General features: G+C 66.3%; 42 protein-coding genes. 11 read left to right on the forward strand and 31 right to left on the reverse strand.

Annotated features, from left to right (window positions below):
- Positions 1 to 263: 263 nt before the first annotated feature.
- From HY699_11055 to HY699_11100, 10 genes are all read right to left on the reverse strand, one after another.
- Entirely contained in the window at positions 264 to 683 is a 420-nt protein-coding gene (locus tag HY699_11055; GenBank protein MBI4516339.1) for a hypothetical protein, read from the reverse strand.
- Positions 683 to 1,966, reverse strand: a complete 1,284-nt coding sequence (locus HY699_11060; protein ID MBI4516340.1) for a hypothetical protein — start codon at positions 1,964 to 1,966, stop codon at positions 683 to 685. Before HY699_11060 ends, HY699_11055 begins: the two co-directional genes overlap by 1 nt.
- A gap of 177 nt (positions 1,967 to 2,143) precedes the next feature.
- Positions 2,144 to 2,554 (reverse strand): hypothetical protein, encoded by a 411-nt coding sequence (locus HY699_11065; protein ID MBI4516341.1) that lies wholly within the window; start codon positions 2,552 to 2,554, stop codon positions 2,144 to 2,146.
- Between the two features lie 19 nt (positions 2,555 to 2,573).
- Positions 2,574 to 3,017, reverse strand: a complete 444-nt coding sequence (locus HY699_11070; protein ID MBI4516342.1) for an Rrf2 family transcriptional regulator — start codon at positions 3,015 to 3,017, stop codon at positions 2,574 to 2,576.
- 18 nt (positions 3,018 to 3,035) lie between these two features.
- Positions 3,036 to 3,248, reverse strand: coding sequence for a Fe-S cluster assembly protein IscX (gene iscX / locus HY699_11075; protein ID MBI4516343.1), 213 nt, complete (start codon positions 3,246 to 3,248; stop codon positions 3,036 to 3,038).
- Between the two features lie 17 nt (positions 3,249 to 3,265).
- Entirely contained in the window at positions 3,266 to 5,074 is a 1,809-nt protein-coding gene (hscA, locus tag HY699_11080) for a Fe-S protein assembly chaperone HscA (GenBank protein ID MBI4516344.1), read from the reverse strand.
- Positions 5,074 to 5,748, reverse strand: coding sequence for a Fe-S protein assembly co-chaperone HscB (hscB, locus tag HY699_11085; protein MBI4516345.1), 675 nt, complete (start codon positions 5,746 to 5,748; stop codon positions 5,074 to 5,076). Before hscB ends, hscA begins: the two co-directional genes overlap by 1 nt.
- A gap of 14 nt (positions 5,749 to 5,762) precedes the next feature.
- The gene (locus tag HY699_11090; GenBank protein MBI4516346.1) at positions 5,763 to 6,080 is read right to left on the reverse strand and encodes an iron-sulfur cluster assembly accessory protein; all 318 of its coding nucleotides are present in this window, start codon (positions 6,078 to 6,080) and stop codon (positions 5,763 to 5,765) included.
- 21 nt (positions 6,081 to 6,101) lie between these two features.
- On the reverse strand, positions 6,102 to 6,533 hold the full coding sequence (gene iscU / locus HY699_11095; GenBank protein MBI4516347.1) for a Fe-S cluster assembly scaffold IscU: 432 nt from the start codon (positions 6,531 to 6,533) through the stop codon (positions 6,102 to 6,104).
- 31 nt (positions 6,534 to 6,564) lie between these two features.
- Positions 6,565 to 7,782 carry an IscS subfamily cysteine desulfurase gene (locus tag HY699_11100; GenBank protein ID MBI4516348.1) on the reverse strand — a complete coding sequence of 406 codons (1,218 nt, stop codon included), beginning with the start codon at positions 7,780 to 7,782 and terminating at the stop codon, positions 6,565 to 6,567.
- A gap of 223 nt (positions 7,783 to 8,005) precedes the next feature.
- On the opposite strand from HY699_11100, the gene nth reads away from it, so the two are divergent.
- Positions 8,006 to 8,713, forward strand: coding sequence for an endonuclease III (nth, locus tag HY699_11105; protein MBI4516349.1), 708 nt, complete (start codon positions 8,006 to 8,008; stop codon positions 8,711 to 8,713).
- A 37-nt stretch (positions 8,714 to 8,750) separates the two neighbouring features.
- Here nth and HY699_11110 read toward each other — a convergent pair whose 3' ends face one another.
- Positions 8,751 to 9,197 (reverse strand): nuclear transport factor 2 family protein, encoded by a 447-nt coding sequence (locus tag HY699_11110; GenBank protein ID MBI4516350.1) that lies wholly within the window; start codon positions 9,195 to 9,197, stop codon positions 8,751 to 8,753.
- Positions 9,198 to 9,332: 135 nt separating this feature from the next.
- Between HY699_11110 and HY699_11115 the strand changes: the two genes are divergently transcribed.
- Entirely contained in the window at positions 9,333 to 9,920 is a 588-nt protein-coding gene (locus tag HY699_11115) for a lysophospholipid acyltransferase family protein (protein MBI4516351.1), read from the forward strand.
- Between the two features lie 8 nt (positions 9,921 to 9,928).
- On the opposite strand, the gene HY699_11120 is transcribed toward HY699_11115, so the two are convergent.
- From HY699_11120 to HY699_11180, 13 genes are all read right to left on the reverse strand, one after another.
- Positions 9,929 to 11,023: a glutathione S-transferase family protein gene (locus HY699_11120; protein ID MBI4516352.1), complete on the reverse strand. Its 1,095-nt coding sequence runs from the start codon at positions 11,021 to 11,023 to the stop codon at positions 9,929 to 9,931.
- Positions 11,024 to 11,041: 18 nt separating this feature from the next.
- Complete coding sequence (gene pdxH, locus HY699_11125) at positions 11,042 to 11,620, reverse strand: pyridoxamine 5'-phosphate oxidase (GenBank protein ID MBI4516353.1); 579 nt, start codon at positions 11,618 to 11,620, stop codon at positions 11,042 to 11,044.
- A gap of 285 nt (positions 11,621 to 11,905) precedes the next feature.
- The gene (locus tag HY699_11130) at positions 11,906 to 12,991 is read right to left on the reverse strand and encodes a 3-deoxy-7-phosphoheptulonate synthase (GenBank protein MBI4516354.1); all 1,086 of its coding nucleotides are present in this window, start codon (positions 12,989 to 12,991) and stop codon (positions 11,906 to 11,908) included.
- Positions 12,992 to 13,216: 225 nt separating this feature from the next.
- On the reverse strand, positions 13,217 to 13,930 hold the full coding sequence (locus HY699_11135) for an HAD family hydrolase (protein ID MBI4516355.1): 714 nt from the start codon (positions 13,928 to 13,930) through the stop codon (positions 13,217 to 13,219).
- Positions 13,931 to 13,946: 16 nt separating this feature from the next.
- The gene (locus HY699_11140) at positions 13,947 to 15,113 is read right to left on the reverse strand and encodes an aspartate aminotransferase family protein (protein ID MBI4516356.1); all 1,167 of its coding nucleotides are present in this window, start codon (positions 15,111 to 15,113) and stop codon (positions 13,947 to 13,949) included.
- 77 nt (positions 15,114 to 15,190) lie between these two features.
- A complete protein-coding gene (locus HY699_11145; protein MBI4516357.1) occupies positions 15,191 to 16,642 on the reverse strand; it encodes an amidase in 1,452 nt (483 codons plus the stop codon).
- A gap of 89 nt (positions 16,643 to 16,731) precedes the next feature.
- Entirely contained in the window at positions 16,732 to 17,100 is a 369-nt protein-coding gene (locus HY699_11150) for a response regulator (GenBank protein ID MBI4516358.1), read from the reverse strand.
- A 10-nt stretch (positions 17,101 to 17,110) separates the two neighbouring features.
- Positions 17,111 to 18,202 carry a chemotaxis response regulator protein-glutamate methylesterase gene (locus HY699_11155; protein ID MBI4516359.1) on the reverse strand — a complete coding sequence of 364 codons (1,092 nt, stop codon included), beginning with the start codon at positions 18,200 to 18,202 and terminating at the stop codon, positions 17,111 to 17,113.
- Between the two features lie 2 nt (positions 18,203 to 18,204).
- Entirely contained in the window at positions 18,205 to 18,720 is a 516-nt protein-coding gene (locus HY699_11160) for a chemotaxis protein CheD (protein MBI4516360.1), read from the reverse strand.
- On the reverse strand, positions 18,698 to 19,564 hold the full coding sequence (locus HY699_11165; protein MBI4516361.1) for a protein-glutamate O-methyltransferase CheR: 867 nt from the start codon (positions 19,562 to 19,564) through the stop codon (positions 18,698 to 18,700). Before HY699_11165 ends, HY699_11160 begins: the two co-directional genes overlap by 23 nt.
- 19 nt (positions 19,565 to 19,583) lie before the next feature.
- Entirely contained in the window at positions 19,584 to 20,072 is a 489-nt protein-coding gene (locus HY699_11170; protein MBI4516362.1) for a chemotaxis protein CheW, read from the reverse strand.
- Positions 20,073 to 20,074: 2 nt separating this feature from the next.
- A complete protein-coding gene (locus tag HY699_11175) occupies positions 20,075 to 21,637 on the reverse strand; it encodes a methyl-accepting chemotaxis protein (protein MBI4516363.1) in 1,563 nt (520 codons plus the stop codon).
- Between the two features lie 35 nt (positions 21,638 to 21,672).
- Positions 21,673 to 23,376 carry a chemotaxis protein CheA gene (locus HY699_11180; GenBank protein ID MBI4516364.1) on the reverse strand — a complete coding sequence of 568 codons (1,704 nt, stop codon included), beginning with the start codon at positions 23,374 to 23,376 and terminating at the stop codon, positions 21,673 to 21,675.
- A 432-nt stretch (positions 23,377 to 23,808) separates the two neighbouring features.
- Between HY699_11180 and HY699_11185 the strand changes: the two genes are divergently transcribed.
- From HY699_11185 to HY699_11205, 5 genes are all read left to right on the forward strand, one after another.
- Complete coding sequence (locus HY699_11185) at positions 23,809 to 26,550, forward strand: CotH kinase family protein (protein MBI4516365.1); 2,742 nt, start codon at positions 23,809 to 23,811, stop codon at positions 26,548 to 26,550.
- An 82-nt stretch (positions 26,551 to 26,632) separates the two neighbouring features.
- Positions 26,633 to 27,439, forward strand: coding sequence for a polyphosphate polymerase domain-containing protein (locus HY699_11190; protein ID MBI4516366.1), 807 nt, complete (start codon positions 26,633 to 26,635; stop codon positions 27,437 to 27,439).
- Positions 27,433 to 28,119 carry a DUF4956 domain-containing protein gene (locus HY699_11195; GenBank protein MBI4516367.1) on the forward strand — a complete coding sequence of 229 codons (687 nt, stop codon included), beginning with the start codon at positions 27,433 to 27,435 and terminating at the stop codon, positions 28,117 to 28,119. Before HY699_11190 ends, HY699_11195 begins: the two co-directional genes overlap by 7 nt.
- Positions 28,116 to 30,101 carry an HlyD family efflux transporter periplasmic adaptor subunit gene (locus HY699_11200; protein ID MBI4516368.1) on the forward strand — a complete coding sequence of 662 codons (1,986 nt, stop codon included), beginning with the start codon at positions 28,116 to 28,118 and terminating at the stop codon, positions 30,099 to 30,101. Before HY699_11195 ends, HY699_11200 begins: the two co-directional genes overlap by 4 nt.
- A 35-nt stretch (positions 30,102 to 30,136) precedes the next feature.
- Positions 30,137 to 31,330, forward strand: a complete 1,194-nt coding sequence (locus HY699_11205) for a TolC family protein (protein ID MBI4516369.1) — start codon at positions 30,137 to 30,139, stop codon at positions 31,328 to 31,330.
- 59 nt (positions 31,331 to 31,389) lie between these two features.
- Here HY699_11205 and HY699_11210 read toward each other — a convergent pair whose 3' ends face one another.
- The 5 genes from HY699_11210 to HY699_11230 form a co-directional block, all read right to left on the reverse strand.
- On the reverse strand, positions 31,390 to 31,803 hold the full coding sequence (locus HY699_11210; protein ID MBI4516370.1) for a response regulator: 414 nt from the start codon (positions 31,801 to 31,803) through the stop codon (positions 31,390 to 31,392).
- A gap of 159 nt (positions 31,804 to 31,962) precedes the next feature.
- Positions 31,963 to 33,318 (reverse strand): sigma-54-dependent Fis family transcriptional regulator, encoded by a 1,356-nt coding sequence (locus tag HY699_11215; protein ID MBI4516371.1) that lies wholly within the window; start codon positions 33,316 to 33,318, stop codon positions 31,963 to 31,965.
- Positions 33,319 to 33,321: 3 nt separating this feature from the next.
- Complete coding sequence (locus tag HY699_11220) at positions 33,322 to 34,923, reverse strand: PAS domain S-box protein (protein ID MBI4516372.1); 1,602 nt, start codon at positions 34,921 to 34,923, stop codon at positions 33,322 to 33,324.
- A 162-nt stretch (positions 34,924 to 35,085) separates the two neighbouring features.
- Positions 35,086 to 35,910 (reverse strand): alpha/beta hydrolase, encoded by an 825-nt coding sequence (locus HY699_11225; GenBank protein MBI4516373.1) that lies wholly within the window; start codon positions 35,908 to 35,910, stop codon positions 35,086 to 35,088.
- Between the two features lie 156 nt (positions 35,911 to 36,066).
- On the reverse strand, positions 36,067 to 37,767 hold the full coding sequence (locus HY699_11230) for a dynamin family protein (GenBank protein ID MBI4516374.1): 1,701 nt from the start codon (positions 37,765 to 37,767) through the stop codon (positions 36,067 to 36,069).
- A 164-nt stretch (positions 37,768 to 37,931) separates the two neighbouring features.
- Here HY699_11230 and HY699_11235 point away from each other — a divergent pair, with 164 nt between their 5' ends.
- Positions 37,932 to 38,567 carry a class II aldolase/adducin family protein gene (locus HY699_11235; GenBank protein ID MBI4516375.1) on the forward strand — a complete coding sequence of 212 codons (636 nt, stop codon included), beginning with the start codon at positions 37,932 to 37,934 and terminating at the stop codon, positions 38,565 to 38,567.
- Positions 38,568 to 38,633: 66 nt separating this feature from the next.
- On the opposite strand, the gene HY699_11240 is transcribed toward HY699_11235, so the two are convergent.
- Together HY699_11240 and HY699_11245 are read right to left on the reverse strand one after the other, a co-directional pair.
- The gene (locus HY699_11240; protein ID MBI4516376.1) at positions 38,634 to 41,402 is read right to left on the reverse strand and encodes a molybdopterin-dependent oxidoreductase; all 2,769 of its coding nucleotides are present in this window, start codon (positions 41,400 to 41,402) and stop codon (positions 38,634 to 38,636) included.
- 154 nt (positions 41,403 to 41,556) lie between these two features.
- Complete coding sequence (locus HY699_11245; GenBank protein ID MBI4516377.1) at positions 41,557 to 42,498, reverse strand: radical SAM protein; 942 nt, start codon at positions 42,496 to 42,498, stop codon at positions 41,557 to 41,559.
- A 272-nt stretch (positions 42,499 to 42,770) separates the two neighbouring features.
- Between HY699_11245 and HY699_11250 the strand changes: the two genes are divergently transcribed.
- The 3 genes from HY699_11250 to HY699_11260 all read left to right on the forward strand — a co-directional run bounded on the left by HY699_11250 (position 42,771) and on the right by HY699_11260 (position 45,838).
- Entirely contained in the window at positions 42,771 to 43,949 is a 1,179-nt protein-coding gene (locus HY699_11250; protein MBI4516378.1) for an acyl-CoA dehydrogenase family protein, read from the forward strand.
- Between the two features lie 67 nt (positions 43,950 to 44,016).
- Positions 44,017 to 45,159 carry an acyl-CoA dehydrogenase family protein gene (locus HY699_11255; protein MBI4516379.1) on the forward strand — a complete coding sequence of 381 codons (1,143 nt, stop codon included), beginning with the start codon at positions 44,017 to 44,019 and terminating at the stop codon, positions 45,157 to 45,159.
- Positions 45,160 to 45,313: 154 nt separating this feature from the next.
- Positions 45,314 to 45,838: a Uma2 family endonuclease gene (locus tag HY699_11260; protein ID MBI4516380.1), complete on the forward strand. Its 525-nt coding sequence runs from the start codon at positions 45,314 to 45,316 to the stop codon at positions 45,836 to 45,838.
- The last annotated feature ends 94 nt before the right edge of the window (positions 45,839 to 45,932 follow it).

The raw sequence follows: 45,932 nt of genomic DNA on the forward strand, positions 1-45,932 counted from the left end.
CCCTTCGACTACCTGGTCCAACTCCAGCGCCACGCCACCGAACTCACGGCGAACCCGGGACAGTGGATGCCCTGGAGCTACCGCGACCCGCTCGCCGCACTGAACACCGGTCCCGATCCACCGCGCTGACCGGTGGCGGCTCAGCCGGCTCTCACCCCGCTGATCCGTCGCTCCGTCTCGGTGGCCCGGTCGCAACCGATCGCCCCGGGAAAATCGAGCTATGCATGCTCACCGGAAGGACACGATGAAGCAGAACGTGCGGCTCAGAGCGCGCGCCCGTGCACCAGCACCTTCGGACCATCGGGAAACAGCACCTCGATTTTGTTACCGTCCTTGGTCGCCACGACCACTCCGAGCCCGAAGCTGGAGTGGCGGATCACGTCCCCCTTAGCGAAGCGTTCGCCGGCCGCATAGCGCTGGGCCGCGGCCTGGTCACGGCCGCGCAGCAAGCTTTGGTAATCCGGCGTCCGCGGGCTGGCGGCAGGCTTAGGCGAACGGCGCGAGCGCGCGCCGGCGGCCGACTCGCCTGGCGGATGTGGCCGGAAGGCGTGCTGCGCCCCGCAGGTGTTGCAATGCACGCGCGTGATCTTGCCCGCGATCATGGCCTCCACGGTGTGCGCCAGCATCAGTTTGCAACGCGTGCACCAGCTGTCGACGTCCTTTCCGACACTGACCGGTTTCATTATCCCTCCGTACGTTGGGCGGTTTCACGCCGCTGACTGTGAGATGAGGATCTTGCACCATCTTGCCCAAGGTGCTCCCGGCGCCAGCGCGGCCCGCCCTCATCGCGCACCGGGTTGGGTGAGATCGGGAACGCCAACAGGCGGCACTCGATTGCACCATTGAACAAGATGTGACGGCGAGCGGCGCGCAAGCCGATGCGCTGGCCCAACTCGCGGTCACCGGTCAAGACATACCCGGTCCAGCCGACAAACTTGCGGCGCAGGGTATCACCCAGGGTAGCGTACAGGTGGGCCAAAGCGGCGCGCTCGCCTAGCCGCACTCCGTACGGCGGATTGGTGACCACCAGCCCGGAGCTGGCCCCGCGTGCCGCGATCGGCTCGCACTCGCTGAGCGCGCGTTTTTCAATGTGCACGCAGCCGCGCATGCCGACCCGCTCGACATTGCCAATGGCAGCGCGGACCGCGCGCGGATCTTCGTCGTAGCCGCAGATTCGCGGCAGACGCTTGGGGTCACGGATCGCGCCCGCCGCAGCCTCTTGGCGCAGCCTGTCCCACAGCTGCGGCTGATGGCCGTGCCATTTGAGAAAACCGAAATAGCTTCGCTCACTGCCCGGTGCCACACCGGCTGCCATCAGCGCCGCTTCGATCGGCAGTGTGCCCGAGCCGCACATCGGGTCGATCAGCGCAGCTCCGGTGCTGGCTAGGCGCGGCCAGTCCGCCAGTAGCAGCACGGCGGCGGCCAGGTTCTCTTTCAACGGCGCGCCGGCCTGCTGCTGGCGGTAGCCGCGCCGATGCAGACTGTCGCCGGAGAGATCGAGGCTGACGACCGCGCGGTTGCGATGGAGGTAGACGTTGACGCGGATATCGGGGCGGACCGTCGAGACCGATGGTCGAGTACCGGTGCGCTCGCGTAGCTGGTCGACGATCGCGTCCTTGGTCTTCAGCGCACCGTAGTGCGAATGGCAGACGGCGGACTCGGTGGCCGCGAAGTCGACCGCGAGGGTTTGCTGCGGCGACAGCTGCTCCCACCAGCGCACGTTACGCACCCCGTCATAGAGCGCTGCGGGCGTCTCGGCCTGGAAAGAGGCCAGCGGTAGGAGTACTCGATTGGCAACACGCGACCACAGGCAGGCACGGTAGGCAACCTCCAGCGGGCCGCAAAAGGCCACGCCAGCCCTTTGCTCTACAACCTTGGTGCCGCCGAGTTGGCGCAATTCCGCCGCGAGCAATGCCTCCATGCCCTTGGCGGTGGTGGCGAAGAAAGAGTGCGAGACGGGCGCCATGTCACCAGCCCGAACTGGTGAGTTGCTGGCGGCGACTGGGGAGAGAGCTGCCGGGCATGGGGTTGTTTGTCGCAGGCTGGCGGCAGCGATTCAAGCCAGCGACGAGCAGCAGGGGACCCGCGAGACGGAGGAGGGGGGAACCGTCTCGCGGGCCGGGGTCACGGGGTGGCTTCGCCTCTACGCCACCCGGGCGTTACTGTCGTCCGGTGCCGCGTACGGCTCGAGGTTAATAACCTTACCCCGTGATCGTTCAGCGAGCTGACGCTCCTTCCAAGTGAGCAAGCCGCGGCGCAGGTACTCGGGATTGAGATCGAGCAGCTCGCAGATGTTCGCAAACGAGAATGGCCAGTCGCGATCGTCGGAGAGGATCCAGGCCTCCGAGTCCTCGAACAACTGACGCGCCTTGTGATCGCGCGCAAACAGATGCTTGTGGAAGCAATCCACGGCGTCCTCTAAGATCGCTACGACCAGCCGCCGCTCCGGCTCCTGGGGGGCCTTACGGCGCAGGGTCGAAAAGAACTGGGCTGGGAGCAAGACGTCCGGCTGGAACAGCCGGGAATCGCGCTCGCCTACAATACTCTCTCTCATGGATCGCTCCTTCGGCCGATTAGACGGAAGCCCCCTGATTCGTATTCACCACCGCCAGCGTCCTGATATCGGCCAGTGTGGTATCGGAGAAGAACTCCAGCATCCGCCGCTGCCCTTCCTGCCAGATACGCTGCATATTACAGCTTGCCAGCACCGAGCAGTCACGTTGTTCGGTTACACAAACGTTCAAGGAAATCGGCCCTTCGATGGCCTCGATAACGTCGCGGAAGGTGATTTGTTCCGCCGGCCGGCTGAGCGTGTAACCGCCGTGCGAACCGCGGTGGGGCACGACCAAGCCGGCCCGGGTGAGGTCCTTGATGATCTTCTCCAGGAACTTCTGCGGCACCCGGCGCCGGGCGGCAATCTCTTTTACCGAGGCCGGCTGATCGGTGCGTTGTACGGAGAGATAGATAATCGCCCTCAGGGCGTAATCCACCTTGCGGCTGACTTGCATCATCGACACGTGGCTACCCTCCCGCCCTCAGGCACGGGCCTCCCGATATTCCTGAAGCCACGCCATCTGGATGGCCTCCAACTTGGCTTCGTTCGAGGCCTTGGGATCGTCCTGGAAATCGTCGAGCTGGGTTACCCAGCGGTGCAGGTCAGTGAAGCGCACCTCGAGCGGATTGATCTCCGGGTGACGTTCCATCAGCCCGATGGCAATGTCTTCAGTATCGATCCACTTCAGTCCCATGACACCCTCGTTGAATTTCAGGCAACCTCTTGGACGCGCTTGTGTTCGAGCGCTTCCCGGATCGAGACATCCATCAGGCGCTGCGCCAGCGGCGTGGTGGCCTGATTGAGTTCCTCGGTCAGATCACGGATGCGATTATAATCGGTCCCTTGCATCGCCGCTTCGAGTCGGGCCAGCGCCGCCTCGATCGCCGGGCGCTCGTCGGGCCAGGCGTGATCGAGTTGCTTGCGCGCCGCCGCCGCTAGCGCCGCGCCATCGTTGTTGGCTTCGATCAGGAGCCGAGCACTGACATCCTCTTCGGCGTGGTCGATCGAGGCTTCGAGCATCTGCTCGATTACGTCGTCAGTGAGGCCGTACGACGGCTTCACGTCGATTGACTGCTCGCGGCCGGTGCGCTGGTCGCGGGCGGTGACGTTGAGGATGCCGTTGGCGTCGATCATGAACGTGACTTCGAGGCGCGGCACGCCGGCCGGTTGCGGCTCGACGCCGCGCAGCTTGAAGCGCGCCAAGCTGCGGTTGTCGCGGACCAGCTCGCGCTCGCCCTGCAACACGTGAAAGTCCACGGCGGTCTGGCCGTCGACATAGGTGGTGAACTCCTGCCGGGAGATGACAGGAATGGTGGTGTTGCGTTCGATGATCCGTTCCATCACGCCACCGACGGTTTCAATTCCCAGCGACAGCGGCACGACGTCGAGCAGCAGCATGTCGGAGCGGCGGCCCGAAAGCACCCCTGCCTGTACCGCGGCCCCGAGAGCCACAACCTCCTCGGGATTCAGTTCGCAGTGCGGGCGGCGGCCGAAGAAAGCTTCCACCCGCCGGCGTACCAGCGGCACCCGCGTCGAGCCGCCGACCAGCACCACCTCGTCGATCTCCGCGCCGCTGAGCCGGGCGTCCTTGAGCGCTTGCCGGCACGGATCCAGGGTGCGCTCGACGATGTCGGCGATTGCGGCCTCGAATTGCGCGCGCGTGAGTCGGCGCGAGACATCGATCTGCAGCGCCGGAAGCGAAAGGCGCATGGTGGCTTCCTCAGCCTCGGTGAGCTCAATCTTGGCCTGCTCGGCCACGCGCGTGGCGGCCTGGGCGACCTCGGGATGATCGCGCAAGGTTGCGGGCACCAGCTCGAGCACCAGCGCGGCAAGGCGCCGATCGAGGTCGTCACCACCGAGGCGCGTATCACCGCTGGTCGACAATACCTGGAAGATGCCTTCGTGCAGGCGCAGGATCGAAATGTCGAAAGTGCCGCCGCCGAAGTCGTACACCGCGATCGTTCCTTGGTTGCGCTGATCGAGACCGTAGGCCAGCGAGGCGGCCGTCGGTTCGTTGACCAGACGCAGAACTTCGAGCCCAGCGAGCCGGCCGGCGTCCTTGGTAGCTTGCCGCTGGCTGTCGTTGAAATAAGCCGGGACCGTGATCACCACGCGATTAACGGCCTCGCCCAGCACGGCCTCGGCGCGCAACTTGAGCTCGCGCAAGATCAGCGCCGAGACCTCGGGCGGCGTAACCGTCCGGTCGTGCACTTGGAAGCGCACCAGGTCAGCCCCGTTGCCGTCGGCGAAACGAAAGAAGCGCCGATCTTCGGTGGTAACGTGGCTCAGGCCCAGCCCCATGAAACGCTTGACCGAGGCAATGGTCTCCAGCGGATGGTGGGCGGCCAGATCACGAGCGGCTGCGCCCACTACTACCCGGGTGGTTTCCGGGAAGCACACCACTGACGGGAGCAACGCGCTGCCGCTCTCGGGATCACGGATGACCCGCGGCGTATCGCCGTCGAAGTAGGCGATCAGGCTGTTGGTGGTGCCGAGATCGATGCCGAAGATCCGCTCCATTACCGCTCCAGCTCCTTGTCGACGTCCCGCATCAGCGTACGCAGGTACTTGATGGCCGAGAGCGCGGCTTTGAGTTCCTGCGTCAGAGCAGCGGTGTCGGCGGCGCGGGTGTCCCAGCGCGCGAAGTTGCGCGCCAGTGCGGCTAGGTGTGCCTGGCGCTGATCTTCGAGGGTCGCCCTAATCCGCCTGATTTCATCCCTGAGCGCACTGGCGGCACCATCTTGTTGGCGCAGGACTTCGAGCTTCTCCTGGACTTCGAAAACCAGCGCTGCCAAGTCCGGTGGCACGCGGTGGTTCTTCCCACCGAGGGTCTCACCGTGCAGCCCGAGCCAGTAGATGCCACGCTCGACGGGATCGCGCAGCGTGCGATAGGCGCGGTTCAACATCGCCGTGTTCCCCAGGCTGGCGATGCGCGCCTGCGCTGGGCCCCGGAGATGAACATCCGGGTGCAGCCGGCGGCTCAGGTCGAAGTAGCGCCGCTGGAGATGATCCAAGTCGAGGTCGAGCCGGCGTTCGATGCCGAGGATGCGGAAGTAGTCGGTCTGCGCCGCCAGCGCCTGGATGGCATCACAGGTCAGACAAAAAAGGCTGGGGACGTTGGTGGTGCCGCACTGCCAGCAGCGCACACGTGCCACCGCTTCCTGGGGTGCCGGTGTGGGAGGAGTCGGTTCCATACACGCCTAATTCGCTACACCGTAAAGGAAGAGCCACAGCCGCACGACCGTTTGACGTTGGGGTTGTGCAAGTTGAAGCCGGAACTCATCAGCCCATCCGAGTAATCCAGTTCGGTGCCGTTGAGGTAAAGAAAGCTCTTGCGGTCAACGAAGACCTTGGCGCCGTCACGCTCGAAGATCTTGTCGCCCGGGCGCTCGGTGTCGATGTCCATCTTGTACTGGAGCCCGGAGCAGCCTCCGCCCACGACCTTCACTCGCAGCCCGCACTCTGGCTTCTGCTGCTGGGCCAGCAAAGCTTGAATCTTCCTGGCCGCGTTCTCGCTCAAGCTGATCGACACGGGAGTCTCCCATCATTATTTCGCGGCCGCCGCCTGCGCTGTTGCCGGTGCTTGGGCGCCCGCATGCGTCTCCTTGCGCCTTCGCCAGTCATGGATGGCGGCCTTGATCGCATCCTCGGCCAGCACCGAGCAGTGGATCTTGACCGGCGGCAAGCTGAGTTCTTCGACGATCTGACTGTTCTTGATCTGCAGCGCCTCGTTGTAAGTCTTGCCCTTGACCAGCTCGGTGACGTAGCTGGAGCTGGCGATCGCGCTGCCGCAGCCGAAGGTCTTGAAGCGGGCGTCTTCGATGACACCGGCATCACTGATCTTGAGCTGGAGCTTCATCACGTCGCCGCACTCGGGAGCGCCGACGACTCCGGTGCCGACGTTCTCCTCTTCCTTGGCGAAGGAACCCACGTTGCGCGGGTTCTCGTAATGGTCGATGACCTTGTTGCTGTAAGCCATACACGCGTCCTTCCCCGGTGGCCGTTTGCGGTTACTCCCGCTGCCACTGATACGATTTCAGATCGATGCCTTCCTTGGCCATTTCGTAAAGAGGTGACATCTCACGCAGGCGGCGCACCTCGTGCACCACGCGCTCGACGACGTAATCGACCTCTTCCTCGGTATTGAATCGGCCCAAGCCGAAGCGGATCGAGGTGTGCGCCAGGTCCTCACCCACACCCAGGGCTTTGAGCACGTATGACGGCTCGAGGGTCGCGGAGGTGCAGGCCGAGCCGGATGAAACCGCGACGTCCTTCAAGCCCATCAGCAGCGACTCGCCTTCGACGAAGGCAAAGCTCACATTGAGGTTCCCGGCCAGACGTTGGGTGGGGTGGCCGTTGAGGTAGATCTCATCGAGTTGGGAGAAGAGGCCGTGATGGAGCTTCTCGCGCAGGTGCAGCATGCGGGCTTGCTCGGTCTCCATTTCCATCGCCGCCAGCTCGCAGGCTTTGCCGAACCCGGCGATGCCCGGCACGTTGAGCGTGCCCGAGCGCATGCCGCGCTCGTGGCCGCCGCCGTCCATCTGTGGGGTCAGGCGCACGCGCGGCCCCTTGGAGCGGACATAGATCGCGCCGCACCCCTTCGGCCCGTAGATCTTGTGGCCCGTAAGCGACATCAGATCGACACCCATCGCGTCGACATCGACGGGTATCTTGCCGATCCCTTGCACCGCGTCGGTGTGGAAGAGCACCCCTTTCTCCTTGGCGATCTTGCCGATATCCCTGATCGGATTGATGGTGCCGATTTCGTTGTTGGCGTACATGATCGAGATCAGGACGGTCTGGTCGCTGATGGCTCTGCGCACGTCTTCGGGGTCCACCATCCCGCACTTGTCGACTCGCAGGTAGGTAACCTGCGCCTTGCCGACTCGCTCGAGCGCCTTGCAGGTATCGAGCACGGCCTTGTGCTCGGTTACCGCGGTAATGACGTGGTTGCCCTTGTCCTTGTAGAACTCGACCACGCCTTTGATGGCGAGGTTGTCTGATTCGGTGGCCCCGCTGGTGAAAATGATCTCCTTGGCCTTGGCATTGATCAGCTTGGCGATTTGCTCGCGGGCGCGATCCACGGCCGCCTCGGCCTCCCAGCCGAAGGCGTGGTTGCGGCTGGCGGCGTTGCCGAATTTATCCTTGAAGTACGGCAGCATTGCCTCCAACACCCGTGGGTCCATTGGGGTGGTGGCGTGGTTATCCATGTACACCATACGGCCCATCAGCATCTCCTTACGCCAGCAGAGGTTTCTCCGGTACCCGCGGCCCACGGCTGGGCCTCGTTTGTGGTCTGGTCAAAAAGTCGGTGCGGGGCCGGGGCATCAGTCAATTCAGACCTGAATGGTCTAATATCGTCCGGGAATCACCGAGTCAAGGGGTTCTTGCCCTTCGGACGTCGGGAGCGGCTGGCGGCCACGACCGCCGGCGTGCTATGCGCCCGGGTGAATGGCCAGCCCCAGTACTCAGCCGGATCGCGAGCGTCTGGCGGAAATCATCCGGCGCCTCAAGAAGGCATACCCGAAGGCCAAGCTCGCCCTGGAATTCTCCTCGCCATTGGAACTGCTGGTCGCGCTCATCTTGGCCGCGCAATGCACCGACGCCAGGGTCAACGAAGTCAGCGGCAGCCTGTTCAAGAAGTACCGCACGGCCCGAGACTACGCCGGCGCGGGCCAGGAAGAACTCGAGCAGGACATCCGCCCCACCGGCTTCTACCGCAACAAGGCCAAGGCCATCCGCGAGTGCTGCCGGCAACTCGTGGCGAGTTTCAACGGCGAGGTGCCGAACCGGCTCGAAGATCTGGTGAGTCTGCGCGGCGTTGGGCGCAAGACCGCGAACATCGTGCTCGGCAACGCCTTCGGAATTCCCGGCATCGGGGTCGATACGCACGTGTTGCGTTTGGCGCAGCGGCTCGGCTTCAGCCGGCATACCGAGCCCGACAAGGTCGAAGCCGAGCTGACCCCGCTGGTTGCGCCGCGCGCCCAAGTGAAGTTCTGCCACCTCATCCAAGCGCATGGCAGAGCAGTCTGTTTGGCGCGCAAACCGGCGTGCGTCACCTGCGTAATCGCCGACTTGTGCCCGTACCCGGACAAGACCGCCGCCGCCCCCGCTCGTCCAAAGCGTCCCGCCTTCGGACGCAAGCCGGGCGAGATCTGACACAGGTTCAGAAAAGCCCGCTAGCCGGTACGGTCCCCTACGCCGCGAACGGGTCCCACTTCAAGTGAAAGCGCAGGTCGCCCATGAGGTCGACGAACATGAGGCGGTCAGTGAAGTACCAGCCGGATTCATCGCGGGCGAAGCGGTCGTGGTAATGGCCGGCGATGATGATCTGCAACGGCAGCTCGGCGGTGGCTTGCAAGACGGTGTAATACGAACGGGCGAAGGCCGTCAGAGCGCTTTCGTCGACCTCGACGATCAGATTGGTGGTCACGTGCTTGGTGCACGGTTGGCCGCCGTACAATCGAACGGTACTGCGATAGAGATCCAGCACCTCAGTGGTGCCGCGGCGCACTTCGGCAAAGCCGTCGGCGCGGACCGTGGCGCGGGCGAAGAGCTGTGCCGTGCCTTCAAGGTCGCCGGCATCCAGACGCTCGGCGTAGGTGTAGACGAGATTGGCTATCTGATCACGGTCGCAGGTCATGTCGCAGCCAATATCCGGTGGCGCAAGCAAGGTCCAGCACGGTTAGAATCGCGCCCCCTCGCGCTCGTGCCCAATCTCCGCTAAGAGCCACCAATGTCGCACGCCGCCGCCAACCCCTTTCACGTCAGCGCCTTTATGCACGGGCTCGCCCGGTTGCTCTTCCGCCTGTTCGGCTGGAAGACCGAAGGCGCCGTCCCGCAGCCGGCACACTTTGTGATCATTGCCGCGCCCCACACCTCCAACTGGGACGCCTTCATCATGGTGACCGCGGCCTACATCTTTCGCGTCAAGCTGTCATGGTTCGTCAAGGACGCCGCGTTTTTCTTTCCGCTGGGGCCGATCGTGCGCTACTTCGGCGGCATTGCGATCGACCGCAGCCGGCGCGGCCACATGGTCGAACAGGCCATCGAAAGCTTCGCCACCACCAAACAACTGATCCTGGCCGTCCCCCCCGAGGGCACGCGTAAGCGCTCCACTCATTGGAAGACCGGTTTCTACTACATCGCCTACGGCGCCCGCGTGCCGATCGTGCTTGGATATCTCGACTACAAGCGCAAGGTCGCCGGCCTCGGTCCGGCATTCATCACCACCGGCGACATTGAAGCTGACTTCAGAGTATTCGATGAGTTCTACGCCAAGGTGACGCCGAAGTATCCCGAGCTGCGTGGGGTGGTCGCGACCCGCGCGGCGCCGCGCCCCGACCCGCTGGCGATGTCGGCGTAGGTACCGGTTTACTGCGGCGGCTCGAAGACCAGCTTGTAGTGCTGCTTGCCCAATCGGTAGCGCGGCTCGAAGTCGAGCAGCGCCAGCAGGCCGGTGCCATCGAGGGCGCGGCGTATGGAAGCTTGCTCGCCGGCTGCCAGGCGGGCAAAGGCGTCGCGCGGGCGCTGTACCATCCACAAGGTGTACGGGCTGGTGAAGCGCTGGAAGCGCACGTCGCGCAACTCGGTTTCGTGAAAGCCGACGCCGCGCGGAGGCTCGCTCACGTCGGCCGGCCGCGTTGCAGCCCAGGCCTCGAAGGCGCGCAGGTTATCGAGCAGCAACGGCGCGGCGTCGCCGCCGATCAGTTGCAGCAGCGGGCGCAGAGTCGGCGCCAGCGCGTCGGTGGGCAAGAACTCACCGGCGCCAGGCTGAGGATGGTTCATCCGTTCGATCCAAGCACACACCTGCGGCGCGCTCTGGCGCAGTAGCCGGCCGGGCACGGCATCGAGATAAAGATGCGCATAGAGCGGCCCGAGTAGCGCCAAGTCGGCCAGCGACATGCGGCTGCCGAGCAAGAAGTCGTGCGCGGTGAAGTGTCGCGAGAGGATGTCGAGCAGAGCGCGGGTGTGGGCCTCGATTGCCGGAATCGATTCGGGCGTGATGCCCAGGAACGGCAGCGTGCCGTGCATGCGGTCGGCGAATTTCTGCGCCGCCGCCGGGTCGCCGTTGGCGCGCGTAAAATCGGCGCGCGCCTTGGCCTCGCTTTCGGCAAAACTCCAGCGGTAGTGCATCGCCGGCAAAACGCAGAACTCGTCGGCGTAGACCTCTATGAGATACGCCACGATGCGTTGCACCGGTGTCGGCGGATAGACCGGAGGCGTGGGAAAACGGCGCTCTAACTCGTCCAAGATCTCGCTGGTGTCCTGCAGCGTATCGCTCTCGGGCGTTACCACCACCGGAATGAAGGCGAGACCGGTGCGCGGAATGATGACCTCGCGGTAGACCTGCGGGGTCGGCGCAATCTCCTCGAACGGGATCTGCTTGTAGCGGAAGAACGGACGGACCTTGCCGGAGAAGTAGGAAATCTCGGCGGCGTAGAAACGATATGGGTTCTCGGCTCTCATCGGCATCTCGGCCGCGCCCTACGGCTGCAGCAGCTTACAACTCCAGCTGTTGCGGGTGCGGGTGAACAGCTCGCGGTGATGCAGGCGGTGATCGCCGCGGTGCCAGAACTCTATCTCGGACGCAATGATGCGGTAGCCGGTCCAGCCGCTGGGCCGCGGAATCGCTTCGCCGCGGTAGTGATGGCGCAGCTTGCGCCAGGCTGCCAGCAGCTGTGCGCGACTGACCAGCTCGCTGCTCTGCCGCGATGCTACCGCCGCCAGCTGGCTCTCGCGCGGGCGAGTGGCCCAATAGGCGTCGGCTTCGGCGGCGGTCACCGACTCGATTCGGCCATCGATGCGGACCTGCTTGCCGAGCTTGTCCCAGTAGACCGCCAGCGAGGCCTGCGGGTTGTCGCGCAGTTCGCGGCCCTTGCGGCTGCCGGCATTGGTGAAGAACACGAAGCCGCGCTGATCCACGCCCTTGAGCAATACAAAGCGCACGGCCGGGCGGCCGCGGGCATCGGCGGTGGCCAGCGCCATCGCCTCTGGCAGGGCCTCGCCGGCTTCACCAGCTTTCCTGAACCAACGACGGAAACGGGCAATCGGTACGTCTGTCATCTTGCCCTGGACCTTACCGGCAGCAAGCTCGCGGATCAACTGGACGGCCGATCGGTGCGTGACGCGGGGGGAACCGGGCGCGACCTTTCTGTCGCCCTGCCGATTGTGCCTCCGAGAGCCTATGAGGAAATCAACTATGTGCCCGCGGTCGCGGCGAAGTGCGGCGGGAGCACCGCTCCGCGCTCAAGATCAGAAGGCGGAGCGAACGGCATCATTGTTGATGAACGGAGCATTGCTCCACCCCTCCGAGTTCTTCACAGCCCCCGAGAGGAGCCGGCCGAGGGCTCAGGCCGCGCCAACGGCCGCCGGTGCGAGATTGCGCGCCGCCTTCACTGTCTGCGCCGCCTCGTAGAGCAGCGCTTCGGTTTCGTCCCAGCCGATGCACGCATCAGTGATCGAGACGCCGTATTCGAGCGCCGCCCCTTCTCGCCACGTCTGTTTGCCGGGCCGCAGGTTGCTCTCCAGCAGCACACCCATGATGGGCTCGTAACCGTCGCGCACCTGCCGCAGTACTTCACGACACACGTGGGCCTGCCGGGTGTGATCCTTGTTCGAGTTGTCGTGCGAGCAATCGACCATGATCGGGCGCGCCACGCCTTGCTGTGAGATCAGCCGCGCCGCCCGGGTGACATCGGCCGCCGAGTAGTTCGGCTTGCCGCCCCCGCCGCGCAACACGACGTGTCGATCGGGATTGCCCTTGGTCTTGATCACCGAGGTCACGCCCTCGGCGTTGATGCCCAGGAAAGCATGCGGACTGCGCGCCGAGATCATGGCGTTGAGGCAGACTTCCAAGCCGCCGTCGGTGCCGTTCTTGAATCCCACCGGCATCGACAGGCCGCTGGCCATCTCGCGATGGGTTTGGCTCTCGGTGGTGCGCGCGCCGATGGCGGCCCAGCTGAGCAGATCGGCGATGTACTGGGGCGTGACCGGGTCTAGCGCTTCGTAGCCGCACGGCAGGCCGAGCCGGTTGATGTGTAGGAGAATCTCGCGCGCCAGTTTCAAACCGGTGGCGACATCGCACGACCCGTCGAGATGGGGGTCGTTGATCAATCCCTTCCAGCCGATGGTGGTGCGGGGTTTCTCGAAATAGGTGCGCATGACCACGACGAGTTGGTCGCGGGTGGCCTCGGCCACGGCAGCCAAGCGCTGGGCGTAGTCGCAAGCGGCTTCGCGGTCATGAATCGAGCACGGGCCGACCACCACGAGTAACCGCTGCCGGTCGCGGCCATGGATGATGTCGCGGATCGCCCGCCGTGCGTGCAGCACCACGCGGCTGGTCTGCTCCGTACGCGGCAACTTCGCCTGCACGGCTTTGGGCGAGATCAACGGGATCACCTCGGCCAAGTTCGCGTTCTCGATTTTCTCTGCCATTGGTCGCCTGCCTTTCCGTCTTGCGGGCAAAAAAAAAGCCCCGAGATTGCTCCCGGGGCTTTCGGTTTCTGCGCCGTCAATCGGCCGTTACACGCTCACGCAGACTCCAGCGGCCCCGGTACCCACCAGGGGAAGCTAAAATACGCGAAGGCGTAGCGGCTCGTGGAGATCATGTGCTGCCCTTGTAGCTCGCCCGCCGGATTGCGTCAACCGGATCGTGCCGGTTCAATCAAGCAGGGCGAGCAACTCCGGGATGCGCCGGATGACGTGGTGCGGGCGCGGCTCGCTCTCGGGCGGCTGGCGGTCGTCGCGGTGCCAGAGCAGCACGGAGCGCAGCCCGGCCTGGTTCGCGCCGGCGATGTCTTGCAGCAACGTGTCGCCGACGAAGAGCGCTTCGTGCGGCTCGCAGCCGGCGCGCCGCAGGGCTTCGGTGTAGATAAGACCATCGGGTTTGCACGACCGCGCCTCTTCGCTGGAGAGCACGGAGTCAAACTGTGCCGCGATCCGGGCCACGGCGAGCAGGTGTTCGAGCTGGTCAACGTCGATATTACTCACGATGCCGAGATGCAGGCCGCGTTCGCGCAACTGCTGCAAGGTGTCCAGCACCCCGTCGCGCAGCGTGAAGTCGCGGGCGTGGCGCTGCCACTGAGCCGCGCGATAGCGGTCGAGCTGAAGCGGGTCAGGAGCCACGCCGAACGCCGCCAGCATGCCGAGCGCGGCATCGCGAAACAGATCGCGGTGGAGGTAGAACCGCCGCGGCACGTAGGCGCGGAAGACGCTGCGCAGGGCTTCCCGGTACGCGCTCTGGATTACCGGCGGCTCGGCGGTGATACCGGCCCAGCGCGCCAGCTCGACCAGGCTCTCGCGCTCCGCCGCTTCGAGCGTGGCGTAGTCGTACAGAGTCCCGCCGAAATCGAACAGTACTGCCTTGGTGCTCATCGCCGTGCTCGTGTTGCTAGCTGTAGCGCGCCGCCACCCCGCGGGCGGGGCCGTGCCGGGAAACGGCTTCCCGCAGATCAGTGAGGAAGCCCTCCACTATCTTGGCGTGATTCGGCGTCACCATCATGTGCAAGGCGTGGGGATTTTCCTGGCGATCGAGATGCCAACCCTTGTCGTCCATTGCGTCACCCACGGCCATGATGTCGATTTCGTCGGAACCGAACGCCATCAAGCTGGTGTCGGGCTGGCCCCAGATCTTCAACGGCCCGATGGCCTCGATCCCAGCACGCAGCCGCTGCGCCGTCTCCATGACGAGCGACTGCAATCGTAAATAGCCGGCCTCGCCGAGGTAGTTCATTACCGCCCAGGCCGCCGCGATCGGCGCCGCCGGACGGGTGCCGGCAAACGCCGCCGAGCCGTACAGCCCGCCGGGCCAGTCATCGTACATGAACATCTGGTATTGAATCGTCGCCTGGCTGCGATGGGCGATCACCGAGGCGCCCTTGGTGCAATAGCCGTATTTGTGCACGTCCGCCGAAATCGTGGTCACGCCCGGCACGCGAAAATCCCACGGTGGCACCGGATAGCCGAGCCGCTCGATGAACGGCAGCAGGAAGCCGCCGACGCAAGCGTCGGTGTGGAACGAAATGTTGTGCTCGGCTGCCAGCCGTGCCAGCTCGGCGATCGGGTCGATGACGCCGTGCGGATAACACGGCGCCGAGCCCACCATCAGTACGGTGTTGCCGGTGATCAGCTTCGCCGCCGCCGCAACGTCAGCCCGCAGATCATCACGCAGGGGCACCGGCTTCATCTCGACGCAGAGATACTTGCCGGCCTTCGCAAACGCGGGATGCGCCGAGCGCGGGATCACCATTTCCGGCGCCGTAATCCCCCGCTCCGCATGCGCGCGGTCACGCGCCGTCTTGACCGCCATCAGGATGCTCTCGGTACCGCCCGAGGTCATCGCCCCGGTCGCGTCCTCGCCGCCGTGCAAGAGATCGGTGGTCATGGCGACAATATCCGCCTGCATCTGGCGCAGGCTGGGGAAGCGGAAGGGGTTGAGGGCATTCTCGAACAGGTAGAGATTATTGGCCTCGCGCAGCACCTCATCGACGTCATCGCCCGCCGGGTAGACCAGGCTCCAAGTCCGCCCACCATGCCAGTCGGCATCGCGGGTCTTCATCTCTCGCATTGCGGCGAAGAGGTCAGCGCGCGGGATTCCGGTTCTCGGCAGCTTCATCTTCTTGCGACTGCGCTCGCTCATTGCGCCAGGGCGTGCACCGGCGGGCGTCGGCCGGCCCATGGGCGCGCTTGCTCCAGTTGTGCCGCGACGCGAATGAGCAAGTCCTCTCGCCCATAGGCGGCCGCCAGTTGCACGCCGATGGGCAACCCGTCCGCGCTCCAATGCAGCGGTAGCGAGATTGCCGGCTGGCCAGTGACGTTGAAGGCGGCGGTAAACACCGTGCACGGTGTGCTGCGGAACAAGCCGCGCAGCGGATCTTCCGCTGTCGAGCTCAGCTCGCCGAGCTTCACCGGCGGTGTTGCCATCGTCGGTGTCAGCAGGAGATCGAACCCCTCGCTCCACCAGCCGGCGATACGACGGGTGAAGCCGTGCATCCATTCCACCGCGCGGACATATTGCAGCGCCGACACCGCTCGGCCCATCTCCGCCAGCCCCCAGCTGTTGGGTTCGACGTCGGTCGCACCGATCGGGCGGCCGAGCTGCTCGCTCCAGTACGCCAGGTCACGGGCCGTCCAACTGGTTACGACGCTGGAGAAGTGCGTCATGAAGTCGGGGTCCGCGAGCGCGCGTGGATAGGCATCCTCGACTACGTGGCCGAGCGACTCCAGCAGGCGCGCGGCGCTGTTGGCCGCGGCCACGCAGTCAGCGTGCACCGGCACGGTGTCGACCGGTGAGCTGGTCATCAGGCCGATGCGCAAGCGGCCTGCCGGCGCGCCGACCTCGTCGCGAAACGGCCGCGGCGGTGGCGGTGCGGTGTACGGGTCACCCGGCATTGCTCCCGAGACGGCGTCAAGAATAGCTGCGGTGTCGCGCACCGAGCGGCTGATGGCGTGCTCGATAACGCAGCCGGCCCAAGTCTCCCCGGCATCGGGGCCGAGCGAGACCCGCCCGCGCGAGGGCTTCAAGCCCACCAGGCCACAGGCGCTGGCCGGGATGCGGATCGAGCCGCCGCCGTCATTGCCGTGCGCCGCCGGCACCATGCCCGCCGCCACTGCGGCCGCCGAACCGCCGCTGGAGCCGCCGGGCGAGCGCGTAATGTCCCACGGATTGTGAGTTGGGCCAAAGGCGCGCGGCTCGGTGGTCGGCATCGGACCCAGCTCGGGCACGTTGGTCCTGCCTACGAACACAAAACCCGCCGCGCGGAACTTGGCTGCCAGATAGCTGTCGTGCGTCGCCACCCAACGGCGCTCGCGCAGCAGCTGCATGCCGGCATGATAGGGGTCGCCGGCCGACTGGCAAACCAGGTCCTTCAGCAAGAACGGCACCCCGCGAAACGGCCCCTCCGGCAACGCTGCGACAGCCTGCGCCCGCGCCTTGTCGAAGAGCGGGGTGATCACCGCGTTGAGCTTGGGGTTGACCCGCTCGATGCGGGCAATGGCAGCATCGACCAGCTCGCGCGGCGTCAGTTGACCGCGCCGCACCAGGTCGGCTTGGGCCGTGGCATCCAAGGTGGCAAGTTCGTCTCTCATGGCGGCACACTACGACGCCGTCAGGCGCAAAGTCCAGACGGCTTTCCAATAAACCAATCGCGCAGGCAAGGGGGGAAGCAGGCAACTGCTCAGGCCGCCAGCACCGCCGCGATCGCGCCTGCCACTTGCTCGGCGGCGAAAGGCTTGTTGAGGAAGGCACGCGCCCCGGCGGCTTGGCAGCGGGCGCGCACCGTGGCTTCGGTCTCCGCCGAGGTGGCTGAGGCTAGGATCACCCGCGGCGCTCCGTCGATCTGCCGCAATCGTTCGAGCACTTCGATGCCCGAGATGTCTTCGAGGTTGAGATCCAGGACGACCGCGTCGGGGCGCTCACTTTCGTAGTGCCGGACCGCCGTTGCCCCATCCCGCGCCTCAATGACCTGGTAGCCGCGCGCGACCAGTATTCGGCGTAGCAGCAGGCACATCATCGACGAGTCATCAACCACAAGCACCTTCACCATGCTCATCTCCTCATCTGCGGGCCGCTACCGGCGCCGCCATGGCCACCCCCGGCGAGCGTCCGGCAACGCGCACCGCCCAGGCGATGATCTCGGGGGCGATACGGTCCAAAGCGACACTGGCGTCGGCCGCACCCAACGCCACTGCCTCCCGCGGCATGCCGTAAATCGCCGCGGTGGCCTGGTCTTGCGCGAGCGTGCGGGCCCCCGCCCGGTGCATGGCGAGCAAGCCCACGGCTCCGTCAGCGCCCATACCGGTCATCAGCACGCCGAGCGCATTGGGCCCGGCGCAGCGCGCTACGGAGTGGAACAGCACATCCACCGATGGGCGATGGCCACTGACACGCGGCCCGTGGAACACGCGGACGTGGTACTGCGGGCCGTCGCGTACCAATTCAACTTGGGCATCGCCAGGTGCGAGCAGCACACGGCCGGCGTGTACCAGGTCGCCGTCGTTGGCTTGCTTCACCGCCAGCGCGCAGCACTGATCGAGCCGTTCGGCAAATGGCCCGGTGAAGCGTTCCGGCATGTGTTGAACAATCACAATGCCGGGGGCATCTGCCGGCAAAGCCGCCAAGACCGCCGCCACGGCCGCCGGGCCGCCGGTCGAGGCACCGATGGCCACGACCGCTTTCGGGGCGATTTGTCCGAGCCGACGCCACGGCGCTGCCGGGGCGCGGCCGCCCCCTGGCGGTACCATACGCGCCTGCGCCGCCACCTTGACCTTCTGCACCAGCTCTGCGGCGATCGCCTCCAGCCGCCCGTCTGAATCGAGCCGCGGCTTAGTGACGAAGTCGATAGCGCCCAACTCCAGCGCCCGTAACGTGGTGGCGCAGCCGTGCTCGGTCAGTGCCGACACCATCACCACCGGCAGCGGATGCCGGCGCATGAGTTCGGCGAGGAAGGTCAGGCCGTCGACGTCGGGCATCGACACATCGAGAGTGATGACATCGGGCTGCAGCGCCGCGATCTTGCGCCACGCATTGGAAACATCTGCGGCGACTCCCACCACCGCAATCGCCGGATCAGTGGACAACAGGCGCGACAACAGCTGGCGCGCAAAGGCAGAGTCGTCGACGACGAGCACCCGGATCGCTCCCGCCATGGTCAACCTCCGTCGCGCAGCGACGCGGCGGCAGGAGGCCAATGCGCCGCTCGCTCTGGGTTGACGCGGGCTACGCGAGCCCGCCCGGTATCGGGCTCGAAACGCAGGTGGCGCGCATAGTGGCCGCCGCAATCGCTGGCGACCACGATGATCTTGGCCGCCGCCAGAAAGTGCAGGGCGTAGCTGATGTTGCGCCGGGCGATGTCGTTGCGCAGCGGCAGCTCCAGCAGTTGGGCGCCGCCGAAGAGCTTGGCCACCACCCGGCCGCAGTCGGCGCCCAAGGCCGCCAACGCCGCCAGCAGCTGGGGCATGGCGTCGCTGCCGAAGCGCGCCGATCCGCTGCTAGCGCTGCCGCATGCCGGCAATGCGAAGTGATTCATGCCGCCGATACCCGCCCTCGCGTCGTAAAGACACACCGCCACGCAGGAACCCAGCACGGTGCGCAGCACCACCGCCTCACGGCTCGCCCGCACCTCGCCCACGTGCAAGTCGATCTCAGGACGCCGCAGTTTGGACATGGTGAGCAGCGCCGCTCCGGCGCTGGTACATCGTCGGGCCGACGACGCGGAAACCGGCGCCCAGCCCCAGCAACCCTTCCGAGTGCCCGAGCAACAGCAGCCCGTGCTCGCGCAACCTGGACTCGAAGCCTTGCACGATGCGGCCCTTGGTGGGCCGGTCGAAGTAGATCAACACGTTGCGACAGAAGATGGCATCGACTTGCCCCGGTAGCGGCCACGCTTGATCGAGCAGGTTGACGTTGGCGAAGCCGACGAGTTCGCGCACACGGGCGCTGAGGCGTACTAGACCGCGACCGCTGCCCGTGAAATAGCGGCGGCGCAGGAACGCCGGCAACCGCGCCACCTCGGCGCGAGAATAGTGGCCCGACTGCGCTTGTTCGAGGGCGTCGCTGTCGATGTCCGAAGCGAAGATGCGGATGTCCCACCGCTGTCCGGCTGGCAGGCTCTCCAGGATCGTCATCGCGATCGAGTACGGCTCCTGGCCGGTGGCGCAGCCCGCGCTCCAGATGCGTAGGCAGCGCGTGCCGTTGCCGCGCGCTTGCGCGAACCACGCCGGCAGCCACACATCCTTGAGGTACGTGAAGTGGTGCAGCTCGCGGAAGAAGGCGGTCACCTTGGTGGTCACCGCGTTGATGAAAGCGGTGCGCTCGACGCCCTCGGGGTCGTAGCGCGTCAGATACTCGCAATATTCGCCGTAGCTGTGCAGGCCGAGATGCCGCAACCGCTTGCTCAGTCGCGTTTGCAGCAACGAGCGCTTGCTCGCGCTCAGCGCGATGCCGGTGTGGGTGACGACCAGCTGGCGCAACCAGCCGAACTCCCGGTCCTCGAGCGCCGGCAGATCCACGTGCCGCTCCCCCAATCCCTTAGATATCTGCACCATCGGATACGTGCGCCCCGGGAGCGAGATCTCGATCCAGCAGCCGCTCGATGTCGAGAAGCGTGACCAGCTGCTCGCCCGCGATGATCATACCGGCGACAAACGATGCTCTGCCCGCGCCCGCCACCTCTGGCGGCGGTTGTACCTCACCGGGGTCGACTGACAGGACATCCGAGACCGCATCCACGAGCAGGCCCATCACCCGGACACCGACACTAACGACGATGATGACGGTAAACGGGCTGACGGCCACAGGCGGCAGGCCGAACTTCTGCCGCAGATTGATCACCGGGATGATGGTGCCGCGCAGATTCATCACCCCGCCGACATGGGCCGGGGTGTTGGGAATGGGCGTGATCGCCGAAGGCCCTTTGATCTCCTGCACCTGGAGAATGCTGATGCCGTACTCCTGCTCCGCCAAGCCGAAAGTCAGGTACTGCACCGTCTGTGACGCAGTGACTGCGAGTTCGGCCATGCCTAGAACTCCCGCGCCTCGGGATACGGCAACTGGCCGTTGCCGTGGGCGCGCGGTACCCACGCCTTCCAAGCGGTAGCACTGGGAGCATGCACGTCGTGGGGGGCGAGGACGGCCGGATGGGAGCCGCCGCCCGCCGGTACCTCCGGCGCACCGGCGAGGTTAGCCGTTACCCGGAATTGCCGCATCACTTCTTCCAGCGCCCGTGCCTGGCCGGCGAGAGATTGCGCGGTCGCAGACAACTCCTCGGTCTGCGCGGCAGTGGACTGGACCACCTGATCCATATGCGTCACGGCGGTGTTGACCTCGGAGATCCCCGCCGCCTGTTCCTGGGCGGAGGCGGAGATGTCGCGAATGAGGTCGGTGACCTTGCGCACCGAGGCCACGATCTCGTCGAAGGTCGCGCCGGTCTTAGACACCAGCTCCGAGCCGGCGTCCACCTTGCGGACCGATTCGTTGATCAGCCCTTTGATTTCCTTGGCTGCCTGCGAGCTGCGCTGCGCCAGATTGCGCACTTCAGTGGCCACCACGGCGAAGCCACGGCCGTATTCGCCGGCACGCGCGGCTTCTACCGCGGCGTTGAGGGCGAGCAGGTTGGTCTGAAAAGCGATCTCGTCGACGACATTGATGATCTCGGCGATGCGCGTAGAGGTAGTGGCCAACTCCTTCATCGACGTGACTGCGGCGGTTACTACCGCGCCGCCACGCTCGGCGCCTTCACGGGCGGTGGTGGCCAGGTGGGTCACCTGCAGGGCGTGCTCGGCGTTTTGCTTCACCGTGCTGGTGATTTGCTCCAGCGACGCCGCGGTCTCTTCCAGGCTGGAGGCTTGCTCCTGGCACCCGCTGGAGAGCTGCTCAGTAGCCGCCGCCAGCTGCTGCGAGGCACTGGCGACCGAGCCGGCGATGCCCACGGTCTGCCGCAACGCTCGCGTGACGCCGCGGGCGATGACAGAAGCGAGCCCGAGCGCCAGCGCGAGGATGGCGATCCCGATGAGCAGCAGCACTTGCTGGCGGTCGCGAATGAGTTCGCCGGCATGGGTCTCTTGCAAATCGCGCCACTGCTGCGCCAGGCGCACGACCTCGTCCATCGCCGCTTCGTGCTCCAAGTACTTGGCGCGCAGGGGGCCGGAGATCAGCCTGGTGGCTTCTGCTAGATTCGCCGCGTTCACGGCGGGAATAAACTCGTTGTCGCGCAGCGCGAAGAATTCCTTTGCTGGTGTGTAGGCGCGCTGAATGAGGACCTCTTTCAGCTTGCCCTCGGGTAGGGTCCGCTCATAGTACGCATGGCGCTCTTCGAACTGCGCGCGCTGCGCCTTGCTGTGCTCGATCAGCCGTTCCAGGCGGGCGCGATCCGGTTCGTCGAGCATCTCGAACACGAGTAAGTACGCCTCCAGGGCGTTCAACGGCGGCGGCAACACGTCCCTCACGAGATCGTCCGCCAGCATGATCTCCTGGTAAATGGGACCATTTACCTTGGTCGTGTGCAGCGCGTGAATCGCCAAGCCGGCGAAGCCGAGGAATCCCACCAGGAAGCTGCCGACCAGCAAGCCCAATCGGACCCTCATGCCGCGACGATGAATGATGTTGAACATATGATACCTCACACGTGCATGATGCCGGGGGCGTACACGCGGCCTTCGCTCACAACCGATGAGCGAGTCGCCCGCGCCAAGTCCATCAACCCGAGCACGTCCAGAATCAGTGCGACACGCCCGTCGCCGAGAATCGTGGCGCTGCCGATTCCGGGGACGCGCCGGAAGTTGGTTTCTAAGCTCTTGATGACGACTTGCCGCTGCTCCAGCAGATGATCCGCCAGCAACGCCACTCGGGTGCTGCCGTTGCGTGCCACCACCAGAATGCCGCGGCTGGGGTCGGTGGACCCCGGGGCCAACCCGAAGAGAGCGTGCAGGCGCAGCATCGGAATCATTTGCCCGCGCAGGCGCAGCATCTCCCCGGAACCGACGACGTTGGTGACGTCGGCGGGCGCCGGCCGCAGCGATTCGAACACATTCACCAGCGGGATCACGTAAGTCTGCGCCCCGACTTGCAGCAGCTGCCCGTCCAGCATCGCCAGCGTGAGCGGGAGAGTGAGCTGAAAGCGGGTGCCGGCACCGGGTTCGGTGGTGATGTTGATCGTGCCGCCGAGTTCCATGATGTTGCGCTTGACGACGTCCATACCCACCCCGCGTCCGGAGACCGCGGTTACCGACTCGGCGGTGGAGAAGCCGGGCCGGAAGATCAGTTGATCGATCTCCTCAGGGCTCAGGGCTTCGCCCGGTCGTACCAGGCCGGCGGCCTCGGCGGTGCGGCGGATGCGCTCACGGTCTAGCCCGCGCCCGTCATCGGCGACCTCGACGTAGATCTGACCGCCCTGCTGATAAGCGTGCAGTGTCAGCGTGCCTTGCGCCGGTTTGCCTCGGCGTTGGCGCTCGGCCGGCGGCTCGATGCCGTGATCGATGGCGTTGCGAATGAGGTGCAACAGCGGATCGGCAACCTTTTCGATCACCGACTTGTCGAGCTCGGTGTCTTCTCCGTGCACGACCAGCGCAACCGGCTTGGCGCACTGCGCCGCCAGATCGTGGACCAGGCGCGGGAAGCGGCCGAAGAGGTTACGCACGGGTACCATGCGGATACCCATGACGCGCTCCTGCAAGTCGCGGGCGTTACGCTCCATCGTCGCCACGGCTTCACGCAGCTGCGGCAGCTTGTCAGCGGTGAACGTCGTCACCAGCTGCACGACCATCGACTGCGCGATGGCCAGCTCCCCCGCCAGATTGACCAAGGTGTCGGCCTTCTCGATCGGGACGCGGATCGAATTGCTGTCGCTGCCGAGGTCGCGCATGCGCTCTGGTCGATCGGCTGACCGAACAGGCGTTGCCGGCTGGGGGCCGGTCTCGGCCGCGATGGCGGGATTCTCGCCCAGGGCGCCCAGTTGCGCGAGCACGTGGTCACGCGCAGGAGGCACCGAGGTGCTCTCGCCGCGCAGGCAGAGGAGTAGTCCTTTGAGCACATCGGCCGCTTCCAGGAGCACCGCGATGGTGGCCGGAGAACAGCGCAGCTCCCGGTCGCGCGCGCGCGCCAGTACGTGTTCGAAAGCGTGGCTGAAGTCGGCAATGTCCGTCAGGCCGAGCATGCCGCCGTTGCCCTTGATGGTGTGTACGCAGCGAAAGGCGCAGTTTACGGCCTCAGCGTTCTCGGGCGCGCCTTCCAACGCCAGCAGGCAATGCTCCAGGCGGCCATGGAGATCGATGGCTTCATCGAGAAACGCATCGCGTACTTCCGGGTCGTCAATCATCGCCGTCACGTCAGAGCATCCCTCAGGCATAGCCACCCCGGACTAACAGATGAGCACACATCGTACCGCTCGCCAGGTGGCGCGCTGGGCGCGTGCCCGGGATGCGCACTAGCCGCGAGCCGATCGAGATCAGTAAGGTTTTCGAGAACGCGCGGTCCGAGCCGGGGGTTCGAAAGGGCGGCGACCGCTGTCAACGATTCGTCGAAATCGAGCAGATCAACCAATGCGTGACTACCAGGGACCGGCGCCCGCTGGAGTTCGCCGAAGCGGGGCGCACGGCCGGGCCCCAATCGCCAAACCCGCCAGGCCGGCAAGACTGAGGGGTTACCGCTCGTTTGACTTAGAACCAGCGACCGTTCATGCGCACGCGGCAGCCGGTGGGAACATTTTGCTTGAGACCGCCGGGGCGGATGTGGCACAGCTACGTGTCAGCGAGGGGTTATGAGGACGTATCCAGGGTGCGTTGTCGGCGCGCTGCTGCTGACCTGCGGGGCGATGAGTGCGAATCGCGCGTTCGCGGCGCCGCTGCTTCTCAACGAGTACAACGCAGTCCGTTCCGATCAGTTCCTCAACGGCGGCGATGCCGGTGCGGACGATGATGGCGGCCAGGCGGCCGATCCGTTCTTCGGCCGCGTTGCCGGCAACGGCGGCGATTGGTTCGAGCTAGTGGTCGTCGCCGACAATCTCGACATCCGCGGTTGGCAGGTCGCCGTCAGCGACAACGACGGTGCGACCCAAGCGGTCCTGACTTTCTCCAACGCTGCACTCTGGTCGAACCTGCGCGCCGGCAGCATTATCACCGTTGCCGAGGATAGCCCGGAGGATGTCAGCTACGACCCGGCGGGCAACGACTGGTGGATCAACCTGCGCGCCGGCCTTAACGGCACCGGCACTTATGTCAGCGCCACCGACTTCGAGACCTCCAACAACAATACCCAGTTCGAGATTCGCAGCGCGCAGAACATCGCCGTTTTCGGCCCGGCCGGCGAGGGTATTCGCCCGACCAGCGGCATCAACAGCCGCGAGGTGTTTCAATTGCAGGCCGACCCCGCGGCCGTGATTGGCCCGCAGTCGAACGTCTTCGGCAACGCTGTCACCAGCACCTTCGGCGCGCCTAACGTCTACGGCGCCGGCGCTCACGTCCAGGACTTCTTCGCCCTGCGCTCCAGCACGCCCGCGGACGACCAGGACCGCGACGGCATCGCCGACTGCGCCGACAACTGCCCCGCACAACCCAACCTCGATCAGCGTAACAGCGACGGTGATGAGTTTGGCGACGCCTGCGACGCGGACCAGGGCGGCGAGCCCGGCCCCGGACTGCCGCCCGGTGGCTGCGAGCCTAACCCGTTCGACACCAGCCGCCTACTGCAAGTCGAGGTGCGCATCACGCAAGCCAACTGGGACGCCCTGCGCCTGCAAACCCGCCGCCTCACCGATGTGTTTCAGTGCAGCATGACGCCGACCCCGACCGATCCCTTCACCTTTTTCCCCGCAGACGTGGTCGTCGACGGTACCCTGATCGCCAACGCCGGCGTACGCAAGAAGGGCTTCCTCGGCTCGCTCGATAGCACCCGGCCATCGCTGAAGGTCAAGTTCTCCGAATTCGCGCCGGACCAGCGCTGGCTGGGGCTGGAGCGGCTCACGCTCAACAACGGCCGGCAGGACGACTCGCGCATCAAGCAATGCGTCGGTTACCACCTGATGGCCGCCGCCGGCGTGCACGCGCCGCGCTGCAGCATGGCGCAAGTGCGCGTCACCACCGAAAGCGGCACGCAGGATCTCGGCATCTACGCCAACGTCGAGAGCATTGACGACACTTTCCTCGATCGGTCGTTCGGGAGCCACAGCGGCAACTTGTACGAGGCCACCGGCGGTGATTTTCGCCCGACGCGGCTGGTCGGCCTGGCCAGCAAGAACAACGAAGGCAGCAACGACCGTAGCGACATCGAGGCGCTCAGCCAGTTGCTCGGGAGCAGCGCCGACGAGGACCTGTTCACCGCCCTCGAGCCGCTCGTCAACCGCGACGCCTTCTTGAGCTACTGGGTCATGGAGGCGCTCACCGGGCACTGGGACAGTTACTCCGGCGGCACCAACAACAACTACTTCGTCTACCACAACCGGGCCGACGATCGCTTCTACTTCATTCCTTGGGGCATGGACGACATCCTCGGGCAGGGCAGCCTGTTCTTCGCCGACGGTCCGGTGGCGCCGCTGCTGTGGGCGCGCGGTAAGCTGCCGCGGCGCTGGTATCTCCACCCGCAGGGGGCGCAGCAGTATGTCGAGCGCATGCAGGCGCTGTTCGACACGGTGTGGAACGAAGCCGCCATCCTCGCCGAGATCGATCAGGCGCAGGCGCTGGTGGCTCCGGTCATGGGTGATATCACGACACGGGTAGAGTCGGTTCGTAACTTCGTGACCGATCGCCGCGCTAAGTTCAGTGCCGAGTTCGCCGACGGGCCCCCGCCGTGGACCGAAGAGCTGCCTTTCGGCTTCCCCTGCCTGCGCCAGGTCGGCGAGCTGGCGGTCGACTTCACCACCACGTGGATGCGGACCATCCCGCAGACGCCGCCGCGGGGCACGCGCGTCAGTGTCAGCGGCTCGCTCTACGATTACACGCTGCCGGACGACCTCGGCTTGTTGATGCTCACCGCCGGCGGGCCCGACAGCGCGATGATGGGCAGCACCGGTCTGTTGCGGTTGATCTTCACGCTCGCCGATCTCGGCCTCTACGTCGTGCAAGTCAATCTGCCGGCGTCACAGGTCGCCCCCGGCAACCAGATTGCAATCGAGGGCGACTTCATGAACGCCTTCGTCTCGGTCGACAGCGAGTTGAAACCCACACTCCTAGGTGTGCTCACCGAAGGGTTGGTGACACTCGACAGTGAGCAGGCCTCGGCCGTGCCCGGCCAGATAATCGCCGGACACTTCGAGGCCAAGGTGGCGCAGTTCGCGCCGGCGCCCGGCAGTTGCCCCAACGACTGCAGCGGCGACCACGAGGTTACTGTCGATGAGCTGGTAGCCGGCGTCAACATCGCGCTGGGCGCCGCCGATGCGGGCAGTTGCCGCCCGGCCGATCGCGACGAGGACTTCACCGTCACCATTGACGAGCTGGTGCGGGGCGTCAACGCGGCGCTGGAGGGTTGTCCGTTGGTGTCGACCTTCATCACGATTCCGGAGAACTGAGGCGCATGATCCAGGCCGGGCGGCAGCGCGCGGGAGCGCAGGCCGGCGCGTATGGCGCGCCGGTGGCGCGAGGGGTAAGGCGATGATCGATCTGAGCGGGGCGGGCCAAAGCGTCATCGCGCGCTACGAGTTCAAGTATCGCATCGCACCGGCTATGGTCGCGCCCATCCGCGCGGCGGTGCGGCGCTTTTGCCAGAGCGACGACGCCAGTGTGCGTGCGCCCTACGTGATCTCGAGTTTGTATCTCGACTCGCCCCGGCGCGTGCTCTACCGGCACACCAAGGAGCGCCGCCCGCGGCGCTACAAGCTGCGGATTCGCCGCTATGACAGCGGATCGCTGTACTTCGAGGTCAAGCGCAGGGAGAAAGGGGTGATCGTCAAGAGCCGCGTGGCGGTTGATCCGGAACACTGGCCGGCGGTGCTGTTGGATCCGCGTACGCTCGGCCGCTGCCGGCTGTCGCCGGCTGATACCCGCAAGCTGCAAGATTTTCTCGATCGCAGCCTACGCATCGGCGCCGAGCCGGCAACCGTGGTGCGCTACCGGCGCGAGGCCTATGTTAGCCGCGCCGACGATTACGGTCGTGTGACATTTGACTGCCAGCTGGAAGCGCTACGCCCGCAGGGATACGAGATTCCGATTGGCGACGAAGCCGCCTGGCTGCCGTTCGATGACCCGCAGCGCTTCGGCCTGCCGATATCCGCCGTGATCCTGGAGCTGAAGTGCCTGACCGCAGTGCCGCTGTGGATGAGTGACTTGGCGGTGCGATTCAACTTGCAAGCGCTCGGTTTCAGCAAGTACGGCGGTGGTGTCGAAACCGTCGGCGGCTTGCCGTTCGGCCGCGACCGGCAGCGGCGCCCGGCGCCCTGGGTGAGGAGGTCGCCGTGGTAGATTTCTTCGATCTCTTCAATACCGGTCTGGGGCCGGTGTCGTGGGAGCAAGCCGCGCTCTGCCTACTGCTGGCGTTTGTTTTGGGCAAGGTGGTGGCGGTGACCTACGAGCGCACGCACTTCGGCTTGTCCTTTTCGCGCAGCTTTGCCCAGGCGCTGGTGCTGGCCGCGGTGGTGGCTTCGATGCTGATGCTGGCGATCGGCGACAACCTGGCGCGCGGGCTGGGCATCCTCGGCACGGTCGCGCTGGTGCGCTTTCGCACCAACGTGCCCGATAGCCGCGATATGATCTTCATGTTCGCGGCGCTGGCGGTCGGCATTGCCGCCGGGGTGCGCAGTTACCCGGTGGCGCTGGTGGGCGCGCTCGGCTTTGCCGGCGCGGCGCACGCGCTCAACTGGGAGCCGCTCAAGGTGCGCCAGCGCTTCGATGGCATGCTGCGCTTCTGGCTGGCGCGCGACGCCGTCAGCTGGGCGGGCGTGCAGGCCGCCCTTGACACCCATTGTGATACAGCGGTGCTGGTGGCAATGCGTGATCTCGCCCAGGGCGACACCATCGAGTACGCCTATCAGCTCAAGCTCAGGCGCGGCGCCACGCAGGACCAGCTCTTCCATGCCCTCGCTGCGGTGCCCGGCACCGGCGGTATCACCTTCATGATCGAAGACGCTCACGGCGAGATATGAACGAGCACGGGCGCTGGCGAAGGTGGCTGGTGTGGACGGCGGCGGCCGGCGCCGCGGCCGGGTTGTGGTGGTATCAGGAGCCCGGGCGCAACGCGCTGCCGGCAGTCGTCGGTGCCGCCCGCCATCAGCTCGGCGCCCTCGAAGCCGCACGCCTGCAAGCGGTCTTCGTCAAACCCGGTGACGCGGTGCGCGCCGGCCAGCCGCTGGCACAGTTCGACTGCAGCGCCATCGACGCCGATCTCGGCGTTGCCCGCGCCCAGTCGCAGGAGCAGTTGGCGGAGGTCGAGGCCCTGGCGGTGCAACTGGCGGCGGATGCCCGCCGCCGGCGCCTCGAGATCGAAACTGAAGCGGCGCGGGTGCGGGCCGCCATTGCAAGCGCCAAAGGATTACAGCAAGCCCAGCAGGCCGAGCTCAACGCCCTCAGCGAACAAATGCAGCGGCTCGACCAGGCGATCCGCACCCGGCTGGCCGAGGCCGACAAGGTTGCCGCGCTGCGCTCGCGCCAGCTGCGGCTGATCAGCCGCACTCAACAGGCGCCGGAAACGGTACGTGCCTGGGTGGAAGTCGCGGAGCAGGTCCGCAGCGCGCTCGACAGCCTCGACGGCGATGACATCGCGGTGCGCGTGCGCCCGCTGCGGGCGCGGGTCGAAACCCAGAGCCAGCGCATCCAGCAATTGCTGGAGCGCCAGGCCCGCTGCACCGTCCGCAGCCCGGCCGACGGCCAAGTGTCGTCGGTGCTGCACGCTGCGGGTGATGCCATATCACCCGGATCTACGGTGGCGGTGGTGGTCGGAACGCAGGCCGCCTACGTCACGGCTTACCTGGCGGAAGACGCGCGGCGGCCGCCGCGGGTGGGTGAAGCGGTGGTGGTGGCAGCGCGACAGCGCCCGGGCGCCGCCGGCGCCCGCGGGGTGGTAGCCCGCATCGGCCCGGAGATCGTCGAACTGCCGGCGCGGCTGTGGTACGCCCCCAACCGGCCGCAATACGGCCGCCCCGTTCATATCGAGGTCGATGCCGGCGCCGATCTGCTCCCGGGCGAGCTGGCTTCGGTCCGCGGCACCGGCGGCGAGGCCCAAGCCGCCCCGGTAGCGGCCGCGCTGGCGTTTCCGGCGCGGGTTCCCGGCGGCTTGGGCCGCCGTACCCGGCTGGAGCTCAGCGGCCTGGTCTGGTTGCCTGGGCGTAGCCGCTTCCTGCTCGTCAGCGACGACACCGGGCTAGCGGGCGTCGATGAGGGCGCGCCGTGGGTCTTCAGCGGGGATGCCGAGGGCCAGCTCGACCCCGAGCCGCTACTGCTCGACGGGGTAGAGGCGGTGTCTGACTTGGAGTCGGCGACACGCGCGCCCGACGGTACGATATATCTCCTGGCCTCACAGAGCGTGAGTCGCAAGGGCAACCGGCCGGTGAAACGGCAGTGGTTGCTGCGCGTGCAAGAGGCGCCGCCGGGGTTGCGCGTGATTGGCAAGCTGGCGCTCTACGATCAGCTTCTGGCCCGAATCGAGAGTGATCGCCGTGCGGAGCTGGGAGTGTCGGTGCAGCTGGATATCGAGGGCATGGCCTGGCATGCCGGCGGCCTGCTGCTGGGCCTGAAGTCGCCCCTCGACGCTGCCGGACGGGCGCGGCTGTGGTATCTCGCCGATGCCGACAGCCTGCTGGCGGCGACCGAGCCGCCGGCAGAATACGGCGAGAAGCTGTCGCTGTTCGGTGCCCTGGCGCTGCCGAGCTGCGCCAGCGGCGCCGCCGGCGGCATCTCTGACTTGTATCTCGAAGGCAAACGGCTGTACGTGCTCTCGACCCTCTCCGAGGGCCCGGCGTGCGGTTCGGCTTGGCGAGTGGATTTGCCGCTCGGTCAGGCGTCGCCGCACAAACTCGCAGACTGGCCTGACTTGCGGCCAGAGGGCATCGCCCGTGCCGGCAGCGGGCCGCTGCTGATCGCCTTCGACAACGGGGCCGCGGTACCAAGCTTCGCCCACCTGGCGCAGTGACGGCGGCGGTAAACCAAGCGCCCTGCGGCGGAAGTATGGCAACGAATTCGGCGTCAATTGGCAGCAAGCTGAGGCGCCGTCTCGTCTGGTCGCTGCTGCTAGCGGTCTTAGGCGCTCGGGTGGATGCCGCGGATTGCGACAGCGTGGTGGCGGCGGCGGTGGCCGAGGATCCGGCGATTCGCGCAGCGCAAGCGGCGGTGAGCGAGGCCCGCGCCGGTGCCAGCGCGCTGCGCTGGCTCGACCCACCCGAGGTGCGCCTGCGTAGCGATGCGGCGACGCGCAATGATCAGGCCAGACTCGGCGTGCGCTGGCCGCTGCCGGGGCCGGGTGTTGCCAGTGCTTCGGCGCAAGCGGCGCAAGCACGTGAGGCGATGGCGCTGGCCGAAGTCGACGCCCTGGCCGCACGCACCGCCGCAGCCGTACGCGCCGACTGCGCTGAGTTGCGCCACGCGCGCGAGCAGCGCGAGCTGAGCGAGCACCTGATGACGGCGGCGGCCAGGCACTCGCAAGCGGTGCAGACGCGTACCAGCGCGGGCATCAGCACGGCGCTGGCGGAGGAGCACGCTCTGCTTGACGCCGCTGAAGCACAGGAGCAGGCGTTACAAGCCCGCGCCCGCGAGGATGCTGCGGTCACTGCCATGCGGCGGTGGACGGCGGAGCCGCTCGCGCTTGATCGCCACGTCTGTATCGCACCGGCTGAGATCAACGCCGAAGATGCCGCCGGCCGGCATCCGAGCGTGCGGCTTGCCCGGGCCGCAGTCTTGGCCGCAGAGTCCGAAGACCTAGCAGTGCAGCGCCGACACTGGCTGTGGCCGTCGTTCGTACAAGTCAGCTGGGTGCGTGAGCTGAGCGAGCGACACGATGGCGTGCTGGTGGAGACCGGCGTCAAGCTGCCGCTGCCGGACAAAGAGACGGCCGCCTCCGCGGCGCGGCTGGACACCCGCCGCTTCGAGCTGCAAGCGGCCGAGCGCCGGGCGGAGGCGGAAATCACGGCGGCGGCCGCGGCTGCGGGCGAGGCCGCCGCCGCCGTTAACAGAATGGAGGCCGGTGCCGACAGCTTGGCGCGCGCGCAGGCACTGGTTGGCAGCGGCACGGAGGCGGGCGCCGACCCGCAGGAGCTGTGGCGGCTCGATCGCCGCCTGGCCGAGCGGCGACAGCGTCTCAGCACCGCTCGTTATCAAGCAGAACTCAAGTGCATAGAACTGCGGCGAATGCTGGGCCAGCGCTGAACCAAATGGCGCGGCCGGGTGCGGCGGCCGCTGGCCGCAGAGCTGGTGCGAAGTGTGACTCAGCCGGCGATCGGCGGCCCGCCGACGCCGGTGCGCGCGGCCAGCGTGTCCTTGAGCTGGTCCACGTCCACCGGCAGCGACAGACAGCTCACCGTCTTGCAGTCTGCTAGGGCAGCCCGCAAGCGGGTGGTTTCGCCTTCGGCGAGAATGATGATGGGCAGGGTCGGCTGCTTGCGGTGTACCTGTTCGAGCACGGTCAAGCCGCACACCGACCCGGGCAAGAACACCTCCGAGATGACCGCATCGTAGGCGCCGGGCTCGAAGCGAACCAAGGCATCCTCGCCGGACTCGGCCCCATCGACGGCATAGCCACAGCGGCACAGGATGCGCTCCAGCGTGCGGCGAAAATTGGAGCTGCAAGCAATCAGCAGCAAGCGCTTCTTCGGTTCGCTCGATTCATATTCGGCGGACATCGCAACGCACCCTGACATGAGGCCTCTTAAGTCCGGCTCAAGCGGCAGCAGGAATGGTGCCAGGCGCGGCGAATGCCGCTCGGCTCCGGCTGATCGTAGCCAGCTTCATCCCACGTGTGTTGAAACGCAACTGGCAGCCGCCAAAACCGGACAGCCGGCTCACCCCAAGCCATACTTCTCCAGCTTGCGGTAGAGGCGCTGGCGATCGATCTGCAGCAGGCGGGCGGCTTCGTTCTTGTTGCCGCTGCTCTTCCTGAGGGCGGCCAGGATGTTCAGCCGCTCCAACTCGTCGAAGGGGACGGGTTCTGCCAGCGCCTGCGCCCCGGCGAGCGATTCGCCGCTGCTGAGCAAGCCGGCGGGCAGGTCGTGCTCGGTGATCACCGGCTCGGCGGAGAGGGCAAAGGCGCGCTCGATGACGTTCTGCAGCTCGCGGATGTTGCCCGGCCAGCGGTACTCGACGATGCGCCGCATGGCTTCGGGGGTGACCCGTTTGGGTTCGACGCCATATGCGTGGCTGAACTCAGCGACGAAGTGGTTGACCAACAGCGGGATATCATCAGGGCGCTCGCGCAGCGGTGGCAGGTGCAGGGGAACGACGTTGAGGCGGTAGAACAGGTCGCTGCGGAAAGTACCCTCGCGCATCGCCGCCTCGAGATCGCGATTGGTGGCGGCGATGATGCGCACGTCGACCGGCACCGCCTTGGTCGAGCCCAGCGGGGTGACTTCCTTTTCTTGGATCGCGCGCAGGAACTTCACCTGCAGCGATAGCGGAATCTCCGAGATCTCGTCGAGAAACAGCGTGCCGCCGTCGGCGGCTTGAAACACGCCCTCGGGCTCTTCCACCGCCCCGGTAAAGGCGCCGCGGCGGTGGCCGAAGAGTTGGCTTTCGAGCAAGGTCTCCGCCAACGCGCCGCAATTGACCGCTTGAAACGGGCGCTCGGCGAGCGGGCTCTTGCCGTGGATGGTGCGGGCGACCAGTTCCTTGCCGGTGCCGTTCTCGCCGTAAATGAGCACGTTGCTCTTGTTGCGGCTGACCGCCTCGATCACGCGATAGATCTCTTGCATCGGCTCACTGGTGCCGATGATTTGCCCGTAGCGATCGTACTTGCGCAGCTGAGCGCGCAGCTGCGTCACCTCGCGCCGCAAGCGCCGGGCTTCGAGCTGGCGTTCGACGACGATGAGCAGCTCGTCGGGATGGCAAGGTTTGATCAGGTAGTCGGCGGCTCCCAGTTTCATCGCCTCGACCGCGGATTGCAGCGTGCCGTGGCCGGTGAGCACGATCGTCACCGGCGTCAGTTGGCGCGCGTGCATCGTGCGGATCAGCTCCATGCCGTCCATGACCGGCATGTTGAGATCGGTGATGACCACGTCGATGTCGTGTGTCCCCAACTGCTGCAGGGCCACTTGCCCATTGGCGGCCGACTCGACCTGGTAGCCTTTGCGTTCGAGGATCTTGGCCAACGTGCGCACCATGTTGACCTCGTCCTCGACGAGCAGAATACGGGTGGCTGGCATCGACTAGTGCACCACGACTTCCTTGGCTGCCCCGTCGCAGTGGCAGGGCAACTCGATGATGAAGGTGGTGCCTTCGTCGACCTTGCTGTGCACCGTGATGTCGCCGTCGAAGCGCTTGACCACGGAGTGCACAACCGAGAGCCCCAGACCGGTGCCTTGGCCGGGAGCTTTGGTGGTGAAGAAGGGATTGAAGATGTCCTTCAGCTGATCCTCGGGAATACCGACGCCGGTGTCGGCGAACTCGATCAGGATGCGGTTGTCGGGGCGCGCCGCCGTGCGCACCCGCAGTTCGCCGCCGCGCGGCATGGCTTGCACCGCGTTGGTGATCAGATTGAGGAAGATCTGCCGCAAGGCGTTCTGGTTGGCCAGGCAGGGCGCGGCCAGGGCGAAGTCGGTGACCACGCGCACGTCGGCGTTCTGCAGGCTCTTGCTCAGCAGCTGCAGCGTCTTGCGCAGCAATTCGTTGATGTCGACGCGCTCCAATTCAGCACGCGACTCGCGCGAGAATTCCAGCAAGTTGTTGATGATCTCCTGCACCCGCGCCATCTCGTCCTTGGCGATCTGAAGGTCTTCCTGCACCTCGGGGTTGGCGGCGTCGATCAGCTCGCTCAAATCGTAGAGCGCGTTCATGATGATGCCGAGCGGGTTGCGGATCTCGTGCGCAATGCCGGCGGCGAGCTGGCCGATGGCGGCCATCTTCTCCGACTGGATCAGCTGGCTTTCGAGCCGTTTGCGGTCCGACATGTCGACGCAAATGATGTGGAAGTAGCGCCGCTGGCCATACTCGATCAGGCCGGCGGTGAAGATGATCGGCAGCAAGTCGCCCAAGCGGGTGAGCAGGTGGAGGTCCTCGCGGCTAGAGTGGCCGCGCTGCTTGGCTTGTTCAAGCAGGCGCTGGGCGCGCGAGCGCTCTCCGGGCGGCACCAGGTCCCACAAGCGCATGCCGGCCATTTCATCGCGCCGGTAGCCCATCATTCGTTCGGCGACGATGTTGGCGTCGATCACCGTGGCGATGTCGTAGTCGAGCGCAAACATGGCCGCGGGGGCGTTGTCGACGAACTTGCGGTAGCTGGCCTCCTGCTCGCGCAGGTCCTCCTCGCGACCTTCAACAAAGAAGTCGGTAATGTGGAGCAGCCGCTCCTGAAACTCTTGCTGCAACAGCGCCGACAAGGCCTCGAGTTTTTCCGGCTGGCCGGCGTAATGCTCGCGCAGCCGGTCGGTGAGCATGTGGCGCAGCTTCATCTGACCGCTGAGAAAGCGCGAGGCCGAGAACTGTGAAATGAAGCCGCGCCGGGCGTGGCTGCGCAGATAAACGTAGGTCTCGATGTCCTTGGGGTCGGCGACATGGTTGCCCCAGCGTTGCAGGGCGTCGTTCATGGCCGCGCTGATGCCGGGGCGCTCGGGCTCGGGGATGCTCAGCGCCGGGCCGATCAACTGCACCCAGGCGTCGACCACCTCGGGGCCGACCTCGCGCATGAAGGCCGCCAACTCGTCCCGCAGCGGGCTGCGGGTACGCGGATACATCAGCAGCTGGCAGCCGCGCATGTATCCCTCGATGCGCCGTAAGTGCGCTTCCAACGAGGAATCGTAGACCAGCTCCATCATCGTCTCCGCTCACCGGCGGCCGGTTGCGGCCCTCCGGGGTCGGCTTGTCTTACCAGCTCGTCACTGCTCAGGCTACCAACCCCACGCTTGGTTCGGCGTTCGCGACGCACTTGCGGCGGCCGGCGAAACCACGGCGCCGGGCGGCGGCGGCCAGCGGGGCTGCTATCGCGGGACCTTGGCGAGGAAGTCGTTGACCGCGCGGGCGAACTCAGCCGGGCGATCGAGCATCACATGGTGGTGCGCGCCGGCGATCTCACAATCTTCCAACCGCGGCGCCGCCGCGCGCAGCGCAGCGATGCCGGCCGGCGGCATCAGCGGGCTGGCGGCGCCGCGGATGGCGAGAATCGGACAGCGCAGCTGTGGCAACGCCGCGGCGATGTCGTGAGGCCTGATGGCCGCCAACGCCGCGCGATCGAACTTGTAGGTCCAGTGCTCGCCATCCGCGCTGCGGCACAGGGCATGGGCCGCAAGGTGCTGCAGGATCGCCGGTGGTGCGCTGCAGTCGCCCGGCAACAGCCGGTATTGCGCGATGCCTTGCTCACGGGTGCGATAGCGCGGGTGTTGCATTTGGGCTAGACGCTGCATGAAACGCAGGCCGCTGTCGCCGGATTTGAGGCGCGAGTCCACAAGGACGAGCGCGGCGGGGTCGCCGGCTGCCGCGGCGATGGCGGCAACGGTGCCGCCCAACGAGTGCCCGATCAGCCGTACTCGGCGCAGCTCGAGGGCGGCGATGAAGGCCACCACGTCGGCGGCGTAATCGTCGACCTCGTAGGCCGCCGGCTGCGCCCACTCGCTGTCGCCATGGCCGCGCAGATCAAGTGCGATGACGTGGAAGCGATCGACGGCGGAGGGCGCAAACCAGTCCCACCAGTGCGCATGCGCCGAACCACCGTGCAGCAACAGCAGCGGCGCCGCCCCCGGGTTGCCCCAGTCGAGATAATGCAGCCGTAGGCGGTTGAGCGAGATGAAGTGGTCGGTGGCTGGCACGGCGCGCCTTTGATCTGTGGGAGATTTAGAAGGGAAGGGACCAACCAACCACGGACGCGCAGGGGACACCGAGCCGGAGCATTGACGGAAAATCAGAGCGTCGGCGAGGTCGCGGCTTCATTCTATTGCTCTTGCCGCTCATTAGCAGCTGTGCGGTTATGGCACCGCCGCGGTGGTGGGTGGCAGCAAGCCGCGCGCGGCGGTGGCGATGGCGCTGACGGCCTCAGCCTCGGCGGCGAGTACCGGCAGGTCTTCAGTCAGGCGCGCAAACTCCGCCTCGTTGGCGGCGAAATTGGTTTCGGTCCGGATCTGTTGCAGCTCGCTTTGCGCCCGGCGATCGATTTCGGCGAGGCGCTCGGCGGTGGTGTCCGCGGCACCGAGACGTGCTTCGCTGGCGAAGGCGGTGATCCAAGCCGCCTGGCCGGCGACATCGGCACCGATACCGGTGCGCTCGATCGCGGCGAGTCCGGGCAAATACCAGCGCTGCCACAGAGCGCGCCGTAGCCACTGCGCGTGGCCGGTGGCAGCCAGCTGACGGCGATCGTCCGGTGCGAGATCGGTCAGCGTCAGCTCGGCGTGCGCCGGCGGGCGGCCGGCCACGGTGGTGCCGAAGTCCGCGGCCGCGGAGCAGATGGCCTCGCCGGCCGCGTGCAGCGCGCGCTGCACCTCGCCGGTGTAGCGCGCTAGTGCGGCCAAGGTGGTGGCTTCAAGCTCGGCGAAGTCGCCGCGCCACAACCAGCGCCGGCGGGCACGCCGTAACCGTTTGCTAAAGGCCGCGGCTGCTTTGGTGGCAGCGCTGGTATGCTGCGCCACGAGTCGAGCGAGGCCGGCGTCGAACTCGGCCAGCTGCGCCTGCGCCGCGGCTGCTTCAGCAGCGGCAGTATCTTGCGCGTCCTGCAAGCGCGTGCGGGCCTCGATCAGCGCGCGATCCAATTCGGCGCGGCGCCGGCTCAGGGTGGCGTGGGCGGCGCGCAGCTGCGGCTCGCTGCGCTTGGCCGCCTCGCGCAAGGCGGTGACGTTACGGCTGTCTGATGACACGAAGCGCGCGAGCGCATCGGTCAAAGCGCTAATCCCGGTGGCCGCGGTGCCGGCCGGGTCGCGCGCTTGCGCCGCGCGGAAGGCGGCGCGGGCGTCTACGAGAAACAGCTCGTGTGCCCCGGCGACGTTGGCGCGCAAGTTCTCGGCGTGGCGCGCGCGCTCCGCGCCAGCCAGTTCGGCACAGGCGCCGTCGAGGTTCCAGACCACGAACAGCTTGCCGGTGTCCGCCTGCAAGCCGGTCATGAGCCGGCGAGTGAACTGGGTGAACAGGGCGGGGTAGCGTACCACCAAGATCACGGCGTCAAGGGTACGCAGGGTGTTGGCAGTGACAGCGTCGAGCTGAGCGGCACTGCCGAGCCCGGGCGTATCCAGCACTTCCACCTGGCCGCCGAGCTGAAGCAGATCGAGCGGGGTTTCGACCACCACCTCGTCGATGCCGGCGCCGTTGTCGCGCAGCAGCGGCTCGATCCCGTCGCTGCACTCGAAACGCCGGCCCGCTGCCAGCCAGGTGGTGGCTTCACCGTAAGTGACGCGCAGGGGAACCGAGGTGAGCGGCTCGAAGGCGACCGGCGACAAGGGTGCGCCGGCGATGGCGTTGAGCAGTGTCGACTTGCCGGCCTTGACCTCGCCGTACAGGGCGATGCGCACACGCCGGCGCGCCAACTCGGCGAGCACCGCGTCGAGCGCCGCCAGCGTGCCCTGCGGCAGGAGCGTGGTGTGCGGGTGCAGCACGTCGTGCGCGCGCGCTACCGCCTGGTTCAGTTGAGTTGCCAGCGCTCCCCAGGCCCGCGGTTGTGCTTCGCCGCTGCGATCAGACATCTGCCCTCCGCTATCCGTCACGGCCGCCAGTCATACGGGGTGACGCGCGCGAGTTCAACCAGGGCCGCACGGGCTGTGCTTGCGCCGGCTTGCGGGCCGACCGCCGCCGCTGGCACAGTCATGGGGGTTTCGGGTAGATCATCAAGCCGGGAGGACAGTTTGCCATGCTGACTGATGCGGAGGCCAAGGAACAGATCATCCAGATCACGAACGAGCTATTCGCGATGGGGCTGCTGACCGCCACCGGCGGCAATATCAGCGCCCGTGCGGGTGACGGCGAGAGCTTCTGGATTACCCCGAGCCGCATGTACAAGGGCGGCATCGCGGACGAGGATCTCGTACACGTCTTGCCCGACGGCACGGTGATCGAGGGCACGCGGGCGCCGTCAGTTGAGCATCAAATGCACGCCCAGTCGTACCGCGTGCGGCCGGATGCGCTGGGGGCGGTGCACACGCATGCGCCGTTCGCGACCGCCTTCGGCATCTGCAACCAAGCGTTTCCGCCGATCAATACCGACGCTGTGTTTCTGCGCGATACGGTGACGGTGCCATGGTACATGCCGGGCTCGCGCGAGTTGGCCGACGCCGTCGGCGAGGCGCTGAAAAAGAGCCGCGGGGCAATCCTGCAGAACCACGGCCTGATGGCGGTGGGCAAGACCCTGCGCGACGCGGCGACGCGCTCGATGATGCTGGAAGAAACCGCGAAGTTGACGCTCTACTGCAAGCAGTTCGGCGGCACCGTCAGCCTGCTGCCCGGCGATTGGGTAGAGCAACTCGCCGGGCTCGCCGAATTCATCTGAACCGCGAGTGAGCGGCCCGAGCTTCTGTTGGCTACGGCTGCCAAGGCCGTGCCTGGGCGGGCGCCGTCAGCCGAGCTTCTGCAGGTCGACCCGCACGGCTCGATCGGTCGGCACCGGCTGCCAGGAGAAGGCCCGGTACTTGAGATGGCCGTAGCCTCCCGCCAAGCCGAGCCATTTCATCTGCCCGGGTTCAAGCTCCGACTGGCCGCGCCAGCCCGGGTGCATGAAGGGCTCGAAACCGTTGTACAGGATCAGTTGGCCCGGACGGCAAGCGGGTGAAATCTTGCCGCTGACGCGGATCTCGCCGACGTCGCTGACCACCCGCACCAGCTCGCCGTTGGCGATGCCGAGCGTGGCGGCGTCGCCGTCGTTGATGAACACGAAGGGCTCGCCGCGATGGGTGTTGAGCAACGTTCGGTTGAGCATGTTCATCGAGTGAATGCTCCAACGGTTGTGGCCGCTGGTGAGCTGAAAGCGGCGCTGCGGGCCGCCATGGCCGGGGGACTCCTTGTGCACCGGTAGTTCCTCGCCGGCTTCGAGGAACCACTCGTGGTCGATGTAGAACTGAGCCCGCCGCACCAAGGTGTCGTAGGGGACTTTGTCCTCGGTGTGCCAGCGCAACGGGTTGTGGACCTCGTCGGGCCGCAAGGGCGAGGCTTGCGCGGCCCCGTGACCGACAATGCCCCAGCCGGAGAAGCGGATGGCGCCCTTTTGGCGCAGCGTCGCCAAGCTAGTGCCGGGCGGTAGCACGCCGTAGACGGCGTTGTCGCGCACGGCCTCATCGAAGCGTGCCTCGTCATCGCGCACCGCGCCGCCTAGGGTGAAGGCGGCAACCAGGCCCTGGAGGCTGCGGGCGCGGCCGTTGCGGTCGGTGAACTCGCTCAGGCCGCGAGCCGCTGCGCATTGCTCGATCTTTTCCAGCAGGCGCACGCCGATCTCGTAATCCGAGAGCGCCGCGCCGGCGGGCGCCACCGCGCGATCGGCGAGCACGCAGTTGAGGTGATGCACCGAGGGCATGCTGTGCTGGAGCTTCTCGCCGTGTTGGGCCGCGGGCAAGATGTAGTCGCAGTACATGCCGGTGGTATTGAGCCGCGAGTCGATCGACACGATCAATTTGAGCTGCGGCCACAGGTGCTCGAGCAGCAGCGCTTGTCCACCACGCTGGCGGCGGAGCAGGTTGCCGCCGGCTTCGATCAGCACTCGCGGTGACACGTCCTGCCAGATTTGCGGCAGGCTGCCGTCCCACCAGCCCTTGGCGGCGGCTTCGTTGAGGTAGGCGGAGAAAGGCCGCGGCATGGCGGGGTCGTGATTGTCGGGGTTATCCCAGCGCTCGCGGTAGCCGTACCGGTGGTACCAGAGGAAGACCGGCGCGACGGTGCGGCCCATGCCGCCGAGTTCACCGGCCATTTCGGCGGCGCGGTTCTGCAGCATCTCGGTGGTCATAGTCGGATCGGCGGCGCCCAGCAGACGGCGCATGCGGGTGAGATTAGCCAGGAAGCGCTGCGCCGCCTCTTGGCCGGCGGCGCCTTTCTGCGCCATGAAGGCCTGGCCGTCGAGGCCGATGACGGCCCACGAGCGCACGCCGGTGCCCTTCTTGCCCCAGTTGCCGGTGAGCGCCAGCAGCAACGCCATGGCGCGCTCCATCAGGTCGCCGTGGTACGACTTGCCCGAGTTGCAGCCGACGAAGATCTTGGTCTTGCGCGTGGCCACCTTGCGCGCCAGCGCACGGATGTTGTCGGGGTGAATCCCGCACAGCGTGCCGGCTCGCTCCGGCGTGTAGTGTTCGAGGTGGCGGACCAAGCGCGCGAATACGGGCTCGGCCTCGACCTCGCTGCCGTCGGCGAGGGTGACGGTGAAAGTACCCGAGAGCGCGGGGTCAACGCCGGTGGCCGCCAGCGTGCCGCGCGGCGCCGGTGTGAGTACGTTGGTGAGCGCGTCCCACCAGAAGAACTGGTCGTCGCGGTCATCGGGGCTGAGGTCGCTGCCGCGCAGAAAGCGGCCGGTGTCGCGCCGCACGAGCAGGGGCAAGTCGGTCTGCTCCTGCACGAACGCTCTGTTGAACAGCCCGGCGTCGATGATCACCTTGCACATGCCCAAGGCCAGGGCCGCGTCGGTGCCGATGCGAATGGGCTGGTGGTAGTCAGCGTGGATGGCCGACGGGCTGTAATCGGGCGCGATGGTGACGACTTCGCCGCCGTTGTAACGCGACTCGGCGAGGTAGTGGTACATGGTGATGTAGGTGTAGACCGGGTTGGCGTGCCAGATCAGCGTCAGCTCGGCGAGAAACCAGTCGTCCATCGACGCCACCGGATTGAACAGGCCCCAGGTGAGGTGGAAGCCGGGGCTGAAGTCGTGGAATTCCGCGCTGCCGTCGGTGATGACGGCGCCGAGGTAGTTGGCGAAGATGCGCGCAGGCGCCGCGCCCATCTCCGGCGTCATGGGCACGATGATCGACTCCGGCCCCTGCTCCTGAATCGCGTCGAGGATGGCGCCGGCGATGTCACCTAGGGCTTCGTCCCACGACACCGCTTTGAACTTGCCCTCGCCGCGCTCGCCGATGCGCTTGAGCGGCTGGGTTACGCGATCGGGTGCGCTCAGCAGCTGCGGCCAGCACGCGCCTTTTTGGCAGCCCATGGGATTCATGTCCGGAATGCCCGCTTCGATCTGGGGCAAGGAGCCGGCCGCCTCCTCGCGCACAATGCGGCCGTCCTTCACGTAGGCGTGTAGTGGGCAGCCCGAGGGGTAGCAGTCGACGTTGTGGCTGCTCCATGCCACCCGCTCCCAGCTCCACTTGCGGCGATACGCCTCAGCCCAGTCGCCGCGCAGCTTTTCCATAAACCATACTCCTTCACGCACCTTGATTCGGGCAGGACGCCGGCGGGATGACAGCGGCCGTATACAGGCCGCTGCTTACGCGAAAGCACCGCCTTCCGCTACGGCCTGTGGCGCGGCCGTAGACCGGGAGCGATGCGTCTGCGAGTGGTGGCGCTCATGCCACAGCTCTACCGGATGCGCCCGCATCGGCCGGCGCTTGCACCGGCCCGGCGGCCGAGTAGCCGAGCTTGGCCGCCAGGTTGAACACTACCCAGGCACCACAGCGACTGCAGTCAACGTCGTTGCCGTAGCAGCAGAAGGGGGTGACGAATTGATCGCCTTCCATCCACAGCGGCAGAACGTTGGCCTGAGATGGGCACGCGGAGGTGACCCGCTCGCAATGCGGCGGCAACATCAGCTCCAAGCTCCGCGCCGAGTTGCGGATGAAGCCGGGGTAGCACGTCTTCAGCCGCACGACTTCGCGTACGGCGGCCGCCCGCTCTTCGTTGGTTGCCCAAGCGTCTTCGCTGACGCCGCGAGCCGGCGGCACATAGAAGGAGAAGGTCATCCAACCGACGCGGGTAGGGCGCAGCGCGCGCACGAGTTCTTCGAGCCGGTGCTGGTTGCGTTTGGTCACCACGCACTGCACCTGCACCGGCGTGGCGAAATCGGCCGCCATGCGCTCGAAGGTGCGCAGCACCTTGGCGTACGTGCCGCGGCCACGGATGGCGTCGTTGATCTCCTGCGGGCCGTCGAGGCTGACGACGTAGAGTACGTCGGGGCCGAAATCGACCAGCGCCACCGTGCCGTTGGTGGTGATGGTGTTGCGTGCAAACAATTTCACCCCTTCGGCGAGCAGACGATGGCGCAGCAGCGGCTCGCCGCCCATCCAGAGCATCGAGACGATGCCATGACGATCGCGCAGCCCGGCCAGGGTTTCGAGCATGGCGTCATCGCCCATCTCATCGCGCACCGAGGCGGGCTCTTCGTTGGGGTTGCCGTCGCGGTAGATGAAGCAGTGCGCGCACGCGAGGTTGCAGCGGTTGGTGATGTTCACCATCGCCGCCGGATAGCGCGCGTCCTCGCGGTAGTGCCCAGTCAGCCTGGCGCGAATCATTACGCCAACCCGGCTACCCCAGCCGCAGCCCAAAGGCAACCGCGTATGAGGTATGGCGAGGTATGGCCAACGGCCGCGCCGCGACCACGATGCTCACCGCTCAGCCAGCCTTGTGCTGGACTACGCACCGCACCCTGCCCGCGGTTGAGCACGTAGGTGTAGACCTTATGCTCATGTCGCGATGGTCCCGGCTTGTGAGCCGTACCAAGATAGTGATCCAATTGAACTAGCGCCGGCCCTTGGCTACGGTTCGCGCCGGGAGGAGTTCTCGCATGGACCACGAACAATTTCGTGCCGAGACCAGCCACTGGCTGCGGGCCAATGCCCCGGAGTCGATGTTTGGTGCGCCTAAGTCAGTGGACGAAATCTGCTGGGGCGGCCGCAAGGCTAGCTACCCGCCCGACGTCAAGCGTTGGCTCGAGGTCATGGCCGAGCGCGGCTGGACGGCTCCGATGTGGCCCAAGCAGTACGGCGGCGGCGACCTCAGCCGCGAAGAGGCGAAAATCTTGGCTCAGGAAATGGCCAAGCTGCAGCTGCGCCCGCCATTGACCGGCTTCGGACTCTCAATGATCGGCCCACTGCTGCTGCAAGAGGGTAGTGAGGACTTGAAGCGCATCCACATCTCGCCGATCGTCCGCGGCGAGATTCGCTGGTGCCAAGGCTACTCCGAACCCGGTGCCGGCTCGGATCTCGCCAGCCTGCAAACCCGCGCCGAGATCGACGGCGACTACTTCGTCCTCAATGGCCAGAAGATTTGGACCTCTTACGCTGACAAGTCGGACTGGATGTTCATCCTCGTGCGCACCGACCCCAACGCCCGCAAGCAAGACGGCATCACCTTCCTGTTGCTGGATATGGGCAGCCCCGGCGTCTCGGTGAAGCCCATCCTGCTCATCAGCGGATCGTCGCCATTCTGCGAGACCTTCCTCGATAATGTCCGCGTGCCGCGCGCCAACGTGGTCGGCAAGGTCAACGGCGGCTGGGCCATGGCCAAGGCCCTGCTCGGCCATGAACGCACGATGATCGCCGATGTCTTCAAGGATCGCGTGCCCGGCAACCCGCTGGTCGACTTGGCGCGCAAGTACATCGGCGGTGACACCCACGTTGCCGACCCGATCGTGCGCGATCGCATCGCACAGGTGGAGATGGACCAACACTGCTTGGATCTGACGCTCGACCGCGCCCGCGACGGCGCCAAGGCCGGCCATAAGCCGGGCCCGGAGACCTCGATCTTCAAGTACTACGGCACCGAGACCAACATGCGCCGCCGAGAACTGATGGTCGATATCTTGGGCCCACAAGGCCTGGGCTGGGAGGGCGCCGGTTTCGACGACAAGGAACTGGCAATTACCCGCGACTGGCTGCGCTCACGCGGCAACTCGATCGAGGGCGGCACTTCCGAGATCCAACTCAACATTATCGCCAAGCGCGTGTTGGGTTTGCCGGACTGACCGATGCCAGCGCCCAGCGCACGGTAATCCGCAATTCGCAATCGGAGATCCGCAATCGGGAGATGTCATGGCCCTGGTCTTCACCGAAGAGCAAGAACTGCTGCGCCACAGTGCGCGCGAGTTCGTCACCAAACAGAAGCCGCTGCGGCGGCTGCGGGCGCTGCGCGACGGCAATGATCCGGTCGGCTTCTCGCGCCAGGTGTGGGGCGAGATGGCACAGCTGGGCTGGCTGGCGATTCCGTTCCCGGAGCAGTACGGCGGCGCCGCGCTCGGCTACATGGACCTGATCGTGTTGATGGAGGAGCTGGGGCGCGGCTTGTTACCCGAGCCGATGCTGTCCGCGGTGTTGCTGGGCGGCAACGCGATCGCGCGCGGTGGTTCGGGGACACAGAAGGAAACGCTGCTGCCGCCTCTGATTGAGGGCAAACTATTGGTGACCGTTGCGGTGCAGGAGCCCGGGAGCCGCTACGATCTCTGCCATGTTGCTACCCGTGCCGCTCGTGCCGGCGCCGGCTGGCAGTTGAGCGGCACCAAGGCGCTGGTGCCCGACGGCCATGTCGCCGACCGCATCATCATTCCGGCGCGCACCGCGGGTGAGGTCACTGAGCGTGCCGGTGTGACACTGTTCTTAGTGAGCCCACAAGCGGCGGGCGTCTCGGTTGTGCGGCAGTCAACCGTCGATGGTCGCAACGCGGCGCTCGTGCGATTGCAGAACGTCGCGGTTGGCGAAGATGACGTGATCGGCAGCATGGGCCAGGGGGCAGAGCTGCTGGCTGCGGTCGTGGATCGGGCCACCATTGGGGTTTGTGCCGAGATGCTCGGCAGCATGGCCGCGGCCTTCGAGATGACGCTGGACTATCTCAAAACCCGCACGCAATTCGGTGTGCTCATCGGCACCTTCCAGGCGCTCAAGCACCGCGCCGCCAAGATCTTTGTCGAGCTCGAACTGGCGCGCTCGGCGGTGATGGCGGCAGCGCAAGCGGCGGACGCGCAGCAGCCCCAGCTGCCGCGCCTGGTATCGCTCGCCAAGGCCCGCTGCGCCGATGCTTTCATCCTTACCGCCAACGAAGGCGTACAGATGCACGGCGGTATCGGCATGACCGACGAGCACGACATCGGCTTCTTCCTCAAGCGCGCCCGCGCCGCCGCCATGATCTTCGGCGACGCCGCTTTTCATCGCAACCGTTACGCGGCTACTGGCGGATACTAGGGCGAGGCGGAGCGGAGTAGTGACTTCGCACGGCCGCTATCCGCGGGGTCGGCGTGCTTCAGCGAACCCGGGCCGGTCATGTTGCTCGATCGCAGCGCTATTGCTCGCGTGCCACGTGTGATAGTGGTGACCGCATCCGCAAGAGGTTCTCGTTGTGAGTGGGCCGGCACGTCTCCCCTATTACACGTACTCAGATTATCGGTGCTTCGAGGAATCGACGGACGCCAAGCACGAATATGTGCACGGACAAATCCTGGCGATGGCCGGCGGCACTCCGGAACACGCAGCCCTAGCTACCGCCATAATCGGTCTCCTCGAACGGCGCCTGGCCGGTGGTCCGTGCTACCCGTTCTCGTCGGATCTTCGCGTGCGCGTGCGTGCGACCGGCCTCGCCACCTATCCCGACGTGACGGTCATCTGTGGCGATCTGGAGCGGGACGCGGAGGATCCAAATGCAGCGGTGAATCCGACGGTATTGGTAGAGGTACTGAGCCCCAGCACCGAGGAGTATGATCGCGGCGAGAAGGCAGCTCACTACCGAACGATCCCGTCATTGCGCGAGTATCTGCTGGTGTCGCATCGCGAGCGGCGCATCGAGCGCTGGTGGCGACACGGAACAGACGACTGGGAGCGCCAGAGCGCCGGCGGGGGCGAGGTCCTGCACCTATCCGCGCTCTGACCCTGCCCGACTTGTGGCCTCTGGACACGGAGGTTGGATTGCGGTAGACGTACATGCGTGACGGCGGTGGTGGAAGCGGCGGGGTTGGTTTTTC

Source organism: Deltaproteobacteria bacterium, assembly GCA_016210005.1.
Taxonomy (GTDB): Bacteria; Desulfobacterota; Binatia; order HRBIN30; family JACQVA1; genus JACQVA1.

Coding starts and splice junctions, on each gene's coding strand:
- HY699_11230 (MBI4516374.1), bottom strand. CDS start 37,767: ATGTCTGATCGCAGCGGCGAAGCACAACCGCGGGCCTGGGGAGCGCTG.
- HY699_11135 (MBI4516355.1), bottom strand. CDS start 13,930: ATGAGCACCAAGGCAGTACTGTTCGATTTCGGCGGGACTCTGTACGAC.
- HY699_11175 (MBI4516363.1), bottom strand. CDS start 21,637: ATGAGGGTCCGATTGGGCTTGCTGGTCGGCAGCTTCCTGGTGGGATTC.
- HY699_11245 (MBI4516377.1), bottom strand. CDS start 42,498: ATGATTCGCGCCAGGCTGACTGGGCACTACCGCGAGGACGCGCGCTAT.
- HY699_11065 (MBI4516341.1), bottom strand. CDS start 2,554: ATGAGAGAGAGTATTGTAGGCGAGCGCGATTCCCGGCTGTTCCAGCCG.
- HY699_11150 (MBI4516358.1), bottom strand. CDS start 17,100: ATGGTGAAGGTGCTTGTGGTTGATGACTCGTCGATGATGTGCCTGCTG.
- pdxH (MBI4516353.1), bottom strand. CDS start 11,620: ATGACAGACGTACCGATTGCCCGTTTCCGTCGTTGGTTCAGGAAAGCT.
- HY699_11235 (MBI4516375.1), top strand. CDS start 37,932: ATGCTGACTGATGCGGAGGCCAAGGAACAGATCATCCAGATCACGAAC.
- HY699_11220 (MBI4516372.1), bottom strand. CDS start 34,923: ATGATGGAGCTGGTCTACGATTCCTCGTTGGAAGCGCACTTACGGCGC.
- HY699_11170 (MBI4516362.1), bottom strand. CDS start 20,072: ATGGCCGAACTCGCAGTCACTGCGTCACAGACGGTGCAGTACCTGACT.
- HY699_11160 (MBI4516360.1), bottom strand. CDS start 18,720: ATGTCCAAACTGCGGCGTCCTGAGATCGACTTGCACGTGGGCGAGGTG.
- HY699_11215 (MBI4516371.1), bottom strand. CDS start 33,318: ATGCCAGCCACCCGTATTCTGCTCGTCGAGGACGAGGTCAACATGGTG.
- hscB (MBI4516345.1), bottom strand. CDS start 5,748: ATGGAACCGACTCCTCCCACACCGGCACCCCAGGAAGCGGTGGCACGT.
- HY699_11055 (MBI4516339.1), bottom strand. CDS start 683: ATGAAACCGGTCAGTGTCGGAAAGGACGTCGACAGCTGGTGCACGCGT.
- HY699_11110 (MBI4516350.1), bottom strand. CDS start 9,197: ATGACCTGCGACCGTGATCAGATAGCCAATCTCGTCTACACCTACGCC.
- hscA (MBI4516344.1), bottom strand. CDS start 5,074: ATGGAGCGGATCTTCGGCATCGATCTCGGCACCACCAACAGCCTGATC.
- HY699_11240 (MBI4516376.1), bottom strand. CDS start 41,402: ATGGAAAAGCTGCGCGGCGACTGGGCTGAGGCGTATCGCCGCAAGTGG.
- HY699_11190 (MBI4516366.1), top strand. CDS start 26,633: ATGATCGATCTGAGCGGGGCGGGCCAAAGCGTCATCGCGCGCTACGAG.
- HY699_11145 (MBI4516357.1), bottom strand. CDS start 16,642: ATGAGAGACGAACTTGCCACCTTGGATGCCACGGCCCAAGCCGACCTG.
- HY699_11185 (MBI4516365.1), top strand. CDS start 23,809: ATGAGGACGTATCCAGGGTGCGTTGTCGGCGCGCTGCTGCTGACCTGC.
- HY699_11205 (MBI4516369.1), top strand. CDS start 30,137: ATGGCAACGAATTCGGCGTCAATTGGCAGCAAGCTGAGGCGCCGTCTC.
- HY699_11155 (MBI4516359.1), bottom strand. CDS start 18,202: ATGGCGGGAGCGATCCGGGTGCTCGTCGTCGACGACTCTGCCTTTGCG.
- HY699_11120 (MBI4516352.1), bottom strand. CDS start 11,023: ATGAGAGCCGAGAACCCATATCGTTTCTACGCCGCCGAGATTTCCTAC.
- HY699_11130 (MBI4516354.1), bottom strand. CDS start 12,991: ATGGCAGAGAAAATCGAGAACGCGAACTTGGCCGAGGTGATCCCGTTG.
- HY699_11200 (MBI4516368.1), top strand. CDS start 28,116: ATGAACGAGCACGGGCGCTGGCGAAGGTGGCTGGTGTGGACGGCGGCG.
- HY699_11060 (MBI4516340.1), bottom strand. CDS start 1,966: ATGGCGCCCGTCTCGCACTCTTTCTTCGCCACCACCGCCAAGGGCATG.
- HY699_11210 (MBI4516370.1), bottom strand. CDS start 31,803: ATGTCCGCCGAATATGAATCGAGCGAACCGAAGAAGCGCTTGCTGCTG.
- iscX (MBI4516343.1), bottom strand. CDS start 3,248: ATGGGACTGAAGTGGATCGATACTGAAGACATTGCCATCGGGCTGATG.
- HY699_11250 (MBI4516378.1), top strand. CDS start 42,771: ATGGACCACGAACAATTTCGTGCCGAGACCAGCCACTGGCTGCGGGCC.
- HY699_11140 (MBI4516356.1), bottom strand. CDS start 15,113: ATGAAGACCCGCGATGCCGACTGGCATGGTGGGCGGACTTGGAGCCTG.
- nth (MBI4516349.1), top strand. CDS start 8,006: ATGGCCAGCCCCAGTACTCAGCCGGATCGCGAGCGTCTGGCGGAAATC.
- HY699_11115 (MBI4516351.1), top strand. CDS start 9,333: ATGCACGGGCTCGCCCGGTTGCTCTTCCGCCTGTTCGGCTGGAAGACC.
- iscU (MBI4516347.1), bottom strand. CDS start 6,533: ATGGCTTACAGCAACAAGGTCATCGACCATTACGAGAACCCGCGCAAC.
- HY699_11255 (MBI4516379.1), top strand. CDS start 44,017: ATGGCCCTGGTCTTCACCGAAGAGCAAGAACTGCTGCGCCACAGTGCG.
- HY699_11100 (MBI4516348.1), bottom strand. CDS start 7,782: ATGGGCCGTATGGTGTACATGGATAACCACGCCACCACCCCAATGGAC.